Below are 57,154 nucleotides of genomic sequence, written 5' to 3'. Positions count from 1 at the left end.
CTGGTCTCGGAATCGGTAGCGGTTAAGGATCGAGGCCGGGCCGTTGTGCTGCTGGAGAGCTTTTGGGCGGTCGGCTGGATTGCCGCAGCGGTCGTAGCCTATTTCGTCATTCCGAAATACGGCTGGCAAGCCGCTTTTGTTATTGGTGCTGTGCCGGCTCTGTACGGCCTATATTTGCGCCGGGCGATCGAGGATTCGCCTGAGTATTTGAATCGCAGGCGGGAACCGAAGCTGTCGTTTGGGGAGCGGTTTGCGCGCGTTTGGTCGAAGGAGGCCCGCCGTTCAACGCTGATGCTGTGGATTTTATGGTTCACGGTTGTCTTTTCTTATTACGGCATGTTTCTGTGGCTCCCGACCGTTATGGAGGCCAAAGGCTACAGCATGGTGCGCAGCTTTGAATACGTCCTGCTGATGACGATCGCCCAGCTGCCGGGTTATTTTACAGCAGCCTATCTGATCGAGAAGCTCGGCCGCAAATTTGTGCTTGTCGTCTATTTGCTGATGACGGCTTTAAGCGCCTTATGGTTTGGACATGCCGCTTCGGAAGCTTCGCTGCTAACGGCGGGCATCTGTTTGTCCTTCTTTAATTTGGGGGCCTGGGGAGCCATGTATGCGTACAGTCCTGAACAATATCCGACTAAGCTGCGGGCTACAGGGGTAGGTATGGCTACGGCTTTCGGCCGGATCGGCGGGGTGATCGGACCGCTGCTGGTCGGCCTAATGCGGGATCAATCGGTCCCTATTGCCACGATATTTACGATGTTTTTTATTACAGTGCTGGTTGGCGCTGCGGCCGTTCTGTTTCTGGGCAAAGAAACTAAAGGTCTAGAGATTAACGAATGATGGGGAGGTGCCGGTGATGGCGAAGAAAAATCAAGGCTCGCGTCCGGTGGCCGGACGTGAAGACAATCAAGCTGCTACACTTAAGGATCTGCTGAATCCGGCTGTGGTCAGCAAGCTGAAGGAACAGGCTGCGGAAATGAAACGCGAAGAAGAAACCCGCAAGGAAGAAGAGCGGAAGCGTGTGGAGGAAGCCCGCAGGCAAGAGCAGAAGAAGCTGGAGAGCAGCTTTGAATATCTGCTTAACAACAGCTCGCAGGATTGGAAGAAATTCAAATAAAGACGAAGACGGAATCAGACCTTAGCCCCACGTTGTGGGGTTGTTTTTTTTATTTTTAGTACTTTTTTCTTAGTTGCTTGTATTTGTGCTAGGAATTTGGAAACTTGTAACGAATAGTATCTAAATACATGTTTAAATAACCGCGGCTGGACGTTGTAGAATAATAAAAGGTTTAAGTGCAGGCAGGATTGAAGTTAAGGAACATAGTGAGAAGGTGATCAATTGCTGGGCTTGGCTTTTGCAAGCGGCTGTCTTTTTGCATTAATCACAATCAGGGTGATTTTGCTGGTGATCAGCAGTAGAAACCCGACAAAAGCGGTAGGCTTAATAGGCAGAAAGTTGGGGCAGTTCCATTTTCCCCAGGAATCAAAAGATTTTATCTATTATCTCAAGCTGAAGCCGAAACCCGAAATCATGTTTGCCTGTCCTCCACTTGAGAAAATACTGGGTCCCGAACGGGGGAGACAGGCTTATAAAAGTCCTGAGCTGTTATTCTCCTTATTGCATCCGGAGGATTATGAACGGTTTATAAGCAGATTTCAGGAAGCGGCCGACATTGGGGGACCGCTCGTTTGCCGTTTAAGGCTTCAAGGGGATGAGTATACCTGGTTTGAGGATTATTTGAGTCCCGTCTATAAGAAGGGCAAAATGATCGCGATTCAGGGGATTCTGCGGAATGTACAGGATAAAATGGAAATGCAGGAGCAGCTCAAATACCGGGTAGCTCATGACTCTATGACCGGCGTCCACAGCCGGGAGTTCTTTGAAGAACAGCTGGCTCTTCTGGACCAAAGGGAAGACCTGTCTTTGACCTTGGTCGTCTGCGATATGGATAACCTGAAGGTAATAAACGATACGCTGGGACATAAGATGGGGGATGCCTATATCAAATCGGCGGCGGCCATGCTGAAGCAGTTTGCTTCTGAAGACGTCCTGATCAGCCGGATCGGCGGAGATGAATTTTCGCTGCTCGTTCTGAACCGCACCCGTGAGGGAGGAGAAGCCTTGATCCGAAAAATGAAAGAGACAGCGGCGGTAACGCCCGGCGTTGCGCCAGGGTCTTTCATGAGTATCTCTATCGGTCATGCTTATACGGAACGTGCTTATGGACAAGTAGAAGCCTTGTTTCTGGAAGCGGATCGCCAAATGTATGCCTCCAAACAGGCCAAAAGAAAGGAAGAGGCCAAGCCCGGAGGAAGTGGACATGCTCTGGGTCTTCTTTCGGGAGACTGGTCAAAAGCCAATCAAACATAAAACGAACATCTATGGGTGAAAAAAGGATTTACAAAACTAATACCATTAGTTATATTATTAACTAATGGTATTAGTTTTTTTGTTTTTTGAACTTCTTAGATGGATAGAGAGCAATTTAGAGGAGGAGAATAAGAATGAAGCTAACCCCTTGCAAGCAAATGATGCAGATAAGTTTTCTGCCCCATCTATTCCCGGTAAACTGTTATCTGGTGGAGCTGGAGGAGGAGCTGATTTTAATTGACGCAGCACTTCCTTACAGCGCCAAGGGCATCTTAAAGGCGGTCCGGCAGATGGGCAAACCCCTAAGTACCCTAGTGCTGACCCATGCGCACGATGATCATGTGGGGGCTCTTGTTTCGCTAAAAGAGGCCCTTCCCGATGTTCAGATCGTCATCTCGGAACGGGATTCCCGGCTCCTGGCCGGAGACCGGTCGCTGAATGCTGAAGAACCGCAAACTCCGATACGCGGCTCAGTTCCGAAGGGGATCCGGACGAAGGCGGACCGTCTGCTTCGTGACGGAGACCGGGTGGGTCCGCTGCTGGCTATCAGCTGTCCCGGGCATACGCCGGGCTCCATGTCTTTCTACGATGAGCGGACCGGCAGCCTGATTGCAGGAGATGCCTTCCAGCTTCGAGGGGGCATCGCGGTGTCCGGGCGTTTAAAGCCCGCCTTCCCGTTTCCGGCCCTTGCCACCTGGAATGCCGAAGAAGCCGTTCGGTCCGCCCGCAAATTAATCGAATGGAAGCCCACTTTGCTGGCTGTCGGCCATGGGCGTGTTTTGCCTGATCCGGTACCTGCCATGCAGAAGGCTATAGCTGAAGCTGAACGGGCGATCGAGGCCGGCCGCAATACGGTGGCGAAGGGCGGAGGGAAAAGGGATGCCTAGAGCAGGATTGGATGAAGCCCATGTCCTCCAGGCTGCAGCCGGGCTTGCCGACTCTCTGGGAGCGGAAGCGGTGACGCTGGCCCTGCTGGCGAAGGAGCTGAATGTCCGGCCGCCATCCTTGTATAACCATATTAAAGGGCTGCCGGATCTGCGCATTAAGCTGGCCGTTTACGGTTTACAAATGATGTATACAGTGATGAGCCAGGCGCTGGCAGCCAGCCGGAACAGCCGGAACGACAACGTAACAGGCACCAGAACTGGCGATGGTGCAGCTATCTACGCGATCGTGGAGGCCTATCTGGCTTTTGCCGAAGAGCATCCGGGTTTGTATGAACTGGCCCAGCGTCCGCTGGAACCGGCAGTCCAGACAGCCGGAGAACCCGTCGTCGAACTGATGCTGGAGCAGATGAATCTGAGAGGGATTTATGGTGATCAAGCTATCCATGCGGTACGCGGATTAAGGAGCATTTTACATGGCTTTGTTTCGCTTTCACAGGGGGAGGGCTTTGGTCTTCCTTATGCATGGAAGGAAAGTCTGCATTATACCCTGGAAGCGTTTCTGAACGGACTGGAGCATGCCTTTAAAGGCAAGGAACAGAAATAGGCGGGAAACGCGTGAATCGGAAGCGGGAAGCTGATTAATTCTGAGCCAGAAGGGTAAATGAACATCAAGGAACTTTCCCATTCTAACGGCCAAGCACATCCGGGCACAAATAATCCCCGTCATAAGCTGGCGGGGTGACTTTGCTCACGACCCGGTGAGCGACATATTATAATCCTATCTTCAAACAGGAATTTTATGCCTGTACCAATCAAAAAAATGAATAGAAATGAATTCGAAAATGAAATAGAAATGGAAAAAGGAGCACTAGGCTCCTATTTCAGACTCAAGACACGCTTAACGTGTGATTTTATCCACGACGAGGCGGATGACATATAAACTCCATGTATGCACAAAAAACTTCTTGGCATAATAGTAACCTTTTCGTAGGTTATTGTCAACAGTATTTCCGCGCTTTTTTTCAAAGTCCAAACGTCCATTTGACACGGTTTTCAAGGCGGTTGATGTCTTCTTCGTCCAGATTGCCGAGATGTTCCTTGAGTCGTACTTTGCTGACAGATGTCGTTTCTTCGGTTTTGGCAGCCGAATCAAAGGCCAGAAAATCGTATTTATGCTTAAAAAGGAAATAATGACTTTGGAATCTGGGCACCGGCATTCCGTCTTTGGTTAATACGGCTTGTCCGGTTTTAAAGTTGGTTTTGGCTTTTAAATTTTTGGTTAAAGGGATCACCAGCACGTTGCCGGAGGTCGAATTTACCGTATTATTGGAGATAATGATAACCGGGCGTTCCTCGTTTTGCTCGCAGCCGATATTTTCACCAAAGTTGCAAAAATGCACCGCGCCTCTTGTCATTTTTCGGCTCATTTGCGTCTTCTCATTGTCGATCCAATAATGGGCCAGCTGGATCTTAATCGGCTTCCATTTCAGAATTTGTTCTTCCTTCTGCTTCTTGAGTCTTGCAAATCGGTCACGCTGGACCGGTACACGTTTGGGTGAAGTTACATGTCCGTCTTCGCTCATAGGTCCTCCTGTATCGCTCTGGTTATAGATATATTAGCTTGCACAGTTCTTGCCAAATATTACTCCCTAAAAAACAGAGTATGATTATTTGTACACTCAATAGCAGGTCAGTTAAACAATAGGAAGAAAAAAAGTGCGGAAGACAACCGGAAAATAACGCGCTGCATCCGCCTGAGGAAGTTTTGTCGGATAAAACGGTAGTTTAAACTGTATACCATAATTTGGGCGGGGAAGCAAGTCAAGAAACCGTATACATCCGCAGTCTTCTTTGACAAGTTGGGGTTCATGATGCTAATTTATAAGCGTTCCGAAATCGAGAAGCAGCACAGAATGAGAATTGATTAAGATAGCAAAGGTGGATGAAGGTTTTACATATGAAATTTTACAGTGACACGATTATAACGATGGACGACATTGTCCGCGAAGGAGATCCCATACTTCGAACAGTAACTGAGGCTGTAAGCATTCCTCCGACGGCTGAGGATGTTGCGGAAATGGATGCGATGATGCTGTTTCTGAAGAACAGCCAGGATGAAGAGCTGGCGAAGAAATACAAGCTGCGCGCAGGCGTGGGCTTGTCCGCCAACCAGATTGGTCTGAACAAAAGGATGTTTGCCGCTTATTTCATGGACGAAGAAGGCAAACTAAGAGAACTGGCTATGTTTAATCCGAAGATTATCAGCCATTCTGAGGCGATGACCTATTTGCCTGAAAGCGAAGGATGTCTGTCCGTGGACCGGGCGGTACAAGGGTTTGTTCCCAGGTACGAGAAAGTGCAGATTAAAGCCTGGGACCGGGATGGCGAGGAGATGACGCTCCGCTTCCGCGGCTTCGGGGCCATCATTATGCAGCATGAAATAGATCACCTGAATGGTATCATGTTTTATGATCACATTAATAAGGAGAATCCTTACAAGCTGCCGGCGAACGTGCGCATTTCGAGTTTGTATTAGTTTAAGATGGTTTATGAGCCTGCGCAAGTGCAAAAAAAGACAGGCTTTGCTATGATAAGGAGCAGCAGCCAAGGCTGCGCAACATACATTGGAGGCACTACGGATGAATAACACTTCTATCGCATCAATCATTGATCATACGCTTCTTAAACCAGAAGCCCGCAAGGAAGACATTCTCAAGTTGGCCGCTGAAGCAGCGGAATACGGATTTGCGTCCGTTTGCGTCAACCCGGTATGGGTGGCTACGGCAGCTGAAGCGCTTAAGAGCAGTCCAAACGTTAAAGTGTGCACGGTTATCGGGTTCCCGCTGGGAGCTTCTCACCCGGCCGTTAAAGCTTATGAAACCGTTCAGGCTGTTAAAGACGGGGCGGATGAAATTGATATGGTCATTAACATTGGAGCGCTGAAGGACGGGGAGGACGAGCTTGTACAGAAAGATATCCGCGGTGTGGTTGAAGCTGCAGGAGACAAACTCGTGAAGGTGATTATCGAAACCTGCCTGCTCACGAAAGAAGAAATCGAACGCGTCAGTCGCTTGTCTGTAGCCGCTGGAGCTCATTTCGTTAAAACTTCAACCGGATTCTCCAAAGGCGGAGCTACGGTGGAAGATGTGGAACTGATGCGCCAAACGGTTGGTCCCGACATCGGAGTCAAAGCTTCAGGCGGCGTGAGAACGACTGAAGACGCTCTGGCGATGATCAAAGCCGGCGCATCGCGGCTGGGAACCAGCGGCGGCGTGGCCATTGCTCAAGGCTTGAAGAGCAGCACAGATTATTAATCCGCAGGAACGAGTCAACAAGCAATCGTTAGAAGACGATCAAACTTCCGTCATTAGGCGGGAGTTTTTTTGTTTTCTGTGAAGCGATGAGGCTGCGCCTATTTACTTTGGAAAAAACTTGAATTATACTAAGGATAAAGTTTCTTACAGGAAACAAATTTGTATAATTGCAACAATGATTATCATTCTCAATAACATGCTGCTTCGGGCCCTGCCCGGAGCAGCATGTGTCATTTTAAGGGCATTAACAATGCTTCTCATTCTCATTGGAAACGGGAAACGGCGGCAAGCCGTAAAGCAATCTTTATACAAGGACAAAGAAAGGAAGATGATGATGCAGGCACTTGAGAAACGGGCGGTGACTCTCAGCGAAACAGCTGGAGGCCGGGAACCAAGAAATAAACGGAAGCTGCCGCTGGCAGCGATGCTGCGCCATCCGGAGATGCTTCAGGCGCTCGGAAGCGGTGTGCTGATGCTGGCCGGTTGGGGGGCGAGCCATTGGTCCCATCTGCTGTCTGTCGGGCTGTATGTCGCGGCCTACGGGGTAGGCGGCTGGATCAAAGCGAAAGAAGGAGCTATTACCCTTATTAAGGAGCGGGATCTAGATGTCAATCTGCTGATGATCGCGGCTGCGCTTGGAGCGGCGTCTATCGGCTACTGGAATGAAGGAGCGATGCTGATCTTTATCTTTGCGCTCAGTGGTGCGTTGGAGACGTTCGCTAGCGACCAGAGCCGCAAAAGCATCTCTTCACTGATGGCGCTCAGACCGGAGAAGGCGCTCCGGGTCAGCGGCGGCCGGATGGAGATGGTTCCGGTCGGCGAGCTGGCGTCTGAAGACCTGGTGCTTGTCCGGCCCGGTGAAATTATCCCGGCTGACGGCGTTGTGCAGAGCGGAACATCGGCGGTCAACCAGGCGTCCATCACAGGGGAGTCGATTCCTGTGGACAAAGCGGTGGGCGATCAGGTTTATGCCGGAACGCTGAACGGGGAAAATGCGCTGTATATCGAGGTTTCGGGCCCGGCCGACGGGACGTTGTTCGCGAAGATCATCGCGCTGGTTGAAGAGGCGGAGGAAGCGGTGCCTGCTTCGCAGCGTTTTATCGAGAAGTTTGAAGGGATATACGCGCGGACTGTGGTAGGAGCGACAGTGCTCCTGATCGGCTTGTCGCCGCTGCTGTTCGGCTGGACGTGGAACGAATCCTTCTACAAGGCGATGGTGTTCCTTGTTGTGGCTTCGCCTTGTGCGCTTGTGGCCTCTATTATGCCGGCTATGCTGTCGGCTATTTCCAGCAGCGCAAAGCGGGGCATTCTGTTTAAAGGCAGCGTGCATGTCCAGAATTTAGCCGAAACGCGGATCGTCGCCTTCGACAAAACCGGTACCCTGACCGAGGGCAAACCGGTCGTGACGGATTTGATTGTTAAAGACGGGGAGGGAGAAAACCATCTGCTGCAGATGGCGGCATCCGCCGAGCAGCTTTCGGCGCACCCGCTCGCCAAAGCGGTGGTTGCCGAAGCGGCGCGGCGCGGGCTTGAGCTTCAACCGATTGCCGAGATGAAATCGGTTGCCGGCTGGGGAGTTGAAGCGGTCATTCGCGGCGAAACGTGGAAGATCGGCAAGGCTGATTTTGCGTCAGATACTTGCGCGGATCAGGAATGGTGGATCGAGCAATCCGATGAGCTGGAACAAGCCGGGAAAACGGTGTCGATCATTCTCCGTGAAGGCGTGCCTGTCGGTTTGCTGGCCCTCAGAGATGAAGTTCGTCCAGTTGCGAAGGCGGCTATCAGCCACCTTCATAAGCTGGGAATCAAGGCGGCGATGCTGACAGGGGACAACGAGGCGACAGCTAAAGCCATCGCTTCGGAAGCCGGCATTGACCTTGTGCTGAGCGGCCTGCTTCCGCAGGATAAAGCGAGCCGGATTCAACAGCTGCGGGAACAATACGGCGGCGTGGTGATGGTGGGTGACGGCGTCAATGATGCACCCGCGCTCGCGGCGGCCAATGTAGGCATTGGCATGGGGGCCGGAAGCGGCGCTGCGCTTGATGCCGCCGATGTTGTCCTGATGAACGACGATATTGACCGGATTGCCGGAGCGATTTCACTGGCCCGGCGGAGCCGGCGGATCGTTAAGCAGAATATCGTCTTTGCGATTGCCGTCATCAGCCTCCTGGTAGCAGGCAACTTTGGCATCGGGATTCCGCTGCCGCTTGGAGTAGTCGGACATGAAGGCAGTACGATTCTGGTTATTTTAAATGGTCTGCGGCTGCTGCGGTACGGTCCATCGCCTTCATGATTTCTTCATTTAACTTTCATAGTATACTCCCGGTACGTATGTTGACTTCATTTTGTAGGTGCCAGATAATAATTTATAGAGGATTTGATCGGGTGAACACGAGAAATGAAACGTGGTTTACCACAATGGACTGGATCCGTGTTTTGGCAGGCACCGTATGAACTTAACGGAGCCGCTCTCGATTAACACAATTAGCAGATGGAGGTATGTATGATGTATAAATCTATTATTATCGGTACCGGTCCTGCCGGACTTACAGCAGCAATTTATTTGGCGCGCGCCAATCTTAGTCCACTGGTGATCGAAGGACCACAGCCGGGTGGACAGCTGACAACTACAACGGAAGTGGAGAACTTCCCTGGTTTCCCTGAAGGCATCATGGGACCGGACCTGATGGACAATATGCGCAAGCAGGCTGAACGCTTCGGTGCGGAATTCCGCACCGGCTGGGTGAACAGCATCGATACCAGCAGCAGACCGTTCAAGCTTCAAGTGGACGGCATGGGTGAGCTGGTTGCTGAAACCCTGATCATTTCCACAGGCGCAACAGCGAAATACCTGGGTATCCCTGGGGAACAGGACAACGTAGGCCGCGGGGTCAGCACCTGCGCAACTTGCGACGGATTTTTCTTCCGCGGCAAAGAAATCGTAGTGATCGGCGGCGGCGACTCGGCGCTTGAGGAAGCCGGCTTCCTGACTCGTTTCGCATCCAAAGTAACCTTGGTTCACCGCAGAGAAGAATTACGCGCTTCCAAAATCATGCAGGACCGCGTTCGTTCCAATGAGAAAGTAGAGTGGGCTTTGAACCGTACACCGCTTGAAGTGCTTACAGATGATGCCGGCGTAACGGGGCTGAAAGTACTTAACAACGCTACAGGCGAAGAAGAGATCATCGAAACGAACGGCGTATTCGTAGCGATCGGTCACCATCCGAACACCGGATTCCTTGGCGGCCAAATCACGACGGACGAGAACGGCTACATTGTAGTGAAACCGGGAACTTCGGAAACGAACGTACCAGGCATCTTCGCTTGCGGCGATGTGCAGGATACTCGTTATCGTCAAGCGATTACAGCTGCAGGCAGCGGATGTATGGCTGCGCTTGATGCCGAGAAATTTATCGAAGCCACGGAGCACGCACCATCCGCGGTCTTGGGTTAATATAGATTTTGGTGTAAAATAGAGCAGGATTATATTACAGCTGAAAAAGGAGAGTATAAACCGATGGAAAACGTAATCGTATATACCAGCACTAACTGCCCGAACTGCCGTCAGGTCAAAAGCTTCCTTTCCGATAAAGGAATTTCTTACGAAGAGCGCAACATCGAAACTAACGATGAATTCGCTCAGCAAGTATGGGATATGGGCATGCGCGCCGTGCCGGTAACGATCATTGGCGAGCATAAAATTCTGGGCAACAACAAATTGAAGCTTGAGAAGGCTTTGGCTGAACAGGCTTAATTTTGAAAAAAGGCAGCGGCTGCTCTATAGCGGAGCTTGCTTCATAGGACCTGCGCCGTCTTCATGGCGGCACAGGAACGGGTTTAAACAGGTTTTTCGGACAGGGTTCCGAAAGGCCTGTTTTTCTTTTTTCACCCCTAACAAATCATGCAGCAAATGAAGAATTTTGCCGCTCATTTATTAGACAAAATAAGGGTCAGGCTCGACAAAACTAGAACCTCCGGCACGTGAAAGCTTGTGCTACAATCGAGATACAGACAGGTTGGTGCGTTAGTTGATTAAATTAGCCGGTTAGAGGAAATAAGTGAGTAAGGTCCAGCAAAACGGGGTTAAATGCATAAGATAGGGGAAGTTTCGGGTGCAGGAGTAAGACGGAAACGTCAATGGATCGAGTCCAGGTCAAACGGCCAAAGGAGATGAGAACTTGAGAAGACTCCAAAGCATAGTGTGGAAAGCGATCGTTGTCGGTTCATTTGCCGTAGCAGCGTCTCCGGCGGGAGCGGTTGGCAGCCCGTCTGTTCACCAGACGGAACAAACGGCCCAGCAAGCGATGGAGCAAGCGGTGCTGGTTTCCAAGTCCGGAGTTGAACAGCGGCTTACGACAGCTATTCAGGCTCATCTAAGCACGGTCAAGTTTAAATATGAAGGCAGCGTCAAAGACTTTGAATCGCTGCTGGATGAGGCACTGATGACGGCCCTGGATAATGCCCCTTATATGCGCTATATTATGGACCGTTATCACTATTCCTGGCGCGGCAACAGCGCAGCTGTAAACGTAGAGGTGACGTTCACCTACCGGGAGTCCCCGGAACAGACGGCTTATGTGGACGACCGCGTGAAAGATATAATCGGGCAAATTATTGTACCGGGCATGAACAGCCATGAGAAGGTTAAGGCTATCCATGATTGGGTTGTTCAGGATTTGAAATATGATGAGAAGCTCAAGAACTATACGGCTTATTCAGGCCTGGTGACAGGAGAAGCGGTCTGCCAAGGCTACACGCTGCTTACTTACAAGCTTCTTGAGAAAGCAGGGATCCGCAGCTTAATAGCGGAGGGGACGGCAGGCGATCAGGCCCATGCCTGGAATTTGGTCAATCTGGATGGTCATTGGTACCATCTGGATACGACCTGGGATGATCCGGTGCAGGCCGCAAGCGATAACATCAGTTATGACTACTATTTGCTTTCCGATGCCGAGATGAGCAAAGATCACAGCTGGACCAAATCCTATCCGGCGGCCGATCAGACCTATCGAAGCGCTTTGGACGAACTGAAGTTATCCGATTCTGCCAAAAGCCCCTTCTATGAGAAGCTTGAGCAGGAGCTTGATTACACGTTGTATAATGCGGGTCAGGCTGTATCTGGCAGCTCCGGGTTGATGGCTAAAGCCAGAGAAGCTTTGAAGCAGGGGAAATCCACGGCCACTGTACGTTATTCGGGACAGCAGTCAGAGCTCATCAACGATTTAGGGGAGCTTTACGGATTAAATATCCGGAATATTACTTTCTCGACAAGACCGCTCGAAGGAACGGACGATCTTAAAGTGAGGATCGAGTGGGAGAATTGAATGTGAGAGTTGAATAGGGGATTCGGCAGGCTTGAATGGAAAGAATGAATCGGAAGATTAAATGGGGAGATTGACCGATTATAGGTATTTGCTAAAAAGGGAAAAAGGCAGCGCACCGCCAGAAGTTTCGGCGGCACGCTGCCTTTTGTATTCTCCTGTTGCCTTTTTGTATTCCTTAGGAGGACAGTTTTTCTGACTGTCCCTCAGTTCTGACCGTCTCTCAGTTTTAATCGTCACACTCAGTTCTGATTGCGTTTCGCCATCTGCTGCCAGACGGTACCGGCGGCTTCTTCGCCGGCCTCGATCCGTTCCAGCGCCATGCGGGCCTGCAGGCTGACCTCAAACTCAGGGTCCTGCGCGGCTTTCAGCAGCGCTTCCCGGGCGCTGTCCGTACCGACTTCGTACAGGAAGCGGGCGGCGCGCCAGCGGACAAGCTTGCTCTTGTCGTTCAGGGCTTCGATCATCGGACCGGTTGCGGCCGGATCGCCGATGTCTGACAATGTATCGCCGGCCGTTCTGCGCACGGCAGCGGAGTTGTCGCGGAGCGCTTTGTAGAGCAGCTCCATCGCTTCCGGCGTGCGCAGATCCCCAAGATACACGACCGCCAGGCGGCGGATCTGCATCTGCGGATCAGCCAGTGCTTTGGCGAGCAGCGGCATCGCCGATTCATCCGGCTGCAGGCCGTCCAGCGCGGCGTAACGTACGCGCCAGTCCTGGCTTTCCATCTGTGCAGCCGCCTCTTCAAGCGTAAAGGTGCGGCGCTCCTCTACGAATTCGCTTTGGTTCTGGCCATGGGCGATGGCCTGCTTCACGATGTCCGCCACGCGTGCAGGTGTGAAAGCAGCCTCCAGCTCCTGCTCCACCTCGCGGGCAATCTCCGGCAGTTCGCCGTAGCGAACGCCGTAATCGACCAGCTTGCGCTCTTTGATCAGCGTGGCGCTGGCCACCTCGGTAACGGCTTTGACAAACCGTTCCGACAGGCCGATTCGTTCTTCTTCGCCGCGTGCCTTCACCCGGATCTGCATCGGAATGCCGCGGAAGAACTGGACAAAGACCTCAGCTTCGCCGTAATGCCCGGCGGCCGCTTCAGGATCTTCGGGCGACCAGGCGGAATTGACGCCCTCCTGCCCGAACTGCTCCTGCACGGCGGCGAGGATTGCCTGCCAGTCCGCGCTGCCGATTCTGTCCAGTGCAATAAAATCGGCGGTATGGAACACGCTTTTTACACCGGGAATATGAAGCAGATTTACAATAAAGGGTGGAGCCGAACGTTCGTTGTCGGTTGTATATGTTTTGCGAACACCAGGAGCCAACGTTTCGTCCAGATGGAGCTTCATCGTGTTAGGGCTGGGTGTCGGTTCAATAAACGTAATTTTCATTAGAGGTTCACATCCTTCCTTCGTATCCCTTCTATTTTACAACAAGAATCGTCAAGTCCCAAGCACGGCCTGAAAAGGCAAAGGCATGCAAGCGAGGAACGGCGAGTGGCGGTTTCTGACAGATGGAGGCATGAAAGCCGGAGCTTCGGGGAAAATAGGCGGCTGCGGTTTGGAAATGGCTTTATTATTGGTTAAAATAATGAAGAATGCTTTTGCATTTGATCGTCTTCAACTAATGGAATAAATTATTGGAAGGGAGGCTCCCTTTTCATGGCTAGAAACCGGTATAACAACTTGGATAACGTAAGCACAGATAAAACGCTCAAGCAGTTCCGTCAGTTGCGGGAAGAGCGCCGGAGAAAGAAAAAGGACTACTCCTTTGTCATTCCTAATATGGAGCCGGACCTTGAGTTTTTACGCAGCAACCGTAGAGAAACGACATTGACTTGGATTGGACATTCGACTTTCTTTATACAATACGAAGGTTTAAATATCGTAACGGACCCGGTCTGGGCTCCGCGGATGGGATTCCAGCGCCGGATCGGCTCGCCGGGGCTACCGATTGAGGAAGTGCCGGAGATCGACCTGATTCTGATTTCGCATTCCCACTATGATCATATGCATGTATCCTCCATCCGGCGTTTGTATGGACCTGATACGCACATCATTGTGCCGGCCGGACTGAAGCGCAAGCTGGAACGCAAAGGCTTCAAACGCTGCCGCGAGATGAACTGGTGGGAGCGGATGCCGTTTAAAGGGATTGAGCTTTCTTTTGTGCCGACCCAGCACTGGACCCGCCGTACTCCATTTGACACGAATTCCTCTCACTGGGGAGGATTCATTCTGGAGCCGGGGGATGGCGGGAATCAGGACAAAGAGCAGACAGCGCCGCAGGGGACAGGTGCCGCCAAAGGGCTGGCGCCGAGCCAACAAGTTCAACGTCAGGGGCCACGGGTCAACCTGCGTCCGGCCGGGGCTGGACAGCCGGCAAGGTCTATCGGATCACAGCCGGATCCAGCGTCGGCGCCCGCGTCTGGACAGTCCGATGCTCAGCAGGAGATCAAAGAGTTCGCCAAGGCGCCGGTGCTCTATTTTGCCGGAGACAGCGGTTATTTTAACGGATTCAAAGAGATTGGCAGCCGCTACGACATTGATCTGGCCATGATCCCGATTGGCGCCTATGAACCCGAATGGTTTATGACGCCGCAACATACAACGCCGGAGGAAGGCCTTCAGGCCTTTCTGGATGTCAAAGCCGAAATCATGGTGCCCATGCATTACGGAACGTTCCGGCTGGCCGACGATACGGCGCGTGAGGCGCTTGACCGTTTGGAGCAGGAGCGGCTGAAGCGGGGAATTCCGGAGGAACAGATCCGGGTGATGATTCACGGCGAGACTTTGCGCTTGTAGCGCGGGCCGGAAACATTTTTGCATATATTCGGAAAAGGGTTCGATTGGGGCGGCTGATATGCTATAATATTGAGTCAGCAGTGTGATTAATTATAAAGGACGGTAATCGACCAAATGATAAGTACTAGTGGTGTAACGCTCCGCTACGGAAAACGGGCACTTTTTGAAGATGTAAATATAAAGTTTACAGCCGGTAACTGTTACGGTTTAATCGGCGCCAACGGAGCAGGCAAATCGACTTTCCTGAAAATTTTGTCCGGTGAAATTGAAGCCAATACCGGCGATGTGTTTATGACACCTGGCGAACGTATGGCTGTGCTGAAGCAGAACCATTACGAATACGATGATTTTCCAGTGCTTGAGACGGTTATTATGGGCCACGAGCGTCTATACAGTGTGATGAAGGAAAAGGATGCCCTGTACGCCAAACCGGACTTCTCCGAAGAAGACGGCATGCGCGCAGGCGAACTTGAAGGCGAATTTGCGGAAATGGACGGCTGGAACGCCGAGTCCGACGCAGCTTCCCTCTTGATCGGTCTCGGTATTCCGCGTGATCTGCACGACAAGCAAATGCGCGAATTGAGCGGTAATGAAAAAGTCCGCGTCCTGCTCGCCCAGGCTTTGTTCGGCAACCCGAACAACCTGCTGCTTGACGAACCTACGAACCATTTGGACATGGAATCCATCGCTTGGCTGGAGAACTTCCTGATGGATTACGAAGGCACCGTCATCGTCGTATCTCACGACCGTCACTTCCTGAATAAAGTTTGTACGCATATTGCGGACATCGATTTCGGCAAAATCCAGCTGTACGTGGGCAACTACGACTTCTGGTATGAGTCCAGTCAGTTAGCCTTGAAACTGACCCGCGAATCGAATAAGAAGAAAGAAGAGAAGATCAAAGAGCTGCAAACGTTTATTCAACGTTTCTCCGCGAATGCCTCCAAATCCAAGCAGGCGACTTCCCGGAAGAAACAGCTCGACAAGATCACGTTGGACGACATCCGTCCTTCCAACCGTAAGTATCCGTTTCTGCACTTTAAGGCAGAACGTGAAGCGGGCAAACAGCTTCTGACGATTGAAGGGCTGTCTAAGAGCCTGGAAGGCGAACAGGTGCTGAACAATGTGAACGTTGTCGTAAATAAAGGCGACAAGATCGCTTTTGTTGGACCTAACGGCTTTGCCAAGACAACCCTTTATCAGGTGATCATGGGCGAGCTGGAGCCGGATGCGGGAACTTACAGCTGGGGCGTAACGACTTCCCAGGCTTATTTCCCTAAAGACAACTCCGCTTATTTCGACGGCGTGGATATGAACCTCGTCGAATGGCTGCGCCAATATTCCAACGACCAGGATGAAACGTTCCTGCGCGGCTTCTTGGGCCGCATGCTGTTCGCAGGCGAAGAAGCCCTGAAGAAAGCGAGCGTATTGTCCGGGGGCGAGAAGGTTCGCTGCATGCTGGCCAAAATGATGCTGAACGGCGCTAACGTCCTGATCTTCGACGAGCCTACCAACCACTTGGACCTCGAGTCCATCACGGCGCTGAACAACGGCTTGATCGATTTTGACGGCACGATTCTGTTTACATCCCATGACCATCAGTTCGTGCAGACTGTCGCCAACCGCATCATTGAAATTACACCGAACGGTGTAATCGACCGCGTAATGAGCTACGACGAATACCTCGAAAGCGAAGAGATCCAGAACCTGCGCAAGGAACTGTATCCTGCCGAGATGTTCGAGGCTTAAGAGTTAAGAAAATAAGCAGGCAAACTTACTTTTTGCCTGTATAAATGACTTATAACAAACAAGCAGGCCGCAAACGCGGCCTGCTTGTTTTGTTTAGGGACTGCGCTCACTCAGGAATCCCCCTCTAGTAGAGGGAGAGGGAGAGGAGTGATTGCAACGGAACGAAGCTCGAACGAAGTTTAGTCGCTCAAACGATCTCAAATGTTGAGGCTTCTATAAAAAGCCTCAACATGCTTCCTGCCCCTTCCTTCAACAAAAGGGAAGCAGATCGCAAACGCAGCCTGCTTCCCTTTTGTTTTATGAACTTGTATGCCGAATCCCCCAGCGGAGGGGCCGAATGATTGCGAAGAAACGAAGTGGTCGCCTAAAAGCTTTCCGAAGGAAAGCTGCTTCGTAAGCATAAGCTGTCTTCGGAATTTTACCCTTCAATCTAATCCCAAAATTCCGAAGACAACAGCGATCGCAGCAACATTCGGACACGGAGCGCCTATAGGGGGATTACCCCAATGTTTCATATAAAAAAGCAGGCCGCCCCAGCAGCCTGCCTTCCCGTTTGTTCTCTCCTATGATCCGCCAGTCCGCCGGCGCTGATTGTTAGGCTTTTTGTTATTTTGTGTGCGCAGGGCTTTAGTGGTCTGGCTGCCAGGTGCCGAAGCGGATTTGCCGCCGGAAGCCTGCTGCTGTTTTTTCTGCTGCAGCTTTTGGCGGATCGCTTCAGCGAGATCAATTTTTTTAGGCTGCTGGTTGTCCTGCTGGTTTTCATTTTCGCTCATGTCTTTCATCTCCTTGCTTTAAGGGCTGTCCTTATTTTATACGTTTTTAAATCAGCGAACAATGGGAATCATGCAGAGATCATTTTTGCAGGATTTGTGTATGGCTGTAAGGCTTCAGGCTGTTGTGTGGAGTTTGTTTATTTATGGGGTTTTATGGGAAAGTTTCCTGAGTTCAACTTTGGTAATTATAACCTATACAATAGAAAACGTTATTTTTCGTGACTATAGGATTACAAAATTGTCATATTTGCATGGTACTAAAGTAGTAGACCGAGCAGAATTGCTCTTTTGGCCTCATATGCCTGGGGAAAGAGGAGTCGCTATAATGGTGGACAAGCGGAAGGGGGGACAAGCCTAAACGAACTGATGGCCCATTATGTCAAAAGGGTCACGGACCGAGCGCAAAACACGGATCAAGAAAGTGTGAACCAACAAAAACACGGTCAACAAAACATGAATTAACAAAATACGAATCAATGAAACAAAAGCGTGGATCAGAACAAATCACCAATATAGAACATGACCATAAACGGGAGGCAAACTATAGATGGGGAAAACAAAAAAATGGACAGCGACAGCTTTACTTGGTGCAGCGGTGTTGACAGCATGGCCGGCTTTACCGGCGGCTACCACACATGCAGCATCTGTGCAAAGTCAGACATATACAGGAACTGTAATTAACAGTGTAAACTTGCGGACAGCGCCTTCTACCTCTGGAAGGGTCATTACTTTGCTGAAAGCAGGGGAGAAGCTGAGCAGCGTGACGGAGAGCAACAGCTACTGGTACAAGGTGACGACATCTTCCGGTTTAACGGGATATGCAAGCTCTTCGTCTGAGTACATACAGGTTACGCCGGTCAGCGGAAGCGCGCCTTCCAGCTCGGCTAAAACCGGGGAAATCGTGTACGGAGTGAATATGCGGACAGAACCTTCCACGTCAGGCCGGGTGATCCGCATGCTCAAGAAAGGCGAATCCGTACAGATTGTTAGCTCCAATGATTATTGGTACAAAATTGTTACGTCCAGCGGAGAGAACGGGTATATCAGTTCTTCTTCCAAATATGTTGAAGTAACGGGCAGCGGGAACTCAAACAGCGGCAGCGGCTCCAATGACAGCGGCGGCAGCAGTAATAACGGGAACGCTTCGGACCGCGACCAGCTGATTCAAAAGGTATTCGAGGTAGGCAGAAGTTATTTGGGGACACCTTATGAATTCGGCTCTGACCGGAATACGACCAGAACCTTCGATTGCTCGGATTTCACCAGAACGGTCTACCGGGAAGCGACCGGCATCATTCTGCCGGCGGATTCCCGTCAGCAGGGGGCATGGGTCAAGAGCAACAGCACCGCTGTTTATGATATTAACAGTCTGAAGCCTGGCGATCTGATGTTCTTTATGAGCTACAAAGGTTCCACCGATGCGGCCTACAAAGGCATCAACAAATCGACGGAGCGGATTACCCATGTCGCTATTTATATGGGCAACGGACAAATCATGCAGACGTATTCCGTCAAATCCGGCGGTGTAAGAATTGATAATTTGACCGCCTCTTGGACAAGAAGGTTCCTTTATGGCGGCAGTGTTTTGTAATTCTCTTAACGAGCCTAAAGGACCAGAAGTTGCATGCTGGGGCCGATTGGGTAATTTTCGCAAAAAATGAGGTGAAAAACGGATAATCCCCCATGGGGGATTATCCGTTTTTTTTGCTTATGTCTGCCCGGCTTGAGGACTAGCAGGCGGGCGTTAAATCGGGTTCAAACTGGCGGTTCGCCTATGTCATTTAGCTTATGTTATTATGGATAAGCAATGTAGCCGGGCGCATATACCCAAGCTTTGCCGAGCCAAGTGTAAATTTCCACCCAGTCACCGACCATGTTGCCGGTAGGAGTCACGACTTGTGGGGCAAGCGCACTCCAGGCATTGCCTTGCGGCATGTCATAGAAGTAGGTCACTTCATTTAGAGTAAGTGGGGCTGGAGCAATAGTGATCAGCTCCGGTACAATGATTGGTTCGGCCACGGTTCCTTCGTATGTAGTTCCATCTGGGGTAGTTGTGGAAACCACTTGACCGGTGACAACAGTGCTATTCGACGTGTCCGTCGAACTCGTGTCTGCAGGCGCTGCAGAAGCAGCCGTCGCCAACGCTGCGCTTAAAGCAAATGAAGCCGTGAGTGCTGCGATTTTTTTCATAAGGTAGTTCCTCCTCTATTTGATTTAAGTTTGCGTCTCTCGCAATATTTAAATAACCATGAAGATAGGACTAGAATCACAAGCTGCAAAAAAAAAACGCCCGGAAAGTTAACGCTTTCATTGATTGGCGGACTGGGAGGGTGTAACCAATGAAGAAAAAATGGATTTGGGGGATCCCCCTGACGATTCTACTTATACTTGTTATCGCTATGGTTGGAATTATCTTCTATATAAGGCCGACTCATCAGCTGGATTTGAATTACAAGGAAGTGGATTGGAAGACGAAGCTGCTCACTATGGTAGAAACGCAGGAGACGGTGCTGACGCTGAACGAGGAGGAAATTAACGACCTTGCGAAGAAAGGGATCGCGGAGCGAACCGCCGCCACCGGCTTGTCCTACCAAATTGAAGGATTGGATATCCGTTTGAACGACAATGAAATGACAGCGGACGCTATTGTAAAATGGGGTTCCCTGCGTGCGGAAGCCGCGGTTGTTTATCATTTGTCCTTTGATGAAGGCAGGCTGCTTCTAAAGCCCCAGTCGGTTGATATAAGGGGCAGCTCTTTATCGCCTTCCCTGCTTAAGCTGAAGAGCATTGTGGTAGATCCGGGGCAGTATTTGCCTGAAGTTATCCAAATTACGGATATGGCTTTTGAGAACCGTGAACTGAAGATCAAGTTTGCGGTCAATTGGCTCCAGCTGCCGGGCCTGCTTCGATAACAGCTATGGCACATTCGGCCTAATTCAGAAAAAAAAGGCAAGCTCTGAGAAGGATAACCTTCAGAGCTTGCCTTTTTTGCATGCAGATGTTTAGGGGGACAAACAGCTACATTGAATTTCTGCCGCGTCGTCCGGTAAACAGGGTAATGATGAACAGCACAATAAAGATAAAGAACAAGACTTTAGCAATTGCAGCCGCGGCTGCCACAATATTAAAGAATCCGAATATGCCCGCGATAACAGCGACTACAAGAAAGATCAGCGACCATTTCAACATGAAAACCAACCTTCTTTCATAAGTAAGTGGTAAAGCGGTTTTTATCATCAGCATCCGGCACCTTTCATCAGGGACCGCCGGATCAGCCAACCTGAATCGGTTGTATGCTCCATTAACCTGAGGCAATCGGCTTGAATCAAGAGGCCAAAGGCTTGTTTATCCCTGTCTCCAGGCTTTGTTTCGAGAAAAAAAGGTTAGGGTAACTAAACACTGACCCCAACACCACAGAAAGCGAGGGAACGCTATGTCACTAATCTGGCAGCTCAGCGTTGCGCTGATAGCGCTGGCATTCACAGGGCTTGTTATTTATTTGATCAAAACGCTGAAGGCAGCGGAGAAATCGCTCGACAAAACGTCACAAACCCTTCAGGAAGTTCAGAAGACGATCGATGAGTTAGGTTATGAAGTGAAGCATGTGCTTCGGCATGCTAACGGCATAACGGAAGATGTGCAGCACAAAATGAAGCAAATCGACCCCGTACTGGATACGGTTAAGAATGTAGGAGAAGTCCTCAGTGAAGTGTCTCTTGCAGCGAAGCAGGTATCAACCACGCTCATCGAACGCTTCAAGAAATCGGCAGAGCAGCCGTCTCGGACAGAGTCCGCTGCAGCGCAGGCTGCGGTTCAAAACTCCACAGACCGGACTATTGATGCTTATGCGGCAGCCCATCCGAAGAAGAATCAAGGAAGCTGGGTAAAGTGGGTAGATGTAGCAGCAGGTTTATGGCAAAAATATCGCTCTTGAGGGCCTAAGGAAGGATGAGGATGATGCTGAGTTTATGGTTATTACTGCTGGGGCTGGCCGTTTCGGCTGGTCAACAGGACGTTTCTGCTTCTCCTGCGGCTGCAGGCCTTTATACCGGAATTGCCGGGGATGTCAGCCAGCAGACGGCTCAATGGACTCAGCCGCTCAGGACTCAGGAACTGGGGCTTAATATCCGTAAGCCGGAGGATCTCCGGCTTGATTCTTTTCAAACCCTGAACGGAGTTTCTCTGGATTGGAGCAGGAAACAGCTGCTCCAAGCTAAAGGGAAACCGGCCGAAATCGTGAAGGATGAAATCACAGGTTATACGGAATACCGTTACCCCGGAGTAACGGCCGGACTGTACGAGGATGTTGTCTATTATGTACATGCCGATCATGTTGAACACGGAATGCTGCTTAATGGACATTTCATTCCGTTAACGGGTAACGGGATGAATCTTTATCTGGGAGAGCCCGATTTCCGGGCCGAAGACGGTGATGTATACAGCCGTACGCCGAATGCCCTCAAGGTCTACCGGGATGAGTCAGGACACCTGGCAGCAGTGGATTTATTTAATGAGTTCACTTCGTGAAGAAATAATCTGGGAAATGCTGTTTCAAATCAGGCACGGGCTGTTTAATTACTAGGAAGGAAAGCTCGTTGACCAATGATCCTGTCGATCCAAGTGAAATATAATGCGGAGAGGATGAGTATCATGAGTTCAATCAATGCTAAATCCTATGCCAAGGTTGTTGAGAATGGTGTACAAGCCGTCAAAGAGGTAGAGGAGCTTCGACGGACCGGCTATACCGATGATCAGATTTTTGTGCTGGCCCATGATGGAGACCGGACGGATCGGATTGCCGATGCGGCAGCGGCGTCAGAGGTTGGCTTGAAAGAAGAAGGCGTTATGAATTCGGTGGCGAACTTGTTTCGTTCCCGGGGGGATGAGCTTCGGGCGAAAATAACCTCTTTGGGATTCTCGGATAACGAGGCTGACTTCTATGAAAAAGAATTGGATCTGGGCAAGGTACTGGTTATTGCTAAACAGAATCCATAATTCATATAGGCTTGAGACTTGGTTTATAAATTGTAAAACATAGATAAGGAATGGGAGTAGGGCTCCCATTCCTTATCTATGTTTTGGGTGTATTTTGAACAATGTTACATTAAAGGAATATATTCGGAATAATTTTGGCGGGAAAACAAGCAATAATGGTATAGTTAAAAGATAATGTTCTAATGTGAGATTCATCAATGACTACTTCCCGATCAGCTAAAGGAGAGGTATATGAAAATTTTAATTGTAGATGACAATCCTACTAATCTCATTATCATTCGCGAGATTCTTAAGAAAGAAAATTACCGCAACGTGACCTCTGTCTCGTCTGCGCGCGATATGCTGCAGGAGCTTGGGGTGGGCGAGCAGCCGTCTGTTCACAAGCATGCCGCTTCTCAAATCGATTTAATTCTGCTGGATATGATGATGCCGGAAATGGATGGCATTGAAGCTTGCCGAATCGTTCAGCAGTATGAGCATTTGAAAGACATTCCGATCATTATGGTAACAGCCGTAGGCGATTCAAAGAAGCTTGCCGAGGCTCTGGACGCGGGAGCCGTCGATTATGTCACCAAACCGATCAACAAGGTCGAGCTCATGGCTCGCATCCGATTGGCCCTCCGGCTTAAGCAGGAGAAGGACTGGCACAAAGAGAGGGATCAACGGATTCAGGAGGAATTAAAGCTTGCAGCGCTCGTTCAGAATGCGGTATTAAGCCTTCCTTTAAATGAAGAAGACTTCAGCGTTGAAGCCCTATATAAACCTTCGTTTGAGCTGGCCGGAGATCTGTACGCGTGGTATCCGCTTGGTGAAGACCGGTACGGCATTATTTTGCTGGATATGATGGGGCATGGCATTTCATCTTCTTTGTTCTGCATGTTTATCGCCTCGGTGCTTAAGGATACGGTCAATACTTATGTCGATCCCGAGAAAGTGATTCAGGAGCTGAACCGGCGCTTCAGCCAGCTTCATATTGAGAACCGCCTGGTGCAGTATTATTTCACCGCCATTTATATGGTGGTTGACACCAAGTTCAAGCGTATTGATTATGTGAACGCGGGACATCCGCCGGGACTGTTCTATCATGAGGACGGGACGGTGGAGCAGCTGACCACGGTATGCGCGCCTGTCGGACTGTTTGACAAAATTGATGTTACGCCGCGTACGTTATCCTACAGCGGAGAAGGCCATATTGTCTTGTACACGGATGGTTTGCTTGAAGCTGTAGAAGGGGACCAGGAAGCCCAGCTGGCATACTTGACCGAACAGCTTAAGGGAAGTCATACAATGGATAGAGAGAAGATTCACCGGCTGTTTTTTGATGAAGGACTGAAGCAGGAAAGAGAAGACGATAAGTGTCTGGTGTGGGTATCGCTAAAAGAAGGGGAGTCAGTCGATGAAGATTAGAAACAAGCTGCTGATCGGTTTCAGCTTGCTGATGGCTATTCTGCTTGTACTTACTTTTGTCAGCTATGACCGAATGAAATCTATGAACGACCGGCTGGAGAAGGTTTATCATGACCGGTATTTGAAGGTACGTTATTCGGGCAACATCCGTTTGCCGGTCAACGAAATTACCAAAGATATGTTGAATGTGCTCATAGATCCGAAGACATCGGTTAATGAAACTAAGTCCGAGATTGATCGCCAGTTTAATGTGGCGGTTGACAATTACAAGCTGCTTGAACAGACGCAGCTGGACGCCAATGAACAAGCGATCATCCAGAAGATTATAAACGATTGGACTGCCTACTCTGATTTTATTGACAAGCAGTTTGCTTTTGTGGGCAAAGGGGATATAGAGGGGGCCAGGGCGAACAAGAACTCGGTCGGCACCCCTCTGCAGAACAGTTTATTGCAGAATCTGAATTCCTTATCCACCTATCAGGATATGAGAGTGGATGAGGAAATTAAAGCCGCCGATGCGGCCTACCAAAAATCACTGCAGATGGCAATCGGCATTATGACCGCCGGTCTGCTGCTGGCGCTTGGTGTTATTTTGTGGGTATTGCCTAGCATTACAAAAGGCCTGAATACCGTTTCGCTTATGATCAACAGCTTTGGAAAAGGCAAATATAAAGCGATTCGCCGGATGCGGGTCACTTCGACGGACGAGATCGGCAGAGTAGCGAAAGTATTCCAGCAGATGTCCGAAGATTTGGATGCCAAACAGGAGCTGGAACGCAAATATGCGCAGGCACAGAAGGATCAGGCCTGGATCAGCTCTAATTTGGCCAGGATCACCGATTTGTTTCACGGGATCAGTTCCATGGAACAAGTGTCGCAAATGTTTATCAGCGAGTTCACACCGCTTCTGGGCGGCAAATTCGGGACGCTTTATATTCGGGATGACAATAATCCCGATGAACTTTACTTAGCCGGTTCATACGGCATGGATGAGGATTCACGTCCTCGCAGCAGCTTTAAAATCGGGGAAGGTCTGGTTGGACAAAGCGCCGCAGACAAGAAGCCGATCTTGCTGGATAAGGTGCCGGAAGGTTATGTGTCGATCCGCTCCGCTTCGGGTGAAAGTGAACCCCGCGTGATCATGATTCAACCTGTAGTGTTTGAGGACGAGTTGCTGGGCGTAGTGGAGATCGCAAGCCTGGATAAATTTACGGCGCTGGAAGAACAGCTATTGAGTGAACTGGTGAACCATTTGGGCGTTATTCTGAACAATATGTCAGGCCGCTTGCGGATTGAGGAACTGCTCCGCGAATCCCAGGCGCTGACGGAAGAACTGCAGGTCCAGTCGGAAGAACTTCAAAGCCAGCAGGAGGAATTACGCCGTTCGAACGAAAATCTCGAGAAGCAGGCGACGGCCCTCAAACGCTCCGAAGATCAGCTGCAGCGGCAGCAGGAAGAGCTGGAGCACTACAACACCGAGCTCGTGGCCAAAACACGAGCTTTGGAAGAACAGGTGCAGGAAGTCGAGGAGAAGAATTCGGAAATCGAAAAGACCAAAAATCAGCTGGAACAGCAGGCTATGCAGCTGTCCGTAACAAGCAAATACAAGTCGGAATTTCTGGCGAATATGTCGCATGAGCTGCGGACGCCGCTGAACAGCTTGCTGATTCTCTCCCAGCTGCTGTCGGAGAACAAAGAACATAATCTGACCGACAAGCAGATTGAATATGCTCAAACGATTTATATGTCTGGCTCCGATCTGCTGAAGATGATTGACGAGATTCTGGATTTATCCAAAGTGGATGCTGGCAAAATGGAAATAAACCGCGAGCTTGTAAGCATGCAGGAGCTTGAGAAATTTGTGGAGCAGAATTTCGGGCCTGTAGCTCAGAAGAAACAGGTAGACCTGAATCTTAACATTGACCCGGCTGTACCTGAACATGTAATGACAGACGGGCACCGGCTTAAGCAGATTGTACGCAATCTGTTGTCCAATGCGTTCAAGTTTACCGAAGAAGGTTCAGTCACTTTCTCGGTTAGAGAAGCCGATCCTAAGGAACTTCCGGTCTACATCGATTCGTCCGTCGAATATCTGGCGATTTCGGTTCAGGACACGGGCATTGGCATTCCGCAGGACAAAACCGATTTGATCTTTGAAGCCTTCCAGCAGGTAGATGGCACTACAAGCCGCCAATATGGCGGGACTGGCCTTGGGTTGTCCATCAGCCGGGGACTTGCCTCTTTGCTGGGCGGCGGCATTGCACTCGAGACGGCGGTTGGTGAAGGAAGCACCTTTACGCTTTACCTGCCTAAGTCAGTTGATCAACAGGGACAGCTTCCAAGCGCCCGGTCAGAAGCGGCAGCCGCTTCCGAAGAACCCCGGAGCCTGCTTGCGGCAAGTTCCGCAGCTCCTGTCAAACCGAAACCAGTATCCGCTAATGTTCCGCAGCTGATTGAAGACGACCGCGATAAGATCGGGGCGAAGGATCGGGTGCTGCTGGTGGTAGAGGATGACGTGCACTTCGCCAAAATCCTCGTCGACATGGCGAGAAACTATGGCTACAAGGTGCTGACTGCCACGCAGGGCGATGTAGGTCTGCATATGGCGCGCAGCTATTTGCCTGACGCGATTATTCTGGACATCCAGCTTCCGGTGATGGACGGCTGGTCCATTTTGAACGAGCTGAAGAGCAGCGCTGAAACCCGGCATATTCCGGTCCATGTCATTTCCGTTGTGGATGATGTGAAACACGGGCTTATGATGGGGGCGATCGCGTTCCTGAAGAAACCTTCCAGCCGCGAAGATTTGGAGGGCGCATTCTCTCATATTGAGTCTTACATGGAGAAAAGCCTGAAGCATCTGCTTGTCGTGGAGGATGACCAGACACAGCGGCATGCGATCATTGAATTGATTGGTCATGACGATGTGGTGATCAAAGCGGTATCTACTGGCCGGGAAGCTCTGGAAGAGCTTCGCACGCAGCATTTTGACTGCATGGTGCTTGATTTGATGCTGACCGATATGACCGGATTTGATCTGCTCGACCAAATTCGGGATGATGAACAGCTGAATGATCTGCCGATCATTATTTATACCGGCAAGGAATTGGACAAGCAGGAAGAAACCAAACTCCGCAAATATGCGGAATCCATCATTATTAAAGATGTTAAATCACCGGAACGCCTCCTCGATGAAACGACCTTGTTCCTGCATCGTGTGGAAGCGGACCTGCCGGAAGAGAAACGTCGTATCCTGCGCAAGCTTCATAATAAGGAAACGTTGTTTGAGGGGAAAAAGATATTGCTCGTCGACGATGACGTGCGCAATGTGTTTGCTTTATCCAGCGTGCTTGAAGGCTACCGGATGGAGGTTGTCTTTGCGGAAAATGGCCGCGAAGCGATCGAGCTGCTCGAACAGCACCGGGACTTCGACCTGATTCTGATGGATATGATGATGCCTGAGATGGACGGCTACGAGGCCATGCGCAGAATCCGGACGATGGAAGAGTTCGAGAAGCTTCCGATTATCGCGCTGACGGCCAAAGCGATGAAGGAAGACCGAGTGAAATGTATCGAAGCCGGCGCTTCGGATTATATGAAGAAACCGATTCAAACCGATCAATTGCTTTCGCTGATGCGGGTTTGGTTGTATTCGTAAAACCCGGATCGGGGTAATGGAGAGTAAATGCATATGAGAGGAACAAGTTTAGAGGGGATTGAGGTAAGGGGAATGACACCCAGGGAATACAATAACGATGATACGGAATTCGGCCTTTCTTCCTCGGCGGAGATGGACGAACGGGAAACGATCGAAATCGAGCTTCTGCTCGAAGGAGTTCACCGGATGTACGGATATGACTTCCGCAACTATGCGATTCCTTCCTTGAAGCGGAGGATCTGGCATTCGGTGCACAGCGAGAATCTGAAGACGGTCTCGGGATTGCAGGAGAAGGTCCTGCACAATCGGGACACTTTTGATAGACTTGTTCATAACCTTTCCATTCCGGTAACGGAGATGTTCCGGGATCCCTCTTTATTCAAAACCTTTCGCGAAAAGGTTGTGCCGATCCTGAGGACTTATCCTTATATCCGGATTTGGCATGCGGGATGCTCGACCGGCGAAGAAGTTTATTCGATGGCGATCCTGCTGCAGGAGGAAGGGCTGTATGATAAGGCGAGAATTTACGCCACGGATATGAATGCCCGTTCTTTGGAACAAGCCAAGGAAGGCATTTACGGGCTGCAGAAAATGAAGCTGTATACCAAAAATTATATTGAGGCGGGGGGGACGCGCTCCTTCTCCGAATATTATACGGCACAATATAATTCTGTTATTTTTCACCCTTATCTCCGGAAAAATATGATCTTTGCCGAACATAATCTGGCTACAGACCGTTCTTTTAATGAATTTAACGTCATCTTTTGCCGTAATGTCATGATTTATTTCAACGAAACACTTCGCAACAGAGTTCATGAGCTGTTCTACGAAAGCTTGAGCAATTTTGGCGTGCTGGTGCTCGGCTCCAAGGAATCCATCCATTTCACGGATTATTCCCACTGCTTTGAGCCGCTGGACCGCGTAGAAAAGATTTATCGTAAAATCAAATGAGCAATAGCCTGCGGGGGGATGCGCGGGCTTTGGTTAGGAGGATCTCATGGGGGTAGAAGAACCGATACACATATTGCTGGTAGATGATCGTCCGGAGAATTTGCTTGCCCTGGAAGCCGTGCTGGAGAGTGAGGAGTACAATCTGGTTAAAGCTACCTCCGGTGAAGAGGCGCTCCGTTGCCTGCTGAAGGATGAGTTTGCTGTGATTGTTCTGGATGTTCAAATGCCGGGACTGGACGGTATAGAAACGGCCAAGCTGATCAAAGCGAGAGACAAAACCAAGGATATTCCAATTATCTTTATTTCAGCGAATAGCAAACAGGCGGAGCATCTTTTTGCCGGTTATTCCGCCGGAGCCATCGACTACATGGTCAAACCGTTCATCCCACAGATTTTGAAATCAAAAATCGACGGTTTTGTCAGCATGTTCAAAACTAACCAGAAGCTTAAATCACAAACGATGCTGCTCCATCAGAAAACCAAAGAGCTTGAGCAAATTAATCGCGAGCTGATCGAAGCCAAGGAAGCGGCGGAAATTGCCGCCAAAGCCAAAACGGAATTTCTGGCTATGATGAGCCATGAAATCCGTACCCCTATGAATGGCGTGATCGGTATGATTGATTTGCTTATGGAGACCGATTTGAAAGAGGAACAAAAAGAATATACCGAGATTATCCGTAACAGCGCGGATACGCTCATTTCGGTCATCAATGATATACTCGATTTCACAAAGATGGAGTCCGGCAAGATGGAACTCGAAGAAAGTCCATTCGAGCTGCGTTCGGGTTTGCAGGAGGTCTTTAATCTGTTCTCGGTGGAAGCGGGACGCAAACAGCTGGAGTTGGCTTATTTTATAGATGAACGTATTCCGTGTGTCCTCTATGGGGACATGGGCCGGCTCAGACAAGTGCTGATCAATCTGATCTCCAATGCAGTAAAATTCACTGATCAAGGCGGAATCTATGTCGTGGTGCTTCCGAAAGAGGAGAATGACGACGAAATTACGCTGGAGTTCACAGTCAAAGATACGGGTATCGGTATTGCCGAAGAGAAACGTGAGCGTCTGTTCCAGCCGTTCTCCCAGCTTGATTCCTCTATGACGCGTAAATATGGAGGGACTGGCCTCGGGCTGGCGATCTGCCGAACGCTGGTTCAGATGATGGGCGGGGATATCGTAGCGGAGGCTGCGGAGGACCGCGGCGCTACCTTCTCGTTCAGCATCGTAACCCGGAAGTGTGAAGAGGAAATTGAAATCAGCCAGTTTGAGACGGAGAAGAAAGAGAATCGGCGTTCAGTCAGAGTCAAAGAACGGGCTTTGATTGTTGATGATCATCCGATCAACCAGAAGCTGATGAGCAGTATGCTGGCGAAGCTGGGTTATGAAACGGATATTGCGGAGAACGGCAGGGAAGCTGTTCAGATGGCCGCCGATCATCATTATTCTTATATCTTTATGGATCTGCAGATGCCGGTCATGGACGGCTTGGAGGCAACCAAGCTTATCCGGGCCGGCGAGCAAGGAGGCAGGCCTCCCTATATTTTTGCTATGACGGCGAATGTAATGGAAGGAATTAAAGGCCGCTGCTATGAGGCGGGCATGGATGATTACATTAGCAAACCGGTCAATTTGGGAGCGGTCAAACGTATTTTAGCCCAGTATGACGTGAGTTCCGGAGTGTCCTCCTATGAAAGACAGAAAAGACCGCTGGAACTAAATGGATGATCATGTTATGTTTCATAGAGGGTGGCAATGGGGTAAAGGATAAAGAAACCAACATTCGGGAGAGATAGTCTATGAATACAAATAAAAACGAGAAATTTTCGGTTACAACTCAAAATGATAAGGGAGCCAGCACGGTTTTTCTACAAGGTGAGTTGGATTTGTCCGTTGCTCCCGATTTCCGTCAGTTCATGGAACCGTTAGTTGAGAACAGTGAGCAGGATCTTGTTCTAAACTTGAGAGAGCTCAAATACATCGACAGTACGGGGATCGGAATTCTGCTTTCTATTCTTAAAGTAAGACACGGGATGAATGCCCAGTTTTATGTCCGTGAAGTGCCGGCCCAGATACAAAAACTTTTTGATATGACAGGAATTGCAAAGTTCTTTGCCTCTCAAGAGAATTCCCAATAAGGAAAGGATCGAAGAAAGTATGAAAGATGAAGTTCAACAAGTACAGTTAACTTTGCCGGCTACTGCGGATTATGTGGATATTGTAAGGTTAAATCTCTACGGGATTGCTTCAAAAATGGGATTCTCCTATGAGGATATCGAAGATATGAAAGTAGCCGTCTCTGAAGCATGCAACAATTCAGTGCTGTACGCCTACAATCATGAAGATGGAATGGTCGAGGTCCTGTTCGATGTGCGGCCCGGCGAACTCGTTATTACGGTCAAAGATAATGGCGAGAGCTTTGAGTCCTACAAAGATGACGAATCGGCAACGCTCCATGACAAGGAATTGGGTGAAGCGCAAATCGGGGGACTTGGTTTCTACTTAATGCAGGCGCTGATGGATGAGGTCAGCGTTGTAAATGAAGCAGGAAAGGGGACGAAAGTCGTCTTGACCCGTAAACTCACCCGAAGCGAGGAGAGAGTATGACGGACAAGCTGACTCCCCCCGAGGCTCTTAATGAATCAACGGGATTGATATGGGAATACCAGCAGACCAAAGATAATGAAATTGCTACGGTTCTGATTCAGAAATACGAGCCTATGGTTAAAATGGCTGCTGGCAAAATTGCCCGCAATCGACCCGATTTGTATGAAGATTTATACCAGGTTGGGCAAATGGCGCTGATTCGCCTGCTTCAGCAGTATGATATATCGCTGGGCATTCCGTTTGAACCTTATGCGATGAAGAGCATGATTGGGCATATGAAGAACTTTCTGCGGGACAAGTCTTGGTATATCCAGGTTCCGCGCCGTATCAAGGAAAAGGGTGCTTTGGTTCAACAGGCCATTGATGAATTGACGGTTAAACTGGAGCGTTCTCCTGACGTGAAGGAAATTGCCGAGTTTCTGGAGCTTTCCGTGGAGGAAACGGTTGAAGTTCTGGCCGGACGGGAATGTTATCATTACGTATCGCTGGATTCGCCTCTTTCCCAGGACGAAAGTGCGGCAACGCTTGGTGAATTAATCAGTCATGATGCGAATGATTATGACACGGTGGAGAAAAGAATGGATCTCCAGCAGGCGATGAGCCAGCTTAAGGAGCAGGAGCAAAAAGTATTGCTGCTTGCTTTCCAGGAAGGACAATCGCAGAGGGCCATTGCCCAGAAGCTGGGTGTTTCGCAGATGAGCGTGTCACGCATCCAGAAGAGAGCGACAGAGAAATTGAAACAAATCATGTCTAACTCGGGTATGTGATGCGGGTGGCACAGTTGAATAGCACAAAATCCTGAAGACACGTCATGATCCAGAATCATGTACGTGTCTTTTTGGAAATCTGGACATATAGGAGAACAGGTGTATGAACGAGGGGCTCGGCGGGGAGCGTATTTGGCCAATGGAGCAGGGCTGGACCTGGACTGACCTGCAAATCGAAGACTGGGACAGCCAGGCTATCAAACGTCTGGTCTTATCGAAACCGGTCACAGAGGAATGGATTACAAGTATACCGGCTGCGAACACCAATTATTTGTCTGTCCGGTTTGCTGAGGATCAGGAGCCGCTAATATTTGGAGCCATGTCCTATTCGGTCAAACAGGAAATTAACTCGGAAACAGAGTGCGAACGATTCCACTTTTTTGTCAGCCGGACGGAGCTTGTGACCGTGAATCTGGATGAACATACGCGGTTCGTGATGAACTCACGGGAAAGACTAAACCTGCTTGCAGGCTGCAAATGGCCGATTGACGGCATGTTTGTGCTGGCCCGGACCCTTCTTCACTATTTCCATGAAGGCATGGACAAATTCGAAATCAATTTGCGCAAGGTTGAAGAAACGATGAGGCAGCGAAATGAGAAGAACATCATGGACCGGATTCTGAATGCCAGGTTTGAGCTGCTCTTTTGGAGCAATTTGTTTATTCCTTATTTGGAGTTGATCACGGCTGCACGGGAGGCTTATTTAGGTGAGCTTGACCATAGTGTTTATTTTCAGCGGTTTTATTACCGGGCGGATCGGATGGAGACGTTGTTCAGTCATTACGAGAAGGAAATTGACACCTTGATTTTGATTGATGATGCGGTCTCAGCGTTCCGGGGCAACGACATCATGAAGACTTTGACTCTTATTACGGCGATCTTTACACCGGCTATGGTGATCGGGGCGATTTGGGGAATGAACTTTGATTATCTGCCTTGGATTCATTCCGGAACCTGGGGATTTACGGCGATTATTCTGATCGTCTTGTTCTGCAGCGGAGGGCTTTATGCCTGGATGTGGATGAAAGGCTGGACAGGCGACCTGCTTAGAGTCCGGCGCAAAAATTCCAATTTATAAAGCCTAAGCCGGCCGGCTTAGGCTTTATAAGTATCCGAGAAACGAGAAACCCCTTACCTTTATTGCTCAGGGTCTGATATTAGGCCTTGTTTCTTGTCTTCACTGTTCGTATGCATCTCATCCATGTCCTCTCCAAGCTGCTTCAGATCCTCCATATCGTTCACCATGGAACCGTTTTGCGCTATGCTTAGATCTTTATGGTTCGGATATTCGCCTTCTCTTGCTTCCTCGATCTGCTTCTCAACATACTGCTCCTGTTCACCTTCAGGGTTGACATGCGGCATGTGCGAACGCCTCCTCTTTCCTGTTTAGGTCCATTTAGCATAAGCTGCATAAATAAGCTTGACCAAAGTTACTATTGCTGCTTGTAAGCATCAATATACCGCTGGAGCTGTCCGATGTATTCACCAATTAATGGAAGGTCAACAAATAGGCTGATCAGCCAGCCAAGCAAAGCAAGCACGACGGCTGTTCCTACCGTCAAGCCAAGACCACGGGACAAGCCGGCGGTGAAGTTGGCAAACAGACGTTTCTTCGGATTGGTGTAGTTCTCGATCATATCGAGAAAATCGGATTTCTCCAGGGCCGTGGCGATATCATCTAGACGGGTATTCAGGCGCTTTACCTCATGCCTGAGTTCAAATGGATGATCTTTGGTGTCGTATATTTTAGCCATGAATTTCCCTCGCTTTCCAAAGCAGTGCTAGCGGCAGGACAGAAATAGCCAGCCGTAAGGACAGCTGGCTATTTCTCAAGGGACGGGATATGGAACGAATTAGTAAGTTGAACTGGACTGCGTTTTATTAGAAACGTCCCGGGCCGCATCCTTTGAAGTTTCCTTCACGTCTTTAGCGGCTTCAGCCGTTTTATCCTTAACATTTTTGGCCATATCGGCTTCGGCCTCCATGACATCCGAGGCGCCTTTCTTAGCCTCTTCCGCCACACTGGCTGAAGCTTCTTTGACAGTGCTTGCTACAGTGCTGGCGCTGCTGCCGATGGTTTTAGCCAAGGAGCCTGCTTTATCGGTAACGTTTTGATAAAGAGTAGACGCCTTTTCCCCGACAGTTCCGCATAATTCCTTCGATTTATCGGCCGCCGTGCTCATTTTGTCGGCCAAATCGCTGCGCAGCTCACGTCCTGGCTTTGGAGCAAAAAGAAGGGCCGTTGCCGCGCCTACAACCGCGCCGATGAGAGCGCCTTTTACAAATTTGGAACCCGTTTGAACCGCTTGTTCATTTTCTGCATGACTCATATTGGATCACTCCTTATCAAAATGTATTTACAAGGTTCGGGCGAACAGCCGGGAGACAGAGGCCAGAAGCAGTACCGCGGAAGCGGCGCCCACAATGGCCGGAATGACAGCAAATCCGTCAACAACCGGACCCAGGTTATCAAACCACCAGGAACCCAGCCAAGATCCGGCTAGTCCAGCGATGATTGCGCCTGTTGCACCGCCTAAGATGTCGTTTTCGGTCAGCGCTTCACCTATTAATCCAATAAGGACGGCGATCAGGATGCTGATCGGAATTGCCCACATGGTAAATCCCCCTTGCTGCGGCCTGTCCTAGTCTTACCTTCTTTCAACCTGTGCTTACTTCGTATATAAACGTGATGAACAACCGTGAAACAAAGCAAAAGCCGTGGAAGTTGAAAGAGAATTTTGCAGAAATAAAGAGGAATTTGGATTTGCCGGGATGATTAGAGGAAAAAGCCGGAGGGTATTTAATGGATATTCAAATAGACCATGAAACCATGGAAGCGTTAAATAAAACCATGGGACCATTAGTTGAAAGGCAAATCTGCAGAGGAGAGTTGACCATGATTAAAAAACAAACGTCGGCAGAACGTCATACATCAGATCTGGGATCGATCCAAAGTGAATACAGCTTTTCGTTTTCCGAATATGAAGACACGGGAAATGAGCATTTCGGCTGTATGCTGGTTCACAACGACAGTACCTTATTACCTGAACATTATGGAAAAGACTGGCCCAATCATGACCTGGAGATCGTAACGATGGTTATCGAAGGAAAAGTCCGCTATACGGACAGCTTAGGAATTGCAGCGGATCTTCCGGAAGGCACTATTCATGTGTTAACCTCCGGAACCGGGGTTACACATTCGGAATCCAATCCCTCAGACCGTGAACCGGCCAGGTACCTGCAGTTCTGGTTTCTCCCAGTCAAGCAAGGACTTGAGCCGCGGGCTCAAAGCTTGACCCTTCAGAACGAGCAGCGTTTTAATCAATTGTTTCCTGCTGTTTCAGGAAGAGGGGAAGATCCCTATTCGCTTCCGATTGCCCAGGATTTAACCCTTTATACTTCCATTTTGGAAACCTCTAAGCAGCTCGACATTGCGGCGCGTGACCGGAGAACCTATATTTTTGTAGTATCAGGGAATGTGGAGGTGGAGTGCGGGGAAGAGGTAATGGATCTGCAGCAGGGAGATTCGCTTAGAATCCGTGAGCCTCTGCCGATCAACATTACGGGAATGTCCAGCGGAGGATGGGCGGAACTGCTCGTCGTAGATATGCCTTGAGCAGGGCTTGGACGAGCGGCGCTCCTCAACCCTCAACCCAAATTAAAAGCTGTCCTGTGTTAGGAAAGTTCGGGTTAATTCCAAACCGAACTCCTATGCGGGACAGCTTTTTTGTGTGATTTCCTCATGAAACTTATTAAGGGAACAAATTATTTGCTGCGAAGTTGTCCCAGTTCGGAAGCGAGCGCTTCAACCTCGGAGATGCTGAGCCGTTCCTTGCTCATCACGATTTCGTAAACCTCTTGAATATCCTCATAACGGTCCACTGTAAAGGCGGATGCCTGCATAGCAGCGCCGGTTGCCATTCTCAGTTTGTTTTTAATTGCTTCAATCATATATTCCACATTTTCCTGCGTTTTCTGACTCAAATCCATAAGGCACATCCTTTCCCAGATCGGGTAATCTTCCCGTATTGTAACATGTCGTGTACAGGGATTCACGTTTTTTAAACGGATTTTGTACTCGGCTTGGGAATTGGGGTACAATCAGATCAATAAGAGCTAAGGAGCAACCAATATGTCTATAAACCGCTTGTTTGGCGGGCGGGAACCCAAGCTGGAGGCGGCTGTAAGAACCCGGATGAACGGCGGGGAGTTAAGAAGCTTCTTCCAAGGAATAGCTGCGGAACATGCGCTGGATGATCTTCAATTTGTCTGTATCGGTACGGACCGATCGTCCGGAGATGCTTTAGGACCTTTGACTGGCAGCAGGCTCCAGGCCTACGGCATAAATGCGGTAACAGGAACCTTATCTGATCCTTGCGATGCGGAAACGCTGCTTGCCAAGATGAGGGAGCTGCCGGAAGGGAAGATACGTATTGCAGTCGATGCCTGTCTTGGCGCTGAGTCGTCTGTCGGTTTCTATCTGGTCGCTCAGGCACCGCTAATGCCAGCGGAGTCGGTAGGTCTTCGCCTCCCGCCTATAGGGGATTACAGCATAGCCGCTGTTGTAAACAGGAAAAGTCCCAAACCTTATCACACGCTGCAAACCACTTCCCTGCACCTTGTGATGCAGATGGCAGATGAAATTGCGGCTGCTGCTGCGGCTGCTTTCGGGCGGATTTGAGCAGACCCGTTTCAGAGACCAAGCAATTGGCTTAATAGTAGGTAATGTTTGAATTATTTTGATTTATACAAGAAAGAAGGTTGGAATCATGGAGAAAACATCGGTTAACGGCTTGAATATAGCTTATGAGGATCGCGGAGAAGGAGAAGTTATGGTTCTGCTGCACGGCTTCTGCGGCAGTGCCGGTTATTGGGATACTATTATTTCGGAGCTGAGCAAACAGTATCGTTGTCTGGTCCCTGATCTGCGCGGCCATGGTTCCAGCGATGCGCCTCTTGGCTCTTACACGATTGAGCAAATGGCCGAGGATGTAAAGGGGCTTCTTGAGAAGCTGGAGATCAGCTCCTGCACGATGCTGGGTCATTCGATGGGCGGTTATGTCACTTTAGCTTTTGCCCAGCATTATCCGGCTTATTTGAAAGGGTTTGGACTTATTCACTCCACGGCTTACCCCGATAGCGAGGAAGCCAAAGAGAAACGGCTGAAGGCAGCGGCCGCTGTTCAAGCCGGTATTACCGATTTTATTGATGGTCTTGTGCCGGGATTATTTGCTCCGGATCATGTGGACACGATGGTCGATGCCGTGAACGCCGTCCGCGAAATTGGTTACCGCACACCTCCTCAGGGAGCTGCGGGAGCGGCTCTGGCCATGCGCGAACGTGTGGATCGCAGAGATGTATTGTCCTCCACAACGCTGCCGGTGCTCCTCGTCGCCGGTGAGAAGGATCAAGTGGTGCCGATGGAACGGACCTTTACGGCAGATGGAGCCAACATCACGAAGTCGGTGCTTAAAGGTGCAGGCCATATGAGCATGTACGAAACACCTGAACAGCTGCTGGCCGTTATTTCTGATTTCGCTCGCAGCATCTATGAAACGGATAAGGCCGGGCGGTAAGGCTAGCAGCTAGACTGAATGAAAAGGCGGAGTGTTCAGGACGAATGTCAGGCTGAATGCTTCGGCTGAATTCCTTGGCTAATGCCCAGGCTAAATGCGGAGATCTTCGATCCGGCAGCCAGCTGGAGCTGTTAAGCTGCTTGTTATGCACAGGCTTCTCTTGGGAGAAGCCTGTTTTTTATGCCGCGGAGAAATGGGTAGAAGAGGTCTTGTAGCGAAGGCTTCACATGCGGAATGGCAAAGGGAAGCTAAATGACTTACAATTTGTATACAACCGTTTGTATCTGCAAAATCCGACTTTTAACCCATTTTAAAATAAGCGGCGGGAGGCCATAACATGCTTAGAAGAGATTATTTGGTCCGTATGATCGAAGATATGACGGAAGCGGTGGGGGCCATCTTCGGTTTGAAGCAGCAGAAGAAGCACACGGAAGCCTTGTGGGAGGTGGATGACTTGTTCAAGAGGCATTTCCGCCTGAACAGTCAGCTGCTGAATTCCTTATCCGTCAAAGATATTATTGATATGTTCCGGCTTGGCGATAAAGTGGAGGCGGATAAACTGCAAAGCATGGCCAGGCTGATGAAGGAAGAAGGCCTGATTTACCTGGATTTGAATAATAACGACGAAGGCTTGAAACGCCTGATGAAAGCTCTCCACCTGTTTGTCTATTCGGTCTTTCATGGAGCAGACAAGGAGCTGTGGAGCGTGGATAAAGAGGTAAGCGAGGTGCTGGAAGCCGTCAAAGGCTACCGGCTGCCCGCGGAAACGGAGAAGCTGCTGTTTCGTTATGAGGAGCAGGAGCAGCGCTTTGACAAAGCGGAGGACTGTCTGTTCCGGCTTCGTAAGGACGGGGAGATCGGCAAAGAGGAGGCAGCTGCTTATTACCAAAGGCTGCTTCAACTCGATGATGAAACCCTGGAACGCGGAGGACTGCCGCGAGAGGAAGTGCTGGAAGGACTGGAATTGGTAAGCGGGGAAAAGGAAGCCTCTTCTAACGTTTAGTAGTAACGGTTAGCAATGACAGTTAGCGATTACGGTTGGCGGTTCGATAATGGCTAGTACCTGCCAATCTGCCGGGGCACTTCATGGAAGAGGGTTGGCACAGCTTCGGTGTTTGATTATTTGAGGGAAAAGTTGTTAATCCGGAGGAGGAAGCCAAATGGAATTATATATCGTAGATGCCTTTAGCTCGCGTCCGTTCGGTGGCAATCCCGCTGCCGTTTGTGTTTGCGAACAGCCGCTTGAGACGGCTGTCATGCAGCAGATCGCCCGGGAGATGAACCTGTCAGAGACGGCTTTTCTAACCAAAGTAGAAGACGGTTACCGGCTGCGCTGGTTTACGCCGGCGGCGGAAGTGAAGCTTTGCGGTCATGCTACACTGGCAAGTGCCCATATTTTATGGGAAACAGGCCGGCTTGGGGCTGGGGAGGAGGCTCGCTTCCTGACGCTCAGCGGTTTGCTGACGGCACGTAAGCAGGGCAGTCTGATCGAGCTGAATTTTCCTGCGCATCATCCTGTAGAGGAAACCCGGCCGGATTTAAAGCAGCAGCTCTCGGCAGCTCTCGGGATCAACGTGGACAACCTTCAGGTTCTTTACCGGTATGGGGAAGACCTGCTTGCAGTCTTGGATTCCGAGCAAACCGTACGCAGCCTGGAGCCGGATTTTAACGCGCTGCACGGTATCGAAACCCGCGGCATTGCTGTTACTGCTGCAGGGGAAGGACGAGGCGGCGAGGCTAACACTGAAAATACTGCAAATATTGCGAATGGCGCAAATATCGAAAATACTACGAATACTGTGAATAGCGTTAATGCTGCAAGTTCCGCGAACTCCGGGACCCCCGAGAACCCCGTAGATCCTTCAAGCGGCACCGGTTATGACTGCGTTTCCCGTTTTTTCTGCCCGGCCGTAGGTATTCAGGAAGATCCCGTCACGGGTTCAGCTCATTGCGGAATTGCCCCGTATTGGTCTACAAAACTTGGAAAAAGTAAACTTAAAGCATTCCAGGCCTCCGCACGGGGCGGAGAGTTGGAGCTTGAAGTCGATGGAGACAGAGTGAAGATAGCGGGACCGGCGGTCACAGTGCTGCGCGGCAAGCTGGACGACTCTTGTTTAACAGCCTGCTAACGGATAAGCCCCCCCGGAACTCGTAATAAATTGAAGAATGAATGAAAGAAAGGTAGCGTAATTTATGGAATCTCTACGAAAGCTCGTTCAGGATATGGTGGCAGCGGGAACCGGTCAGGCCGGTCTTATTTCGGCCACGCTCAGTCAGCGCCGCAGCAAAGGGGACGGTCAGGACTATACGAAAGTGCAGATCAAGCCTGTTGAGCTGAAAGGCAAACTGCATTATCAGCTGGCCTATCATTATGCGAACAAAGTGACACACGACAATCTGCTGCCGGAGCTGCTGGAGGACCGCCTGATGGAGCTGTTTGAAACCACCTTCCGTCAAGGGCTGTTTAATACGGCGGAGGCGGATTATCAGGTGCTGATCAGCAAGAAGTTCAAAGTATCGATCCTCAAGAAACCGGCCACCAAGCAGTCAGCCGTGCTTAGCCATAACCGGAAGAAGCAATACATTCTGGAAGAAGGGACGCCCGTTCCTTTTCTGGTTGAGCTTGGCATTATGAGTCCGGAAGGCCGGGTGTTTGCAAAGCGCTACGATAAGTACAAGCAGATTAACCGTTTCCTGGAGATGATCGAAGACGTGGCCGGCGACCTGCCCCAAGGGCGTCCGCTGACGATCGTCGACTTTGGCTGCGGTAAATCGTACCTGACTTTCGCTTTGTATCATTATTTGTCGGTCGAACGCGGCATGGAGCTGAAGGTTGTCGGATTGGATCTGAAAGCCGATGTCATCGAACACTGCAGTTTGCTGGCGAGCAAACTCGAATACAACAACCTGCGGTTTCTTGTCGGCGACATTGCAGACTATGACGAATTAAACCGCGTCGATATGGTTGTGACGCTTCATGCCTGCGATACAGCGACGGATGCTGCGCTGGAGAAAGCCGTTCGCTGGGGCGCTTCAGTCATTCTGTCCGTCCCTTGCTGCCAGCATGAGCTGTTCAGCCAGGTGGATGCGCCGGAGCTTGGGCCGCTGCTGTCGCACGGCATTCTCAAAGAGCGGTTCTCTGCGCTGGCAACCGATGCGATCCGCGCCAAGCTGCTGGATGTTCTCGGGTATAAAACCCAGCTGCTTGAGTTTATCGATATGGAGCATACGCCAAAAAATATTATGATCCGCGCCGTCAAAGGCTCATCCGGTGATAAAGTCCGCTTGTGGCAGGAATATTCAGCCTTCAGGAGCTTTCTCAGCGCTTCTCCTTACCTGGAGAACGCGTGCCGGGATCTGCTTCCGCAGGAAGAGAAGATTTAGCCTGGAAGCAGATTGACGGGACTAGCAGGCCTGAACTGACTTAACTGACTTAACTGACTTAACTGACTTAACTGGGCGTTGCTCTTTGCCCCTTTGAAAACTGCCTGCGGCAAGGTGTTTTGTGATTGACGCACTATAAAAAAGCCAACACTGTTAAAGATGGGAAAGCCATCCGACGTGTTGGCTTTTTGGTTTGCAGTTGGACGAAATCATTTGAGTGATGATTGAGGGATCGGAGGAGAAGAGCTTGAGAGCGTATATGAACAGCGGGGGACAAGGGGAAGAGCAAGGTCAACTGCAAGGGAAAGACAAAGGTAAAGAGAAAGGGAAAGAGACAGGGAAAAAGGCCAGAAAAGGCAACAATAAATGGATGACGCTGATTATGGCAGCGGCCTTGACGCTTACGGTTATATGGTCCTGTCTCCAGGCCGGCTTGTATTTCAGCCGCTCGTTGTATTTGCCGGCCTCGGTCTGGTTGACTGGCGCCGCAGCGGTTTTGCTGTGGCAGACGGTTTATGTCCGGACACGGGAGGCGGGAGGGGCGGCGCCCGTGGTGTTACGGGCGATGATGGCAGCCGCCGGTCCGGGAGGCGTGGCGCTGCTGTACGCCCTGCGGCTGGGGGCCTGGCCGCTCTCGATGCAGGGCACCGTGGACGCGGTGCTGCGCTGGAGCTGGCTGGCCGTGCTGGCAGCCGCATTGGCCTGGACGGCCGCCCGGCCCGGCGGCGGCCTGGTGCTGCGTGCTGGGTGGAATCTCACCGGCACAGTGCTTGCGTACACCGCGCTGGCGGCGGTGTACGGACTGGTCCCGCTGCCGCACGCCGTGCTGCGGACCGCGGACAGCGGCACAGCCGCGTTTGGCGCGCGGCTCGGCGGGCTGCTGCAGTACCCGAACACGTTCGGCGCCGTCATGGGCGCCTTCCTGGTGCTGCAGCTGCTGCGCCTTGCGCGGCTCCCCCAAGCCGCCGCCCTTCGCCGGCGGCTTGCCGCCTCAGCCCAGGCACTGCCCTACGGGCTGTGCCTGCTGCTGAGCGAATCCCGCGGCGCCTGGCTCGCCGCGGCGGCCGCCTGGACGGCGGCCGTGCTGACCGCCCGCGGCGAGGCGCGCGGGCGGCTCATCCTGCGCTCCGGCTTGATCCTCGCCGGAGCGCTTATCCTGTACCGCCGCCTCGCCCAGGCGGAGCTAGCGCCTGCTGTGCGGCCCGGGCTGGCCGAGCTCGCGGCGGTGTGGGCGGCGACGCTGCTCGTTCTGGCCGCGCCGCCCCTGGCCAAGTTCAGCGGCTTGAAGATTCAGCCGCTGCAGGCGCTGCTTCACCTATTTCCGCAGCTTTACTGGCTGCCGCGGCGCCTCGCATCCCGCCGCCCGTCCGGGCGAACAGCTGCTGACCGCACCTTATTAACCGGGCTTGTAGCGGGCGCTGTTGTGCTGGCTGCCACGCTAATCCCTTTAGGAGGGGATTCAGCGCAGGCGGCGCTGCGGACCGGCACTTCGACAATAAGCGCAAGGCTGCTGATGTTTCGGGACGCTGTATCTTTGTTCCGTGAGGCTCCTTGGCTGGGGCAAGGGGGCGATGCCTGGCGGTCCGCTTACCGGGGCGTACAGAGTGCTCCTTATGCCGGTTCGGTGATGCACAGCGGCCTTTTGGATATGCTTCTGAACCTTGGCCTAATCGGAGGTGCGGTTTGGCTGGGATGGCTGGTCGTGCAGGGGTACAGGCTGGCAGCCCGGCGGAGTGAGTGGTTTTGGGCTTACCTGATATTGGTCCTGCATGGCTTGGTCGATTTCGATTGGGCTTTCGGTGTATACGGAGTGCTGCTGATCTGGATTGCTGAAGTAGGAAATAGAACGGGAAATAGAAATAGAAATAGAGGCTCTGGATTCTCCCGCAGCTCCCATAGTAGCTGGCACAGGTCCAATAGAGCCGTTGGACCCCGCTACGCCGGAACACGCCCCGAAGCTTTGATCCGCTTTAAATCGGTCAGTCTCAAATCCTTCCACCTCAAAGCCCCCCGCCTCAAAACCGTCAGCCCTCGCGCAGCCGTCATAGCCCTGGCCATATGCTTGCTGGCCGCGGGCTTGTCCGGCTGGCGGCTGATGCTGGCCGATCAGGTTTACCGCCGTGCGGTGACCAGCGGCAGAGAAGCGGCACCGGCAGCGGAGCTGGAGAGGGCGCTGCGGCTGAACCCGTTTCAGCCGCACGTCCGGGCGACGCTTGCCGCCAGGGTTTCGCAGCAGGAGGCTGTCCTGCTGCTGCGCTCGGGGCTGCGCTATAATCCGCGCAGTCCCGAGCTGTACAGCCGGCTGGCCGAGGCTGCCGCCTCCGGAGGGGATGTGAGGGCAGCCGCCTGGTGGGCCGAAGCGCTGCGGCTTGACCGGTTTGATCCGGTCAAGCAGACGGAAGCGCTTCGCAGCCTGACTGCGCTTGCCGGCCACAAGCGCAGTCAGGGGCAGGAGGGCGAGGCGGAGGCGGCCGCCAGGGCCGGACTCTTTTTATATCAGCGCTATATCGCTTTGGATCAAATGATGTCTCGTCCTGAAGGCCGCTCCCTACGTAATGACCGCGGATTCTATGTGACCCGGGAGGCGCAGGAGACAGCCGGCATCTTAAGGAGAGAATGGGGCCAAGTGTTTCGGCCGCAGCTTGAGGGGACAGACGAGATGGAGGATAAGGCGATCCGGCGGCGGAGCTAGTCCGGCAAGGGTTAAGACCCGCAAAATGCCGCCCGGAATGCCAGTTTCAGCTTCTCCTGATCCACTTCCCAGAGCTCGGCCAGTTCTCCGCTGACGGCTTCGTCCCACCAGTCCGCCAGGAGCTTGCGGTTGGATTGATTTTCCCCGATCCAGATCAGGTTGCCGATCACTTTTTTATAATAAAGGGCTTCGCCAGCCTCCATTTTTTCCTCCGGAATATAGATGTTCATTCGTTTCACTGCCCGGTACAGCTCTTTGCTGCAGCTTCTGCGGATTTTGCGCGGGGTTGGCAGTGAGTTCTGATGTTTGGGTTTGGGGCCCTGTAATGGCATAACGACCACTCCTTTCTACTCCCACAGCATATGCGGATCCGCCTGCAACGGTACCGCCTGCGCAAAGTAGAATGCATGTCCGCTCTTGTGCTAGAATAGACTGGGAATTGGCGGAAGGTTTAAGACGAGGCAGAGCCACCGTGCCGCCCATTCAATAAAGCATTTGCAGTTTTGTTCTAGTAGGTTAAACAAAGAATATTTACGGAGAGTGAGGGCCAACTGTGCTATCGGACATTGTAAGCAATCTTCTGCATTGGATTGAAGGGCTTGGCTATTTCGGGATTATGATCGGCCTTATGGTCGAGGTTATTCCGAGTGAAATCGTATTGGCTTATGCGGGTTACCTGGTTCACCAAGGGGAAATTTCGTTTGTAGGAGCCGTTATTTTCGGCACGCTGGGAGCCTTGATTGCCCAGATTTTTCTCTACTGGATCGGCCGGTATGGGGGAAGACCTGTGCTGGACAAATACGGCAAATACATTTTCTTGACGAAAAAACATATCGACGCTTCGGAGGCCTGGTTCCTGAAATACGGCTCCGGTATGGTCTTCTTCGCCCGGTTTGTGCCGGTTGCCAGACAAGCGATTTCCATTCCGGCGGGCCTTGCCAAAATGAAGCTGAGCAGGTTTATCCTGCTGACAACGCTTGCCAGCATTCCGTGGAGCATTTTGTTCATCTATTTGGGCAAAATCCTCGGCCAGAATTGGGAGACCATCGACGAGAAGGCCAAGCCTTACCTGATGCCAATTTTACTGGTTGCGCTTGCGCTCCTGATTGTATATGTGCTTATTAAATGGTTTTATTCCAGCAAAAAGAAAGGGGCCTGACCATGAGTCGAAAAAGCAATGTTGCCCACAAGTTCGGCAAAGGGCTGACACCCGCGCAATTTATCGAATCCATGACGCAAAATAAAGAAGCTTTTGTTCAAGGTTATGAACAGTTCGCCTGGCCGGCTGAGGAAGACCGCGAATTTTTCGAAAGTCTGCAGTTTCGTGACGATCTTCGTGTGCTGATTGTGGCTGCGGACTGGTGCGGTGACGTGATCCGAAATATTCCTGTCGTCTTCCGGCTGCTCGAAGCCGCAGAGATTCCGACCGAAGTGCTGATCCTTGAGGAGCATCCGGAAGTAATGGACGAGTATATGACGCTGGGCGGCCGCTCCATCCCGATTGTCATCGTAGCGGATACCGGCGGATCGGTGCTTGCTTTCTGGGGACCACGTCCGAAGCATATCCAGGCGATAATGGCCGAGTTCAAAACCGCGAATCCGGACCGCGAAGTGCCGGGCTGGCAGGAAGGCATGGCCGAAACCCGTCGAAAAATGATCGAAGCCTACGGGGAAGGCACCGCCATCCATCCTGCGGTTGTGTCGGAATTCCGCGAGCTGCTGTCGGGGGTATAAGCTTATGCTAACAATTGACTCATTTGCGCTAGGCGCTCTGCAAACCAATGCATATCTGCTGCAGGGCGAAGAAGAAGGGAAAGCCGTAATTATCGATCCCGGCTCCAACCCGGCTGCGCTGATCCGGCGGATCGAGCATCTGGAGATCGAAGCGATCATTTTGACGCATGCCCATTTCGACCATATTGGCGGCGTCGACCAAATCCGCAAGCTGAAAGGCTGCCCGGTGTACGTCCATCCCTTGGAGGCCGACTGGCTGACCTCGCCTAAATTAAACGGTTCTTTGATGTGGCCGGATGTGACGGAGCCTGTCGCTACGGACGCTGCGGAGTTTGATTTGGGGCATGGCCAGACGCTGACCCTGCTCGGAGAGACGTTTAAGGTTTACCATACGCCGGGGCATTCGCCTGGCAGTGTAAGCTTTTTGTGCGGCAAGCATTTGTTTTCGGGAGATGTGTTGTTCCGTGAAGGCGTAGGCCGGACGGACCTGCCTGGCGGGCGCGAGCGGGATTTGATCGACTCGATTCGTGGTACTTTGTACCGTTTTGAGGATGATGTCAAAGTTTATCCCGGACATGGCCCTCGGACAACCATCGGATATGAACGTGAGCATAATCCGTATGTTCCCGGAATCTAGCGCATAAATTGACGAATCAGGCAAAAAAGTGGTAGACAGCCCTGCTGTCATTTGCTAGGATGGATGTAATTAAATCTACTTAACATTGCGAAGCACGCAAGCTGTTGGAGTTAACTCCCGGTTTGCGTTCTTTTTTTGTTTATAAATGGATTTTTTTGCAAGGGAAGGTGGGCGGACATGGAGCGATTTCATGAATTTGACGGTGCATGGCAGGAGATTTCGGGAAGAAAAGGTCAAAATAGCAATCCTAATAGGGGAACCACTGCCCCTGACATCCCTAGTAGCAGCTATAACAGTAATAGTAACAATAACAATGACGATGATAGTTCTATTAACGAGAGGAGTTTAACCAAGATGGTCGTGATCAATGGCATGGCGGGCACCAAGGATTTGGTGTGCACAGAGAACACGGATAACATGAAGGCTGCAGACGATGAGCAGACAAGCAAGCCGGAGATACTTCGCGAAACGGCCCATTTCTGGAGCCATGTGAAAATGAATGAGGCAGGCATCGAGCAGCCTTGGTTCCAGCGTCTTAACGAACATAGGAAGCGGAGATAAGATGGGCTGCATGCTTTGCAGCCGATTGCATTATACTTTGGATTTGTCATAAACTATGAAAAAGATAGCAGGCTTCCTTGACCTCGGTCTACTATTTTTAGTAGGATATAAATTAATAAAAATAAGTCATATTTCAGGGAGGTAGACGATGCTTCGTTTGGGAGAGAGAATTGTTATCGTCGATGATGCTTTCGAGCAGAATCTTCCTGTTGGGGAATACGGCTACATCATTGCTTATGACCGTAATCCGGATAATGCGTTTGATTACGTTATCCGCTTGCCTAAAGCGGGTCGGAATTTTTTTGTTCCAGCAAGCGACATTGAGTCCGAGGAACAATTGATTAAGCAGGAAGTAGATCGGGTAGAACGCGAAGCGCTTTTGGATTTCGCATTGGCCACTCATAACGAGAAGCTTTTTTTTCAAATTATGAACGGTGATGCTGAGCAGCCGGAGGCACAAGAACCAACACAGGAAGCGATGTCCACAGCAGATTTTATCAAACAGGTAAATTTGCGGGCTTGGATTTAAGTAAAGCCGGAGCAGCGGTAATGCCGCTGACCGGCTTTTTTTATTTGGATAGGGTGACGTGCGGACGGGTGGGGTATTATAGTGCAGGTTCGGCATCAAACAGAATTGTGGAGTTACACTGCCAGCGGCAATTGTGCATTAGCCAGTCCATGTTTGAGTGTCCTTTTTTAGTGAAAAATGCCCCGTTCTAGTTCGTGCCCCTGTTCATACTCTATTCGCACCTCTGCTTTTACCCTTAGCCTCTGTTTAAGCTCATGTTCCTGGTCATATTTACCTTCATATCTCTTAAGTGCCTGCCCTTGTTCATACCTTTATGCCCATCGCATCTTATGTTCCCTGTCTTCATTGCCCGGTTCCGGCCCCGCTTGTATCCTCTAATGCCGTTGCTATACGCTCACCGACTTAATTTATCCCGGTACTCTTTCGCTTTACCGGATTGAATTGCGGTTTTTTCTGCAATATAATTTTAAACAGTCTTAAGGTCTGATAGAATGAGTTTATTACGCAAAAAACGAAAGGGGCGGCCTATATGTCTATTCAGGCTAAAGACGTCCAGCATGTTGCCAAGCTGGCCCGTCTAAATCTGACGAATGAAGAGCAGGAGAAGTTCACGGAACAGCTGAACGCGATTTTACAATATGCGGAGAAGTTAAACGAACTGGATACGGAAAATGTGCAACCGACCACCCACGTGCTGCATCTCAGCAACGTTATGCGTGACGACGTGGTCCAGGAAAGTCTTCCGGCGGAAAAGGTATTCCGCAATGCGCCGGAGGAAGAAGACGGACAATTTAAGGTGCCAGCCGTACTGGAATAGATATGCAGCGCCTTGGCAAAGCAGCAGTCATCAGATATTAGGAGGGAAAGGCATTGACGTTATTTGATTTAAGGCTCCAGGAGCTCCATGACCGGCTTCACGGCAAGGAACTGTCCGTGGCCGATCTGGTTGGAGAGGCTTTCTCCGCAATTAAAGAACGGGACGAGCGTGTCCAGGCATACCTCACTTTAAATGAAGAGAATGCCAGACAAACCGCAGCCAAGCTGGATGAGAAGCTGGTCAAAGGCGAAGCGCGCGGCCTATTGTTCGGTCTGCCTGTCGGAATTAAGGACAACATGGTGACCGAAGGTTTGCGCACGACCTGTGCGAGCCAATTCCTCAAAAATTACGACCCGATTTACGACGCAACCGTCGTGTCCAAGCTGAAAGCAGCTGACGCCGTTACGGTCGGCAAGCTGAACATGGACGAGTTCGCCATGGGCGGCTCCAACGAGAATTCCAGCTTCCAGGTGACCCGCAACCCTTGGGATTTGACGCGTGTTCCCGGCGGCAGCAGCGGCGGTTCCGCAGCGGCCGTAGCATCCGGACAAGCTTATTTCACATTGGGCTCCGATACAGGCGGTTCGATCCGTCAGCCGGCATCCTACTGCGGTGTAGTTGGACTCAAGCCTACATACGGCCGCGTTTCCCGTTTTGGGCTTGTCGCGTTTGCGTCCTCTCTGGACCAAATCGGTCCGATCACCAAAAACGTCGAAGACGCAGCGTACGTCCTGCAGGCCATCGCCGGTTATGACACTAAAGATTCAACGTCCGCTAATGTCGATTTGCCTGACTTTGTCAGCGCGCTCACCGGAGACGTGAAAGGCCTTCGCATTGCCGTGCCGAAGGAATATCTGGACGGCGTAGATCCGAAGGTTAAAGCCTCCGTCATGGACGCGCTTAAGACACTTGAATCCCTTGGCGCAACTTGGGAGGAGGTTTCCCTGCCGCATACGGAATACGCGGTGGCCGCTTATTATTTGCTGGCTTCCTCTGAAGCTTCCTCCAACCTGTCCCGGTTCGACGGGGTCAGATACGGCGTTCGCGCCGACAGCAGCAACCTGCTGGAGCTGTATCACGAGTCCAGAAGCCAAGGCTTTGGTCCGGAAGTGAAACGCCGGATTATGCTCGGGACCTATGCGCTCAGCTCGGGTTACTATGACGCTTATTATTTGAAAGCACAGAAAGTCCGTACGCTGATCAAGCAGGATTTTGACCAAACGTTTGAAAAATTCGACGTCATCATCGGGCCTACAGCCCCGACGACGGCTTTCCCGATCGGCTCCCAGGTAGACGACCCGCTCACGATGTATCTGAACGACATCCTGACCATTCCGGTCAGCTTGGCTGGGGTTCCTGCCATCAGCGTGCCTTGCGGTTTCGCGGACGGACTGCCTGTCGGCCTGCAAATCATCGGCAAAGCGTTCGACGAAAGCACAGTGCTGCGCACCGCGCATGCCTTTGAAATTCATACGGAGCACCATAAGCGGCGCCCGTCGCTTTAAGTGGAGTAGGAGGTTCTTATGTCAACATCCAAATATGAAACTGTCATCGGGCTGGAAGTGCACGTGGAGCTGCATACGAAGAGTAAAATCTTCTGCGGATGCTCCACCGAATTCGGCGCGCCGCCCAACAGCCATACCTGTCCGGTCTGTCTTGGCCACCCCGGCGTTCTGCCGGTGCTGAACCGTCAGGCCGTCGATTATGCGATGAAAGCCGCCATGGCCCTGAACTGCGAAATCGGTGACGTCAGCAAATTTGACCGGAAAAACTATTTCTATCCCGATTCGCCGAAAGCTTATCAGATTTCCCAGTTTGATCAGCCGATCGGCCTGAACGGGTATATCGACATTGAAGTGGACGGCAAAACCAAACGCATCGGCATTACCCGCCTGCATTTGGAGGAAGACGCCGGCAAGCTGACGCACGTGGACGGCGGTTACGCTTCACTGGTCGACTTCAACCGCGTCGGCACGCCGCTTGTTGAGATCGTGTCCGAGCCGGACATCTCCTCGCCGGAAGAAGCCCGCGCTTATCTGGAGAAGCTGCGCGCCATCATGCAGTACTGCGATGTCTCCGATGTGAAGATGGAGGAAGGCTCGCTGCGCTGCGACGCGAACATCAGCCTTCGCCCGCACGGCCAGAAGGAGCTTGGCACCAAAGCCGAGCTGAAAAATATGAACTCCTTCCGCGGCGTACAGCGCGGCCTGGAGTACGAACAGCTCCGCCAGGCAGAAATCCTGGACGAAGGCGGACAAGTCGTGCAGGAGACGCGCCGCTGGGACGAAGCCCAGGGCAAAACGCTGACCATGCGCAGCAAAGAAGAAGCGCATGACTACCGGTATTTCCCGGACCCGGACCTGGTCACGCTGCATATCGATGCCGAGTGGAAGGAACGGATCCGCGCTTCCATTCCGGAGCTGCCGGATGCGCGCAAAACCCGCTACACCTCGGAGCTTGGCCTGCCGGACTACGATGCCGGCGTCATTACCTCGTCCAAGCCGCTGGCTGATCTGTTCGAAAGCAGCCTGCAGTCCACATCGGACGCCAAGGCCGTATCAAACTGGATCATGGGCGACCTGCTCGGCTACCTGAACAGCAATAACCTTGAGCTGGCTGACGTCAAACTGACCGGTCAAGGTCTTGGCGAAATGATCGGCCTGATCGAGAAAGGTACGATCAGCTCCAAGATCGCCAAGACGGTCTTCAAAGAAATGCTGCAGAGCGGCAAGCTGCCGCAGCAGATCGTCGAGGAGCAGGGACTCGTGCAAATCAGCGACGAAGGCGCTATTTTGGCAATCGTTCAAGAGGTCATTGCCGCCAATCCGGCTTCGGTAGCGGATTATAAAGCCGGCAAGGAGAAGGCGATCGGCTTCCTGGTCGGTCAAGTCATGAAACAAAGCAAAGGCAAAGCCAACCCTGCCCTGGCCAACAAACTGCTGGTTGAAGCCTTGAAAGAAGCGTAAGCTTTGTATTTTTCAAGGCGGCTTTAACAAAGGGCTTTGACAAGTGGCTCTTATAATCGGCTTTCACGAGGGGCATTCGCAAGCCCGTTTGCAATCGGCTTTATAAAAGCCATCTTCGCAAGCCGCTCTCAGAGCAAACTGAAACCATAAGCAGCAATTTAAGTGTCTCCGCATCAGCGGGGGCACTTTTTTGTTCAAGTGTTTGCTTTTCCAGTAGCTGGATGAGTTTGAAGAACCTTTACGTGTTCCAGATCCTCAGGCATGTTGTATAATCATATATTGTGATTATTTTAATTTAGATCAGAATGGAGGCACCTGAGGTGGCTATGAGCAAATGGCAGTTATTTCTTAAAGCTACCCGGTTTTACTCACTTCCCGTGATGCTGGTTCCCGTCGTTCTGGGAACGGCTGCAGCTTATGTATGGGAGAAGGAGTTTCATCCGGTTTTATTTATTCTTGCGTTTCTGGGGGCGGGAGCGGCCCATCTGTTTTCCAATATGATTAATGATCTGTGGGATTACCGCAACGGGACGGATACGGCGGCCCAGCAGAACTCGGATCTGGTTTCCACCCATTCAGGGCTGCTGACTGGCGGCATTGTATCGGAAAAAGCTTTCGCGGCGCTTACCTGGCTTTTCCTCGCTTTCGCCGTCGTCTGCGGCGTATTGCTTTGTGTGTTCAGCGGCTGGGAGCTGCTTTATTTCGTTGTGGTAGGAGCGCTTATCGCATACTTCTACGTGGCGCCGCCGCTTCGGTTCGGTTACCGGGGAAAAGGCTACAGCGAAGTGGCGATCTTATTCGCCTTCGGCATCATGCCGGTTGCCGGCTCTTATTTTGTACAGACCGGGGAGTTCAGCTTGCGCTCCGTATTGCTGTCCCTGCCGGTCGGAATTTTGACAACGCTGCTGCTGTTTAACCATCATTTTCTGCATTGGCAGAGCGATCGGGAGGTAGGCAAACGGACCTTGGTCGTCGTATGGGGCGAACAGAAAGCGCTTGTGCTTTCCCGAGTGATGACCCTGATGGCTTATGTGTTACTGCTGGTCTGCATCTTCGCCGGCGTACTTCCGTTTTACGCTGTAGTGGCCTTGTTATCGGTGCTGCCGCTTTACCGGGTTTACCGGGGACTTGCCGCGCAAAATCCTTCCGTGGCCTACTTGCCGCTGATGGGCGCTTCGCTGAAAGCTTCGATGTGGTGCGGGATCATCATGTCGGTGGCTCTGCTGCTTGAAAGCCTGATTTGATCGATTCATAAGCCTGCGGGCCGAATCATTCGGTGAACAGCAATTAGCTAATCCAATCCTTATTGACATGACCTCCTTTGATTCCTTGCGGATCTAAGGAGGTTTCATCTTTTTCGTATATGCTGGCTTTCTGAAGCTGGTTACGGTCTATTGTAAAATCGGGTATTATAACCTTATGGCAAGGCCAAACATAGGAGTTGAGTACAGCATGAAAGATCACACTCTCCAGGAGGGCGGAAGCGGGCATACGGAAAAGATGGAGGGACCGGGCGGAGGGGCCAAAACCGTCGGCTTTAAGCCGCGAAGGCGCAAGCTCAAGCTGATATCGGTGCTGCTCACGGCTCTTTTCCCCGGTTTGGGTCATCTCTATTTAAGACAGCTGGGCAAAGGGATAACCCTTATCTATTTTATTTTGATCGATGCCGCCTCACTGGTTTATTTCTCATCCGTAAGGATGCATATTAATGTTCCATTATTGATTCTGCTAGCCATTTTGATACCCGTTATTTATTTCTACAGCATTTATGACGTGCTTCAGTCGACGGATTACTGGAATGCACGACGCAGCGGGACTGCAAGACATAAGCGTACGGCAGCGCAGGCCTTCTGGCGGGGGCTTGGTATGGGAGCGCAGCTGATTGGCGGCGGATTGATCCTGTTTCTGCTCCGACAGCAGCCGGCGTGGCTCAGCAGCTTTATTCAGAATTATGCCGGATATACGGTCGCTGGTTTCTTTCTTGCGGCGGCAGTTCTGCTGTTCATGGGGGAAAACCGGCGCAAGTTCAGACGAACAGGTCGTCTGACGGCGTCGTTGTTCGCGGCAGGCGTTGGCATATTGCTGATTCTCGATCTCAGTTTAAACAGGGACGCCATGCTGCTTTTGCTGAGATGGTGGCCGGTTCTGCTGATCCTGCTTGGTTTTGAAGCTATTTTTAATATGCTGCGGGTTCGGAACAAACGAAGCACAGCCGGAATGGGCCGCATCCGTTTTGATTTAAGAGGGATGCTGCTGACGCTGGCCGCAGCAGTTTCGGTATTTGCGATTACCCAGCAGGACCATTACGTGCAGCTTTGGCAGAAGGTTAGCCTTGATTTAACGGCGGCCAGCATGGAGTTTAGTGAGGAGAAAGGGTACTCCGTAACCAAACCTGCACTTGAAATTCCGCTTCCATCGGAGACCCGCAAGCTGTCCATCAACGGCATTAACGGTAATATTACGATTAGCAGAGAAGCTGTTTTTAATGTTCAAGTGCAGTATAAAGTATATGTGGATTCTGGAAATCTGCAGGAAGCGGCCAGCATTGCTGAGCAGACTCATATAGAAGCGACTGCCGACAGTACGCTGGGCCTTGTAGTGAAAGACGCTGGTTACGGACAGTCCGGCAAACGTCACCCGAAAGTCAACATGAACATAGTGATTCCGTTTAACCGAAGCTTAACGATGAATGTTACGACGACGAATGGCAATCTCTTGGTCAAGAACCTGGCCGCCGATCATGTTGTGCTGGAGACGGGGAACGGTAAAATAGAGCTCCGGAATCTGCAGGGCGAATTCAAAGCGTCCACCTTGAACGGAGACGGTTATATATCCGGATTTCAGGGGGACATTACAATGAACACTCAAGGCGGGAATTTGTCGGCCGACAATATTCAGGGCAAGTTGAAGTTGTCTACGCTGGTTGGCGATATTGCAGTCAGAACGACGTCAGGCGATATCGACGTTAATACAAAGAACGGTAACCTGGACATTGAGGAAGCTCCTAAAAAGCTGGACGCTCAAACCTTAAACGGTATGATCCGGGTGGAATCCAATGTCATTGGCGGAGATTGGAATGTCTACAGCGCAGTAGGTGAACTTCACATCACGCTGCCGGAGCAGGCAGATTATACGCTTGAAGGTTCCAGCGGATACGGCGGGATTGAAACCAATCTGCCGTTCCCGGTTGAGAATAAAACGATAAAGGGCACATGGGGAACCGGCGAATACAAAGTGAATTTGGACGGCAACAGCAACGTATTCATATATAAGGAGGCCATTAATGCTTTGGATCCGCTGCCTGCGCAGGAGTAATCTTTCGGATTCAAAATGCCGCACGGCGTGTTAATTCGAGCCTTTTGTATCCCTGGCTATGCGTTGACAAAAGATTTAACGGAAACGTACAATAAAATTAATCCGATTTTAACTTTTGTAAATTTTTTCGAAAAAGGCGGTGGACATCATGTCTACAAAGGTGCATCATGCCCTGGAGCAGCTGAAAACAAACGGTGTCCGCATCACGCCGCAGCGTCATGCTATACTTTCTTTTTTAATGGAGTCGATGGAGCATCCAACGGCTGATGAGATATATCGCGCGTTATCACCGAAGTTTCCTAATATGAGCGTTGCTACCGTGTATAACAATCTTAAAGTATTTATTGAAGCCAACATGGTACGCGAACTCACCTACGGCGACAGTTCCAGTCGGTTTGACGCGGACGTTTCCGACCATTATCATGTAGTCTGTCAGCAATGCGGCAAGATCAAAGACTTTATGTATTCTTCTTTGCGTGATGTGGAGGAGACCGCTGAACAAGCGACCGGGTTTAAGGTTTACGGGCACCGGCTGGAGCTTTACGGTGTTTGTCAGGAATGTGCGTCAGATAAATAATTATAAATTTACACTCTAAATGTATATAGGTTACAGGTATGTTGAACAAGGACGTGCGGAATTCCCGGTAGGAGTTCTTCGCGTCTTTCTTTTTTATGTAGAGTTAAGAGGCACGGCAATTCTAGTAACGGAAATTAAACTAGTTTATAAATTTAAAATAATACGAATTCATGTAACATTACCTGAATAAACTATTAGTAGAGTTGTTTCTTTTACAAGAGTCGCTCTAGTTTGCTAGGATGTTTAGCGTCAATAACGGAGGTAGTAGCACAAGATGAGCCGCAAAAACAAATGGAGTAGGCGTAATAGTAGGAAGCCGTGGCGCAAGCTGGGCTTGGCGGTTGTTTTTTTGTTATCAGCGTATATAGTCTACCGGATTTTTGTCCCTAGTCACACGCACATTGATCCGGAGTGGAAAGGAATGGACAAGCCGATCTTTTTTGCGGATGAAGTTGAAAGATACTCCGCAGCGGGTACAGGCGCTTCGCTGAGCCTTCCTTTACCGGTCATTCAGGCTAAGATTGACGACGGTGTCCGTTATGAGAAGACGACGGGATCGGTAATCCTGGCGACCGCGGACAAGCTTGTTCGCGTGCAAATCGGCAAACGTCAGGGATCTCTGAATAATGCTGCTTTTAATTTGAACAGCGCTCCTTCCGAGCAAGATGGAGTGGTTTATGTACCGGCCGATCTGCTTGAGCAGGTTTACGGGGTTGAGGTAGAAGAGGACAAACCATCGGGAGCAGTCCGGGTATTTATGCCGGGGGAAAGCATTCAACATGCCGAGGTCAAGCCCGATAAGGCGGGAAGAACCTCACCGCTTCGTTTGGGAGCTTCCATTCACTCGCCGATCTTGACGGATGTGCCGCCGGAAGCCCATGTGCGAATTTTGAACCGGGAAGGCGATTGGTATTATGCCCAGACAGACAGCGGGTATACCGGGTTCATCCGTACCAAACTGGTTAAACCTGGTGAGAAAGACGAGGTTCCGAAACAGGAGCCCAAAGTGCTTCCTGCCGTACAAACCTGGCAGAGCAAGCGGATCAATATGACTTGGGAAGCTGTTTACCAGGTGCCGGCCAATCCTAAGAACATTGGAAGCCTGCCGGGAATCAATGTCGTCAGTCCGACCTGGTTTGAACTAGCGGATGCGAAAGGAAACGTCAACAGCAAGGGTGATGCTAAATATGTAAAATGGGCCCACAGCCAGGGGATGCAGGTGTGGGGTTTGTACAGCAACAGCTTTAGTCCCGAGCTTACGACCGCTGCCTTTGCCACATTTGAAACTCGAACACAGGCGATCAAGCAGCTTGTAGGTTATGCGAAGCAGCTGGATTTGGACGGCATCAACCTTGATTTTGAAAATGTTAAAACAACCGATGGTGACAATATCACACAGTTTGTGAGAGAGCTAAGACCTTTGGCTCGTGCGCAGGGACTTATTGTTTCTATGGATGTGACGCCAAAGTCGGACAGCGAGCTTTGGTCGAAGTTTCTTGACCGCCGTGCCTTGAGCGGCTTGATCGACTATATGGCGCTCATGGCTTATGATGAGCACTGGGCAGCTAGTCCCGTTGCAGGCTCGGTAGCTTCTCTCCCTTGGACGGAAGCCGCGCTGAATAAAATCCTGACGGAAGATGCCGTACCGCCTTCCAAACTGATTTTGGGTGTGCCGCTTTATACGCGCGTTTGGACGGAAACGACCAAAGACGGGAAGACGAAGGTCAGCTCCAAAGCGATCGGTATGAGCAAGGCGCAGAGCATTATTCAACAATATGGACTCAAACCTAAAATGGCCGCTGATACGGGACAAAACTTTGTTCAATATAATGAAGATGGAGCAGTCAAAAAAATATGGCTGGAAGACGAGGACTCCTTATCACAGCGTGTCGCTTTGGTCAAAAGCCTGAGTTTGGCCGGGATTGCCTCTTGGACCAGAAGCTTTGGTTCTGCTGATGCCTGGAAAGTTCTCGGACAGGTTAATGCCTACTAAGCTGGTCATTAAGTTTGTTGAGAGTTGAATGAAGTATTCAATTTCAATTTCCGGTCTCGTTTATATATATGGATAGCATTTCTGGTATCAAGCGCCTGCGGGAGAAACGACATTCGTTTCTCCCGCATTTTTTGTTGGACATAAATAGCAGCAGCGGCCTAAGGAAAGATAGATTGGCATAGAGAAAAAGCAGGAAACTGACACCGGCTGTAGAATTTTTATGTATCGATAGTTTTACGTAGCGACGCCAAACCGTTAGGGAGGGTACCGTGAAACCATTGTTTATTAACGATGAAATAATGAGCCAGCATGCCTGTGGAGCGGTTGGTTTCCGCCACTCTGCAAATGGGATTCATGATGCTATTATGCTTGGCTTTGATTATTTAATTCTTATTGTATGCAAAGATATGGAACACAAACCTGAACCCGAACATGCTCAGATTGGTATGCTTGATTACCAGCTGCTTTATGTAACGAGCAGCGACCTGGAGAATTGGGTCATGACCGGCGAGAATGCCCAACTGCTGAGTTGTTTTTTGCAGGGTGAGATTATATGGGACGAGCGGGAGGAACTGGAACAATTGAGAGGGAAAATTATTGACTTTGAACAAACAGTAAGAGAGAAACGTAAATTTAAAGAGTTTGCCCGCTTCCTGAGATTTTATCATGAAGCTAAAGCTTTGAATCAGAATGGACATTTCTTTGACGCTTATGCGGCTGTGGTTCGAGGACTTCAGCATTTGGGGCGTTTGGAGCTGTTGGAGAGAAATATCCGTGCTGAGG

The 57,154-nt window shown here is 50.8% G+C and carries 58 protein-coding genes (2 of these 58 only partly in view); 47 read left to right on the top strand and 11 right to left on the bottom strand.

Annotated elements, in window-relative coordinates; translation table 11 throughout:
- The 5 genes from CBE73_RS10800 to CBE73_RS10780 all read left to right on the top strand — a co-directional run.
- Positions 1-843, top strand: partial view of an MFS transporter gene (locus tag CBE73_RS10800; protein ID WP_094094229.1) — the 3' portion only. It extends 375 nt beyond the left edge of the window; 843 of the gene's 1,218 nt are visible here — the last part of the coding sequence; the start codon falls outside the window, past its left edge; its stop codon occupies positions 841-843.
- A 16-nt stretch (positions 844-859) separates the two neighbouring features.
- Entirely contained in the window at positions 860-1,120 is a 261-nt protein-coding gene (locus CBE73_RS10795; RefSeq protein ID WP_094094228.1) for a YqkE family protein, read from the top strand.
- 288 nt (positions 1,121-1,408) lie between these two features.
- A complete protein-coding gene (locus tag CBE73_RS10790; protein WP_157739507.1) occupies positions 1,409-2,374 on the top strand; it encodes a GGDEF domain-containing protein in 966 nt (321 codons plus the stop codon).
- A 134-nt stretch (positions 2,375-2,508) separates the two neighbouring features.
- Positions 2,509-3,261: an MBL fold metallo-hydrolase gene (locus CBE73_RS10785; RefSeq protein WP_094094226.1), complete on the top strand. Its 753-nt coding sequence runs from the start codon at positions 2,509-2,511 to the stop codon at positions 3,259-3,261.
- A complete protein-coding gene (locus CBE73_RS10780; RefSeq protein WP_094094225.1) occupies positions 3,254-3,865 on the top strand; it encodes a TetR/AcrR family transcriptional regulator in 612 nt (203 codons plus the stop codon). The genes CBE73_RS10785 and CBE73_RS10780 overlap by 8 nt, the downstream gene beginning before the upstream one ends.
- Before the next feature lie 418 nt (positions 3,866-4,283).
- On the opposite strand, the gene CBE73_RS10775 is transcribed toward CBE73_RS10780, so the two are convergent.
- Positions 4,284-4,844 (bottom strand): type II toxin-antitoxin system PemK/MazF family toxin, encoded by a 561-nt coding sequence (locus CBE73_RS10775; RefSeq protein WP_094094224.1) that lies wholly within the window; start codon positions 4,842-4,844, stop codon positions 4,284-4,286.
- A gap of 374 nt (positions 4,845-5,218) precedes the next feature.
- On the opposite strand from CBE73_RS10775, the gene def reads away from it, so the two are divergent.
- The 6 genes from def to CBE73_RS10745 all read left to right on the top strand — a co-directional run bounded on the left by def (position 5,219) and on the right by CBE73_RS10745 (position 11,899).
- Positions 5,219-5,797: a peptide deformylase gene (gene def / locus CBE73_RS10770; RefSeq protein ID WP_094094223.1), complete on the top strand. Its 579-nt coding sequence runs from the start codon at positions 5,219-5,221 to the stop codon at positions 5,795-5,797.
- 103 nt (positions 5,798-5,900) lie between these two features.
- On the top strand, positions 5,901-6,575 hold the full coding sequence (gene deoC, locus CBE73_RS10765) for a deoxyribose-phosphate aldolase (protein ID WP_094094222.1): 675 nt from the start codon (positions 5,901-5,903) through the stop codon (positions 6,573-6,575).
- A 334-nt stretch (positions 6,576-6,909) separates the two neighbouring features.
- On the top strand, positions 6,910-8,868 hold the full coding sequence (locus tag CBE73_RS10760; RefSeq protein ID WP_094096252.1) for a heavy metal translocating P-type ATPase: 1,959 nt from the start codon (positions 6,910-6,912) through the stop codon (positions 8,866-8,868).
- A gap of 213 nt (positions 8,869-9,081) precedes the next feature.
- On the top strand, positions 9,082-10,029 hold the full coding sequence (gene trxB, locus CBE73_RS10755; RefSeq protein ID WP_094094221.1) for a thioredoxin-disulfide reductase: 948 nt from the start codon (positions 9,082-9,084) through the stop codon (positions 10,027-10,029).
- 63 nt (positions 10,030-10,092) lie between these two features.
- Positions 10,093-10,329, top strand: a complete 237-nt coding sequence (locus tag CBE73_RS10750) for a glutaredoxin family protein (RefSeq protein WP_068697931.1) — start codon at positions 10,093-10,095, stop codon at positions 10,327-10,329.
- Between the two features lie 424 nt (positions 10,330-10,753).
- Positions 10,754-11,899, top strand: coding sequence for a transglutaminase domain-containing protein (locus tag CBE73_RS10745; protein WP_157739504.1), 1,146 nt, complete (start codon positions 10,754-10,756; stop codon positions 11,897-11,899).
- Between the two features lie 239 nt (positions 11,900-12,138).
- On the opposite strand, the gene CBE73_RS10740 is transcribed toward CBE73_RS10745, so the two are convergent.
- Positions 12,139-13,278 carry a virulence factor gene (locus tag CBE73_RS10740; protein ID WP_094094219.1) on the bottom strand — a complete coding sequence of 380 codons (1,140 nt, stop codon included), beginning with the start codon at positions 13,276-13,278 and terminating at the stop codon, positions 12,139-12,141.
- Between the two features lie 270 nt (positions 13,279-13,548).
- On the opposite strand from CBE73_RS10740, the gene CBE73_RS10735 reads away from it, so the two are divergent.
- The gene (locus CBE73_RS10735; RefSeq protein WP_094094218.1) at positions 13,549-14,688 is read left to right on the top strand and encodes an MBL fold metallo-hydrolase; all 1,140 of its coding nucleotides are present in this window, start codon (positions 13,549-13,551) and stop codon (positions 14,686-14,688) included.
- 114 nt (positions 14,689-14,802) lie between these two features.
- Positions 14,803-16,437: an ABC-F family ATP-binding cassette domain-containing protein gene (locus tag CBE73_RS10730; RefSeq protein ID WP_094094217.1), complete on the top strand. Its 1,635-nt coding sequence runs from the start codon at positions 14,803-14,805 to the stop codon at positions 16,435-16,437.
- A 563-nt stretch (positions 16,438-17,000) separates the two neighbouring features.
- Here CBE73_RS10730 and CBE73_RS10720 read toward each other — a convergent pair.
- Positions 17,001-17,210, bottom strand: coding sequence for a hypothetical protein (locus CBE73_RS10720; protein ID WP_094094215.1), 210 nt, complete (start codon positions 17,208-17,210; stop codon positions 17,001-17,003).
- Positions 17,211-17,757: 547 nt separating this feature from the next.
- Here CBE73_RS10720 and CBE73_RS10710 point away from each other — a divergent pair.
- The gene (locus CBE73_RS10710) at positions 17,758-18,801 is read left to right on the top strand and encodes a C40 family peptidase (protein ID WP_094094213.1); all 1,044 of its coding nucleotides are present in this window, start codon (positions 17,758-17,760) and stop codon (positions 18,799-18,801) included.
- A 203-nt stretch (positions 18,802-19,004) separates the two neighbouring features.
- Here the strand turns inward: CBE73_RS10710 and CBE73_RS10705 are convergent, their stop codons facing one another.
- Complete coding sequence (locus CBE73_RS10705; RefSeq protein WP_094094212.1) at positions 19,005-19,400, bottom strand: hypothetical protein; 396 nt, start codon at positions 19,398-19,400, stop codon at positions 19,005-19,007.
- Positions 19,401-19,549: 149 nt separating this feature from the next.
- Here CBE73_RS10705 and CBE73_RS10700 point away from each other — a divergent pair, with 149 nt between their 5' ends.
- Positions 19,550-20,122, top strand: coding sequence for a hypothetical protein (locus CBE73_RS10700; RefSeq protein WP_094094211.1), 573 nt, complete (start codon positions 19,550-19,552; stop codon positions 20,120-20,122).
- A gap of 106 nt (positions 20,123-20,228) precedes the next feature.
- Here CBE73_RS10700 and CBE73_RS10695 read toward each other — a convergent pair whose 3' ends face one another.
- Positions 20,229-20,399: a DUF1328 family protein gene (locus tag CBE73_RS10695; protein ID WP_094094210.1), complete on the bottom strand. Its 171-nt coding sequence runs from the start codon at positions 20,397-20,399 to the stop codon at positions 20,229-20,231.
- Positions 20,400-20,643: 244 nt separating this feature from the next.
- Here CBE73_RS10695 and CBE73_RS10690 point away from each other — a divergent pair, with 244 nt between their 5' ends.
- From CBE73_RS10690 to CBE73_RS10640, 11 genes are all read left to right on the top strand, one after another.
- Complete coding sequence (locus CBE73_RS10690; protein WP_094094209.1) at positions 20,644-21,144, top strand: DUF948 domain-containing protein; 501 nt, start codon at positions 20,644-20,646, stop codon at positions 21,142-21,144.
- A 20-nt stretch (positions 21,145-21,164) separates the two neighbouring features.
- Positions 21,165-21,737 (top strand): hypothetical protein, encoded by a 573-nt coding sequence (locus tag CBE73_RS10685; RefSeq protein ID WP_094094208.1) that lies wholly within the window; start codon positions 21,165-21,167, stop codon positions 21,735-21,737.
- A 123-nt stretch (positions 21,738-21,860) separates the two neighbouring features.
- Positions 21,861-22,205 carry a YflT domain-containing protein gene (locus CBE73_RS10680; protein ID WP_094096251.1) on the top strand — a complete coding sequence of 115 codons (345 nt, stop codon included), beginning with the start codon at positions 21,861-21,863 and terminating at the stop codon, positions 22,203-22,205.
- A 231-nt stretch (positions 22,206-22,436) separates the two neighbouring features.
- The gene (locus CBE73_RS10675) at positions 22,437-23,612 is read left to right on the top strand and encodes a SpoIIE family protein phosphatase (RefSeq protein ID WP_094094207.1); all 1,176 of its coding nucleotides are present in this window, start codon (positions 22,437-22,439) and stop codon (positions 23,610-23,612) included.
- Positions 23,602-27,270, top strand: a complete 3,669-nt coding sequence (locus CBE73_RS10670; protein WP_094094206.1) for a response regulator — start codon at positions 23,602-23,604, stop codon at positions 27,268-27,270. Before CBE73_RS10675 ends, CBE73_RS10670 begins: the two co-directional genes overlap by 11 nt.
- Before the next feature lie 132 nt (positions 27,271-27,402).
- On the top strand, positions 27,403-28,221 hold the full coding sequence (locus CBE73_RS10665; RefSeq protein ID WP_373286403.1) for a CheR family methyltransferase: 819 nt from the start codon (positions 27,403-27,405) through the stop codon (positions 28,219-28,221).
- A 46-nt stretch (positions 28,222-28,267) separates the two neighbouring features.
- Positions 28,268-29,944 carry a response regulator gene (locus CBE73_RS10660; RefSeq protein ID WP_094094205.1) on the top strand — a complete coding sequence of 559 codons (1,677 nt, stop codon included), beginning with the start codon at positions 28,268-28,270 and terminating at the stop codon, positions 29,942-29,944.
- Positions 29,945-30,015: 71 nt separating this feature from the next.
- Complete coding sequence (locus CBE73_RS10655; protein ID WP_094094204.1) at positions 30,016-30,354, top strand: STAS domain-containing protein; 339 nt, start codon at positions 30,016-30,018, stop codon at positions 30,352-30,354.
- A gap of 19 nt (positions 30,355-30,373) precedes the next feature.
- Positions 30,374-30,823 (top strand): anti-sigma B factor RsbW, encoded by a 450-nt coding sequence (gene rsbW / locus CBE73_RS10650; RefSeq protein ID WP_094094203.1) that lies wholly within the window; start codon positions 30,374-30,376, stop codon positions 30,821-30,823.
- The gene (locus CBE73_RS10645; RefSeq protein WP_094094202.1) at positions 30,820-31,590 is read left to right on the top strand and encodes a sigma-70 family RNA polymerase sigma factor; all 771 of its coding nucleotides are present in this window, start codon (positions 30,820-30,822) and stop codon (positions 31,588-31,590) included. The genes rsbW and CBE73_RS10645 overlap by 4 nt, the downstream gene beginning before the upstream one ends.
- Positions 31,591-31,693: 103 nt before the next feature.
- Positions 31,694-32,668, top strand: coding sequence for a magnesium transporter CorA family protein (locus CBE73_RS10640; RefSeq protein ID WP_094094201.1), 975 nt, complete (start codon positions 31,694-31,696; stop codon positions 32,666-32,668).
- A gap of 59 nt (positions 32,669-32,727) precedes the next feature.
- On the opposite strand, the gene CBE73_RS10635 is transcribed toward CBE73_RS10640, so the two are convergent.
- From CBE73_RS10635 to CBE73_RS10620, 4 genes are all read right to left on the bottom strand, one after another.
- On the bottom strand, positions 32,728-32,952 hold the full coding sequence (locus tag CBE73_RS10635) for a hypothetical protein (RefSeq protein WP_094094200.1): 225 nt from the start codon (positions 32,950-32,952) through the stop codon (positions 32,728-32,730).
- Between the two features lie 71 nt (positions 32,953-33,023).
- Entirely contained in the window at positions 33,024-33,344 is a 321-nt protein-coding gene (locus CBE73_RS10630) for a DUF5665 domain-containing protein (RefSeq protein WP_094094199.1), read from the bottom strand.
- 99 nt (positions 33,345-33,443) lie between these two features.
- On the bottom strand, positions 33,444-33,920 hold the full coding sequence (locus CBE73_RS10625) for a YtxH domain-containing protein (RefSeq protein WP_094094198.1): 477 nt from the start codon (positions 33,918-33,920) through the stop codon (positions 33,444-33,446).
- Positions 33,921-33,947: 27 nt separating this feature from the next.
- A complete protein-coding gene (locus CBE73_RS10620; RefSeq protein ID WP_094094197.1) occupies positions 33,948-34,205 on the bottom strand; it encodes a GlsB/YeaQ/YmgE family stress response membrane protein in 258 nt (85 codons plus the stop codon).
- A gap of 281 nt (positions 34,206-34,486) precedes the next feature.
- Here CBE73_RS10620 and CBE73_RS10615 point away from each other — a divergent pair, with 281 nt between their 5' ends.
- Positions 34,487-35,206: a pirin family protein gene (locus tag CBE73_RS10615; RefSeq protein ID WP_157739502.1), complete on the top strand. Its 720-nt coding sequence runs from the start codon at positions 34,487-34,489 to the stop codon at positions 35,204-35,206.
- Positions 35,207-35,355: 149 nt separating this feature from the next.
- Here CBE73_RS10615 and CBE73_RS10610 read toward each other — a convergent pair whose 3' ends face one another.
- Positions 35,356-35,580 carry a DUF1128 domain-containing protein gene (locus CBE73_RS10610; RefSeq protein WP_094094195.1) on the bottom strand — a complete coding sequence of 75 codons (225 nt, stop codon included), beginning with the start codon at positions 35,578-35,580 and terminating at the stop codon, positions 35,356-35,358.
- A gap of 142 nt (positions 35,581-35,722) precedes the next feature.
- Here CBE73_RS10610 and yyaC point away from each other — a divergent pair, with 142 nt between their 5' ends.
- The 7 genes from yyaC to CBE73_RS10580 all read left to right on the top strand — a co-directional run bounded on the left by yyaC (position 35,723) and on the right by CBE73_RS10580 (position 43,242).
- Positions 35,723-36,271, top strand: a complete 549-nt coding sequence (yyaC, locus tag CBE73_RS10605; protein ID WP_094094194.1) for a spore protease YyaC — start codon at positions 35,723-35,725, stop codon at positions 36,269-36,271.
- Between the two features lie 88 nt (positions 36,272-36,359).
- Complete coding sequence (locus CBE73_RS10600; RefSeq protein ID WP_094094193.1) at positions 36,360-37,166, top strand: alpha/beta fold hydrolase; 807 nt, start codon at positions 36,360-36,362, stop codon at positions 37,164-37,166.
- A 56-nt stretch (positions 37,167-37,222) separates the two neighbouring features.
- Positions 37,223-37,381 carry a hypothetical protein gene (locus CBE73_RS21915; protein WP_157739500.1) on the top strand — a complete coding sequence of 53 codons (159 nt, stop codon included), beginning with the start codon at positions 37,223-37,225 and terminating at the stop codon, positions 37,379-37,381.
- Positions 37,382-37,503: 122 nt separating this feature from the next.
- Positions 37,504-38,169 (top strand): DUF6483 family protein, encoded by a 666-nt coding sequence (locus tag CBE73_RS10595; protein ID WP_094094192.1) that lies wholly within the window; start codon positions 37,504-37,506, stop codon positions 38,167-38,169.
- 157 nt (positions 38,170-38,326) lie between these two features.
- Positions 38,327-39,295: a PhzF family phenazine biosynthesis protein gene (locus CBE73_RS22410; RefSeq protein ID WP_229752857.1), complete on the top strand. Its 969-nt coding sequence runs from the start codon at positions 38,327-38,329 to the stop codon at positions 39,293-39,295.
- 64 nt (positions 39,296-39,359) lie between these two features.
- Positions 39,360-40,550 carry a class I SAM-dependent methyltransferase gene (locus CBE73_RS10585; RefSeq protein WP_094094191.1) on the top strand — a complete coding sequence of 397 codons (1,191 nt, stop codon included), beginning with the start codon at positions 39,360-39,362 and terminating at the stop codon, positions 40,548-40,550.
- 247 nt (positions 40,551-40,797) lie between these two features.
- A complete protein-coding gene (locus tag CBE73_RS10580) occupies positions 40,798-43,242 on the top strand; it encodes an O-antigen ligase family protein (protein ID WP_157739498.1) in 2,445 nt (814 codons plus the stop codon).
- An 11-nt stretch (positions 43,243-43,253) separates the two neighbouring features.
- Here the strand turns inward: CBE73_RS10580 and CBE73_RS10575 are convergent, their stop codons facing one another.
- Entirely contained in the window at positions 43,254-43,574 is a 321-nt protein-coding gene (locus CBE73_RS10575) for a dehydrogenase (protein ID WP_094094189.1), read from the bottom strand.
- A gap of 221 nt (positions 43,575-43,795) precedes the next feature.
- On the opposite strand from CBE73_RS10575, the gene uptA reads away from it, so the two are divergent.
- The 13 genes from uptA to CBE73_RS10510 form a co-directional block, all read left to right on the top strand.
- On the top strand, positions 43,796-44,401 hold the full coding sequence (gene uptA / locus CBE73_RS10570) for an undecaprenyl phosphate transporter UptA (protein WP_483406839.1): 606 nt from the start codon (positions 43,796-43,798) through the stop codon (positions 44,399-44,401).
- 2 nt (positions 44,402-44,403) lie between these two features.
- Positions 44,404-44,976, top strand: a complete 573-nt coding sequence (locus CBE73_RS10565; protein WP_094094188.1) for a thioredoxin family protein — start codon at positions 44,404-44,406, stop codon at positions 44,974-44,976.
- Positions 44,977-44,980: 4 nt separating this feature from the next.
- Positions 44,981-45,613, top strand: coding sequence for an MBL fold metallo-hydrolase (locus CBE73_RS10560; protein WP_094094187.1), 633 nt, complete (start codon positions 44,981-44,983; stop codon positions 45,611-45,613).
- A gap of 354 nt (positions 45,614-45,967) precedes the next feature.
- Positions 45,968-46,174 (top strand): hypothetical protein, encoded by a 207-nt coding sequence (locus CBE73_RS21910; protein ID WP_157739496.1) that lies wholly within the window; start codon positions 45,968-45,970, stop codon positions 46,172-46,174.
- 148 nt (positions 46,175-46,322) lie between these two features.
- Positions 46,323-46,703: an ATPase gene (locus CBE73_RS10550; RefSeq protein WP_094094185.1), complete on the top strand. Its 381-nt coding sequence runs from the start codon at positions 46,323-46,325 to the stop codon at positions 46,701-46,703.
- Between the two features lie 529 nt (positions 46,704-47,232).
- Positions 47,233-47,520, top strand: coding sequence for an Asp-tRNA(Asn)/Glu-tRNA(Gln) amidotransferase subunit GatC (gene gatC / locus CBE73_RS10545; RefSeq protein WP_094094184.1), 288 nt, complete (start codon positions 47,233-47,235; stop codon positions 47,518-47,520).
- A 53-nt stretch (positions 47,521-47,573) separates the two neighbouring features.
- Positions 47,574-49,025: an Asp-tRNA(Asn)/Glu-tRNA(Gln) amidotransferase subunit GatA gene (gene gatA, locus CBE73_RS10540; protein WP_094094183.1), complete on the top strand. Its 1,452-nt coding sequence runs from the start codon at positions 47,574-47,576 to the stop codon at positions 49,023-49,025.
- A gap of 18 nt (positions 49,026-49,043) precedes the next feature.
- Positions 49,044-50,486 (top strand): Asp-tRNA(Asn)/Glu-tRNA(Gln) amidotransferase subunit GatB, encoded by a 1,443-nt coding sequence (gatB, locus tag CBE73_RS10535; protein WP_094094182.1) that lies wholly within the window; start codon positions 49,044-49,046, stop codon positions 50,484-50,486.
- A gap of 326 nt (positions 50,487-50,812) precedes the next feature.
- Positions 50,813-51,730: a prenyltransferase gene (locus CBE73_RS10530; RefSeq protein ID WP_094094181.1), complete on the top strand. Its 918-nt coding sequence runs from the start codon at positions 50,813-50,815 to the stop codon at positions 51,728-51,730.
- A 208-nt stretch (positions 51,731-51,938) separates the two neighbouring features.
- The gene (locus tag CBE73_RS10525; RefSeq protein WP_157739494.1) at positions 51,939-53,801 is read left to right on the top strand and encodes a DUF4097 family beta strand repeat-containing protein; all 1,863 of its coding nucleotides are present in this window, start codon (positions 51,939-51,941) and stop codon (positions 53,799-53,801) included.
- A 148-nt stretch (positions 53,802-53,949) separates the two neighbouring features.
- Positions 53,950-54,378: a peroxide-responsive transcriptional repressor PerR gene (perR, locus tag CBE73_RS10520; RefSeq protein WP_094094179.1), complete on the top strand. Its 429-nt coding sequence runs from the start codon at positions 53,950-53,952 to the stop codon at positions 54,376-54,378.
- Between the two features lie 421 nt (positions 54,379-54,799).
- Entirely contained in the window at positions 54,800-56,371 is a 1,572-nt protein-coding gene (locus tag CBE73_RS10515) for a glycosyl hydrolase family 18 protein (RefSeq protein ID WP_244905541.1), read from the top strand.
- A gap of 269 nt (positions 56,372-56,640) precedes the next feature.
- Positions 56,641-57,154, top strand: the 5' portion of a protein-coding gene (locus CBE73_RS10510) for a nucleotidyltransferase-like protein (RefSeq protein WP_157739492.1). Its footprint extends 350 nt past the window's final position; only the first 514 of its 864 coding nucleotides appear in the window; the start codon lies at positions 56,641-56,643; the stop codon falls past the right edge of the window.

It is taken from the genome of Paenibacillus physcomitrellae, assembly GCF_002240225.1.
Lineage (GTDB): Bacteria > Bacillota > Bacilli > Paenibacillales > Paenibacillaceae > Fontibacillus > Fontibacillus physcomitrellae.
Note: the sequence above shows the minus strand (reverse complement) of the source record. Positions and strands in the feature narration are given on the sequence as shown.

Coding starts and splice junctions, on each gene's coding strand:
- CBE73_RS21915 (WP_157739500.1), top strand. CDS start 37,223: ATGCTTCGGCTGAATTCCTTGGCTAATGCCCAGGCTAAATGCGGAGAT.
- CBE73_RS10665 (WP_373286403.1), top strand. CDS start 27,403: ATGGACGAACGGGAAACGATCGAAATCGAGCTTCTGCTCGAAGGAGTT.
- CBE73_RS10620 (WP_094094197.1), bottom strand. CDS start 34,205: ATGTGGGCAATTCCGATCAGCATCCTGATCGCCGTCCTTATTGGATTA.
- CBE73_RS10640 (WP_094094201.1), top strand. CDS start 31,694: ATGAACGAGGGGCTCGGCGGGGAGCGTATTTGGCCAATGGAGCAGGGC.
- CBE73_RS10775 (WP_094094224.1), bottom strand. CDS start 4,844: ATGAGCGAAGACGGACATGTAACTTCACCCAAACGTGTACCGGTCCAG.
- CBE73_RS10710 (WP_094094213.1), top strand. CDS start 17,758: ATGGGGAAAACAAAAAAATGGACAGCGACAGCTTTACTTGGTGCAGCG.
- CBE73_RS10655 (WP_094094204.1), top strand. CDS start 30,016: ATGAATACAAATAAAAACGAGAAATTTTCGGTTACAACTCAAAATGAT.
- CBE73_RS10635 (WP_094094200.1), bottom strand. CDS start 32,952: ATGCCGCATGTCAACCCTGAAGGTGAACAGGAGCAGTATGTTGAGAAG.
- CBE73_RS10645 (WP_094094202.1), top strand. CDS start 30,820: ATGACGGACAAGCTGACTCCCCCCGAGGCTCTTAATGAATCAACGGGA.
- CBE73_RS10700 (WP_094094211.1), top strand. CDS start 19,550: ATGAAGAAAAAATGGATTTGGGGGATCCCCCTGACGATTCTACTTATA.
- CBE73_RS10560 (WP_094094187.1), top strand. CDS start 44,981: ATGCTAACAATTGACTCATTTGCGCTAGGCGCTCTGCAAACCAATGCA.
- trxB (WP_094094221.1), top strand. CDS start 9,082: ATGTATAAATCTATTATTATCGGTACCGGTCCTGCCGGACTTACAGCA.
- CBE73_RS10695 (WP_094094210.1), bottom strand. CDS start 20,399: ATGTTGAAATGGTCGCTGATCTTTCTTGTAGTCGCTGTTATCGCGGGC.
- CBE73_RS22410 (WP_229752857.1), top strand. CDS start 38,327: ATGGAATTATATATCGTAGATGCCTTTAGCTCGCGTCCGTTCGGTGGC.
- CBE73_RS10610 (WP_094094195.1), bottom strand. CDS start 35,580: ATGGATTTGAGTCAGAAAACGCAGGAAAATGTGGAATATATGATTGAA.
- CBE73_RS10615 (WP_157739502.1), top strand. CDS start 34,487: ATGATTAAAAAACAAACGTCGGCAGAACGTCATACATCAGATCTGGGA.
- CBE73_RS10740 (WP_094094219.1), bottom strand. CDS start 13,278: ATGAAAATTACGTTTATTGAACCGACACCCAGCCCTAACACGATGAAG.
- gatC (WP_094094184.1), top strand. CDS start 47,233: ATGTCTATTCAGGCTAAAGACGTCCAGCATGTTGCCAAGCTGGCCCGT.
- def (WP_094094223.1), top strand. CDS start 5,219: ATGAAATTTTACAGTGACACGATTATAACGATGGACGACATTGTCCGC.
- CBE73_RS10685 (WP_094094208.1), top strand. CDS start 21,165: ATGATGCTGAGTTTATGGTTATTACTGCTGGGGCTGGCCGTTTCGGCT.
- CBE73_RS10550 (WP_094094185.1), top strand. CDS start 46,323: ATGCTTCGTTTGGGAGAGAGAATTGTTATCGTCGATGATGCTTTCGAG.
- CBE73_RS10575 (WP_094094189.1), bottom strand. CDS start 43,574: ATGCCATTACAGGGCCCCAAACCCAAACATCAGAACTCACTGCCAACC.
- CBE73_RS10675 (WP_094094207.1), top strand. CDS start 22,437: ATGAAAATTTTAATTGTAGATGACAATCCTACTAATCTCATTATCATT.
- CBE73_RS10750 (WP_068697931.1), top strand. CDS start 10,093: ATGGAAAACGTAATCGTATATACCAGCACTAACTGCCCGAACTGCCGT.
- perR (WP_094094179.1), top strand. CDS start 53,950: ATGTCTACAAAGGTGCATCATGCCCTGGAGCAGCTGAAAACAAACGGT.
- CBE73_RS10670 (WP_094094206.1), top strand. CDS start 23,602: ATGAAGATTAGAAACAAGCTGCTGATCGGTTTCAGCTTGCTGATGGCT.
- deoC (WP_094094222.1), top strand. CDS start 5,901: ATGAATAACACTTCTATCGCATCAATCATTGATCATACGCTTCTTAAA.
- CBE73_RS10705 (WP_094094212.1), bottom strand. CDS start 19,400: ATGAAAAAAATCGCAGCACTCACGGCTTCATTTGCTTTAAGCGCAGCG.
- CBE73_RS10585 (WP_094094191.1), top strand. CDS start 39,360: ATGGAATCTCTACGAAAGCTCGTTCAGGATATGGTGGCAGCGGGAACC.
- CBE73_RS10735 (WP_094094218.1), top strand. CDS start 13,549: ATGGCTAGAAACCGGTATAACAACTTGGATAACGTAAGCACAGATAAA.
- CBE73_RS10795 (WP_094094228.1), top strand. CDS start 860: ATGGCGAAGAAAAATCAAGGCTCGCGTCCGGTGGCCGGACGTGAAGAC.
- CBE73_RS10720 (WP_094094215.1), bottom strand. CDS start 17,210: ATGAGCGAAAATGAAAACCAGCAGGACAACCAGCAGCCTAAAAAAATT.
- yyaC (WP_094094194.1), top strand. CDS start 35,723: ATGTCTATAAACCGCTTGTTTGGCGGGCGGGAACCCAAGCTGGAGGCG.
- CBE73_RS10595 (WP_094094192.1), top strand. CDS start 37,504: ATGCTTAGAAGAGATTATTTGGTCCGTATGATCGAAGATATGACGGAA.
- gatB (WP_094094182.1), top strand. CDS start 49,044: ATGTCAACATCCAAATATGAAACTGTCATCGGGCTGGAAGTGCACGTG.
- CBE73_RS10565 (WP_094094188.1), top strand. CDS start 44,404: ATGAGTCGAAAAAGCAATGTTGCCCACAAGTTCGGCAAAGGGCTGACA.
- CBE73_RS10660 (WP_094094205.1), top strand. CDS start 28,268: ATGGGGGTAGAAGAACCGATACACATATTGCTGGTAGATGATCGTCCG.
- CBE73_RS10515 (WP_244905541.1), top strand. CDS start 54,800: ATGGACAAGCCGATCTTTTTTGCGGATGAAGTTGAAAGATACTCCGCA.
- CBE73_RS10680 (WP_094096251.1), top strand. CDS start 21,861: ATGAGTTCAATCAATGCTAAATCCTATGCCAAGGTTGTTGAGAATGGT.
- CBE73_RS10690 (WP_094094209.1), top strand. CDS start 20,644: ATGTCACTAATCTGGCAGCTCAGCGTTGCGCTGATAGCGCTGGCATTC.
- CBE73_RS10630 (WP_094094199.1), bottom strand. CDS start 33,344: ATGGCTAAAATATACGACACCAAAGATCATCCATTTGAACTCAGGCAT.
- CBE73_RS21910 (WP_157739496.1), top strand. CDS start 45,968: ATGGTCGTGATCAATGGCATGGCGGGCACCAAGGATTTGGTGTGCACA.
- CBE73_RS10525 (WP_157739494.1), top strand. CDS start 51,939: ATGAAAGATCACACTCTCCAGGAGGGCGGAAGCGGGCATACGGAAAAG.
- rsbW (WP_094094203.1), top strand. CDS start 30,374: ATGAAAGATGAAGTTCAACAAGTACAGTTAACTTTGCCGGCTACTGCG.
- CBE73_RS10730 (WP_094094217.1), top strand. CDS start 14,803: ATGATAAGTACTAGTGGTGTAACGCTCCGCTACGGAAAACGGGCACTT.
- CBE73_RS10600 (WP_094094193.1), top strand. CDS start 36,360: ATGGAGAAAACATCGGTTAACGGCTTGAATATAGCTTATGAGGATCGC.
- CBE73_RS10785 (WP_094094226.1), top strand. CDS start 2,509: ATGAAGCTAACCCCTTGCAAGCAAATGATGCAGATAAGTTTTCTGCCC.
- CBE73_RS10780 (WP_094094225.1), top strand. CDS start 3,254: ATGCCTAGAGCAGGATTGGATGAAGCCCATGTCCTCCAGGCTGCAGCC.
- CBE73_RS10530 (WP_094094181.1), top strand. CDS start 50,813: ATGAGCAAATGGCAGTTATTTCTTAAAGCTACCCGGTTTTACTCACTT.
- CBE73_RS10625 (WP_094094198.1), bottom strand. CDS start 33,920: ATGAGTCATGCAGAAAATGAACAAGCGGTTCAAACGGGTTCCAAATTT.
- CBE73_RS10760 (WP_094096252.1), top strand. CDS start 6,910: ATGCAGGCACTTGAGAAACGGGCGGTGACTCTCAGCGAAACAGCTGGA.